This window comes from Entomohabitans teleogrylli, from assembly GCF_001484765.1.
GTDB classification, from domain to species: Bacteria; Pseudomonadota; Gammaproteobacteria; order Enterobacterales; family Enterobacteriaceae; genus Entomohabitans; species Entomohabitans teleogrylli.
This window is the reverse complement of record NZ_LLXO01000015.1, coordinates 57,672-115,342: the sequence shown is the minus strand read 5'-3', so window position 1 is coordinate 115,342 and position 57,671 is coordinate 57,672. Positions and strand designations below refer to the sequence as shown.

Here is a 57,671-nt window from a genome sequence, read left to right as displayed (position 1 = left end):
AAATGCCAGCTTTTCGGCATCTGCGGTTTGAGGTAGCGAATCGCTACCAGCGCATTAAGCACCAGTTCGGCCTGCTGCTCCCGGCTCAGGCGCAGCGCCCGACATTTCTCTTCAAAAGAGAAATAGAGCGCCGCATCATCAACACAAAACCCTGTATTTTCAAAGGCATCTGGAGTCAGCATCTTACGCGGGAAACGCGAACGAAACAGCATGCCATTGGCTAAATCGAGCATCATACGGTCATGCTCTTCATCAAAATACCAACGCCAGTTATCGTCTGGTTTTATACGCATAATTTCAGACCTCATCGCTCAATCAACCAGGAATAACATCCCTGAAACTTCATTTTTTATCGCATCCCTTCCTGGTTCAGGTTACAGGTGTGCTGTCTGGATTCATTTGCCCCGGGGATTTAGTTACCACCTTAGTCCCCGGCGATTATCTCACTGACGCTTTATTGATCTTCTCAATTATTCAGTTGCTGACCAGGAAAAAGCTTAATATGAGAATTAGCAGCTGTGATGAAATATAAAGCAACCGGGGCGAAAAATAAAGCCCCGGTGAACAAGAAAGCGACAATGGTCAAATATGGCTGATGATTTCTTTAATTAATGGCGGGCCTTTAAAAATAAATCCCGAATAGATTTGTACTAATGTCGCGCCAGCGGCTATCTTCTCTCTGGCGGCGATCACCGAATCAATGCCTCCAACGCCGATGATGGGCAGTCGGCCATTTAATTCCGCTGACAGTCGGCGAATAATTTCAGTACTTTTCAATTGCACCGGACGGCCGCTTAATCCACCCATTTCATCGCAGTATTTCATGCCCTGCACCAGACTACGGTCGAGTGTCGTATTGGTGGCAATAACCCCATCGATATTATGGCGAACCAGACTGTCAGCAACCTGGATCAATTCTTCCAAAGAAAGATCCGGCGCGATCTTTACAGCGATCGGAACATATTTATGATGGATCTTTTCCAGCACTTGCTGCTTATTTTTAATCGCCGATAAAAGATCGTCCAGCGCTTCACCGTACTGTAGGCTGCGTAATCCCGGCGTATTTGGTGAGGAGATATTGATCGCAATATATCCTGCATAGGGGTAGATCTTATCCATACAGATCAAATAATCGTCTTTGCCCTGCTCGACCGGCGTGTCTTTATTCTTACCAATATTGATCCCCAGCACGCCATCAAAATGGGATTTTTTAACATTCTCAACCAGATGATCGACCCCGAGATTATTAAATCCCATCCGGTTAATCAGCCCTTCAGCCTCAACAAGACGAAACAGGCGCGGTTTATCATTGCCTGGCTGCGGACGCGGCGTAACAGTGCCTATCTCGATAGCGCCAAACCCCATCGCACCCAGCGCATCAATGCACTCGCCGTTTTTATCAAGACCAGCGGCCAGGCCCAGCGGGTTTTTAAAAGTCAGCCCCATACAGCTGACCGGCTTTGCCGGCACGTTCTGGCGTACCAGCCATTCCAGCGGCGTACCGGTAATGCGGCGTAGTTGTTGAAAAGTTAATTCATGAGCGCGCTCGGGATCGAGCTGGAAAAGGGCTTTACGAACGAAGGGATAGTACATGAACTCTCCTGGATTCCCGGTGTGCAAACCGGGGCGGTATTATTATTCATCTTCCCGCTAAAGGGAATTGACCTGTAACAAAAAATCACCACGCCAGGCAAACGTTTACCTTCCCGACGTCGTCTTTATGCAGTTATCAGCAATTGAAACCCAAAAATTTTATTTAATGGAATAAGCCGGGTCTGTCACCATGCGATTGTTACCAGAATTAACATCTATCCAACAATTCGTGATTAAGGAGCCGTCATGCGCGTCATTACTCTGGCGGGAAGTCCCCGTTTCCCCTCCCGCTCCAGCTCACTGCTGGAGTATGCCCGCGAAAAACTCCACGCGCTGGATGTCGAGGTTTGCCACTGGCACCTGCAGAATTTCGCGCCGGAAGACCTGCTGTACGCCCGCTTTGACAGCCCGGCGCTACTGACGCTGCTTGAACAACTGGAAGAGGCTGACGGCGTGATCATTGCCACGCCGGTTTATAAAGCGGCCTATTCAGGCGCGCTGAAAACACTGCTTGACCTGCTCCCGGAACGGGCGCTGGAGAAAAAAGTGGTTCTGCCCGTCGCCACCGGCGGCAGTGTGGCACACATGCTGGCGGTGGATTATGCCCTTAAGCCCGTACTCAGCGCCCTGAAAGCCCAGGAAGTGCTGCACGGCGTCTTCGCCGACGACTCACAGATCCGCGACTATCAGCATAAGGCTATCCTGGCCCCTGAGCTGCAGCAGCGCCTCGACAGCGCGCTGGAAACGTTCTGGCAGGCCCTGCAGCGTCGGGAAAAAACGCCGTTGCCGTCGTTGAATACCCGTATCGCAGCGGCGGCCTCTTTTTAAAGGCCGTGGAGCCGTTTTACGGTATGCATTATTTAAGGAGCATTTGATGTCGAAACCCGTCTCTTCCGCCCTGATACGCCTGGCGCCATGGCTGTTGCCGGTGACACTGGTCGCCGTCTGGCAACTGGCCTCCTCAACAGGCTGGCTTTCCACCCGGGTGCTGCCCTCTCCGGAAGGCGTGGTGCTGGCGTTCTGGCGTTTGTCCGCCAGCGGCGAGCTGTGGCATCATCTGGCGATCAGCACCTGGCGCGCTTTAATCGGTTTCGCCATCGGCGGCAGTATTGGCCTGATCCTCGGTTTGATCAGCGGCCTGTCGCGCTGGGGGGAACGGCTGCTGGATACCTCAGTCCAGATGCTGCGCAATATCCCACATCTGGCGCTGATCCCACTGGTGATCCTGTGGTTCGGCATCGATGAAACCGCCAAAATTTTCCTCGTGGCCCTGGGTACCCTGTTCCCCATCTACATCAATACCTGGCACGGCATTCGCAATATCGACAGCGGTCTGCTGGAAATGGCCAGAAGTTATGGCCTGTCAGGTTTCAGTCTGTTCAGTCAGGTGATCCTTCCCGGCGCACTGCCTTCGATTATGGTCGGCGTACGCTTTGCGCTCGGGCTAATGTGGCTGACCCTGATTGTCGCGGAAACCATCTCCGCCAATGCCGGTATCGGCTACCTGGCGATGAACGCCCGGGAATTTCTTCAGACCGACGTGGTGGTGGTCGCCATCATTCTCTATGCCCTGCTCGGCAAGCTGGCGGATACCAGCGCCCAGCTTCTGGAGCGCGCCTGGCTGCGCTGGCACCCGGCATATCAGTTACAGGAGGCAGCATGACAAATACTTCGCGCCTGACCCCGGGTATTCCGCTGGCGGTCAATACGCTGACCAAACGTTACGGTGACAAAACCATTCTTCGCGACGTCGACTTGCGCATTCCCGCCGGGCAATTCGTCGCCGTAGTCGGACGCAGCGGCGGCGGGAAAAGTACTCTGCTGCGCCTGTTTGCCGGGCTGGAATCCCCTACCAGCGGCGAACTGCTGGCCGGTAACTCGCCGCTGAAGTCGACACAGCAGGATACCCGATTGATGTTCCAGGATGCGCGCCTGCTACCGTGGAAAAAAGTGATTGATAACGTTGGTCTGGGGCTCAAAGGCGACTGGCGCCCCGCTGCGCTGGATGCGCTGGCGGCAGTCGGTCTACGGGACCGCGCCAGCGAGTGGCCCGCCGCCCTGTCCGGCGGCCAGAAACAGCGCGTGGCGCTGGCCCGGGCATTGATCCATCGCCCGGGACTACTGCTGCTCGACGAACCGCTGGGGGCGCTGGATGCCTTAACCCGTCTGGAAATGCAGGCGCTGATCGAATCTCTGTGGCAGGAACACGGATTTACAGTGCTGCTGGTCACGCATGATGTCAGTGAAGCCGTCGCGATGGCTGACCGGGTACTGCTGATTGAAGAGGGCAATATCGGGCTGGATTTAACCGTCGATTTACCACGCCCGCGACGCCGCGGCTCAGCGCGCCTGGCGGAACTGGAAGCGCGAGTGCTGGAGCGGGTAATGCGCCCGGACAGCGTACCATCAGCAACCCAGCCGATTCGCAAAACCGGCTGATTGTCTCATGATGGCGGGCCGGCGCTTTCTCCATTAAGGAGGGGGAAATCAACGTGCTGATTTCCCCCTCAGTTTATCGCTCTGCGCGCGATCAGCCTTTACAACACACAAGCAGTACCTGGTTATGCCAGCGCTTTACTGATTTTCTCGTAAAGATCGCCGGACAGATTTTCCAGCCCTTTCAAATGTTCCAGCGCCGCCCGCATCATCACCTGGCGTTTCTCATCGTAACGCTTCATGCGAATCAACGGCTCGATCAGGCGCGAGGCCACCTGTGGATTGCGGGTGTTTAGCTCGGTCAACATATCGACCAGGAACTGATAACCGCTACCGTCCTGAGCGTGGAACGCCGCCGGGTTTCCGCTGACAAACGCGCCAATCAGCGAACGAATACGGTTCGGATTGCCCATGCTGAACGATCGGTGATTCAGCAACTCGCGCACCCGGGACAATACTCCCTGTTCCGGACTGGTCGCCTGCAGAATGAACCACTTATCCATCACCAGGCCGTCCTGATGCCACTGCTTGTCATATTCCGCCATCAGCGCATCGCGGCACGGCAGTTGGGCGCCAACCGCCGCTGACAACGCGGCCAGCGCGTCGGTCATATTATCGGCCTGACGATACTGGGCGCTGACCAGCTTATCCGCCAGTTCAGCGTCGCCGAAAGCCAGATAATGAAGGCAAACATTACGCAGCGCGCGTTTACCAATATCCTCGTGATCGATACGGTAACTGTCCAGCTTGTTGGCGTGATACACCGCCAGGCATTCATCCGCCAGTTCAGTGGCAAGCGTATGGGTTAGCGCCTGCTGGACCGCAGCAATAGCCAGCGGATCGATAAGCGGGAATAATTCGGCCATCTCATTCTGTGAAGGCAGCGTCAGGATCTCCGCCGCCAGCGCCGGATCGATATGTTCATCAAGCAAAATCGCCCGGAACGCATCGGCCACGTGTAAAGGCAGCGACAGCGGCTGCTTCTGCTGGTGGCGCGCCACATTCAGCTTAATATAGGTCGCCAGCAGGCTCTGCGCGGCATCCCAGCGCGAAAAGTCATTACGCGCATGACGCATCAGAAAGGTCAGTTGCTGATCGTTCCATTTATATTCCAGCTTCACCGGCGCGGAAAATTCGCGCAGCAGCGACGGTACCGGCTGGAAGTAGACATTATCGAAAACAAACGTCTGTTGCGCCTGAGTGACATTCAACACGTGATGAACCGGATGACCGCCCTTCTGCAGCGGGATCACTTTCCCCTCGCTGTCATAAAGTTCGATATCGAAAGGAATATGCAACGGTTGCTTTTCCGGCTGATCGTCGGTGGGGGGCGTTTTCTGGCTGATGGTCAACGTGTACTGTTCGGTCTGCGGATTATAGTCGTCGTGCACCGTCACGACCGGCGTACCGGACTGGCTGTACCAGAGGCGGAAATGGGAAAGATCGACATTCGAAGCATCTTCCATCGCCTGCACAAAGTCGTCGCAGGTGGCGGCGCTACCGTCATGGCGCTCGAAATAGAGCTGCATCCCTTTCTGGAAATTTTCTTCTCCCAACAAGGTATGCAACATACGAATCACTTCCGCCCCTTTCTCATAAACGGTCAGGGTATAGAAGTTATTCATTTCGATGACCATATCCGGGCGGATCGGGTGCGCCATCGGACTGGCGTCTTCGGCAAATTGCATACCGCGCATGGTGCGAACGTTGGCAATCCGGTTTACCGCCCGGGAGCCCAGATCGGAACTGAACTCCTGATCGCGGAATACTGTTAGCCCCTCTTTGAGGCTTAACTGGAACCAGTCGCGACAGGTGACCCGGTTGCCGGTCCAGTTGTGGAAATATTCGTGGCCGATCACCCGTTCAATATTCAGATAGTCTTTGTCGGTGGCGGTCTGCGCCCTGGCCAGCACATATTTGGAGTTAAAGACATTCAGCCCTTTATTCTCCATCGCCCCCATATTGAAGAAGTCGACCGCCACGATCATATAAATGTCCAGATCGTACTCAAGGCCAAAGCGCGTTTCATCCCACTTCATTGAGTTTTTCAGCGACGTCATCGCCCAGTCGGCGCGATCGAGATTGCCGCGATCGACATACAGCTCCAGCGCCACGTCGCGCCCGGAGCGGGTGGTAAAGGTATCGCGCAATACGTCGAAATCCCCGGCCACCAGAGCAAACAGGTAACACGGTTTCGGGAACGGATCCTGCCACTGTACCCAGTGGCGGCCATCTTCCAGGCTGCCCTGAGCCACCCGGTTGCCGTTAGACAGCAGAAACGGATACCTGGCCTTATCAGCAATAATACGCGTACTAAAGCGCGCCAGCACGTCCGGGCGGTCCAGGTACCAGGTGATATGGCGGAATCCCTCTGCTTCACACTGGGTACACAACGCTTCGCCGGATTGATACAGCCCCTCAAGGGCGGTATTGGCCGCCGGGCTGATTTCATTCACCACGGTCAGCGTAAAGCGCTCGGGCACCTGGCTTAACACCAGCGCCCCCTCTTCCAGACGGTAGTGAGGCCACGGCGCATCGTTAACGGCAACCGAAACCAGCGTCAGTCCTTCGCCATCAAGGCGCAGTTGCGCATCGGCAGCGCCCTGGCGCTGTACCTGGCTTATCGCAGTAACGGTGGTTTTTTGCGCATCGAGCTCGAAGCTCAAGTCAATATCACCGATGGTATAATCCGGCGCACGATAGTCGTGGCGGTATTTGGCCTGAGGGTGTTGTGTCATAAAAAACCTTATGCATCGTCCTGAGTTAACATTTCCCAGTCTATTCCTGTTACGGTATTGTTGCCACGCCCAAATAACGCTCTTTTCCTTCAATCAGCACAGAGTTTACGCAATGCCGGCCCTGGCGGCACGATTTGCCCTCGACCTGGACTTTGGCTTATGTTGTGATCTTGCTTCAATAAACCGATAATCAGGGTATACTCCTGCGTCTTTACCTGACCTCAGCCATTGATGGAAACGCTCCTGTGAGAGGATGCTGAAACGCGCCATGACACGACACGCTTCCCCGATATTACGTTCATTGCTGGATACCGACGCCTATAAGCTTCATATGCAGCAGGCCGTGTTCCACCACTACTACGATGTCAACGTCGCGGCTGAATTTCGCTGCCGGGGCGATGACCTGCTCGGTCTTTATGCTGACGTCATCCGTGAACAGGTAGATGCCATGCAGCATCTGGCGCTCAGCGAAGAAGAATTCCGCTGGCTCTCCGGCCTGCCTTTCTTTAAGGGCGACTACCTGAACTGGTTCAAAAACTTCCGCTATGATCCGACCCAGGTCACCATCCGCAACGTGCAGGGGAAACTTGAAATCCGCCTGTCCGGCCCGTGGCGTGAAGTGATCATGTGGGAAGTTCCTCTGCTGGCGGTGATCAGCGAAGTGGTTCACCACTACCGCAGCCCGGAGGCCAGTGTCGACATGGCGCTGACCCACCTCGAAGATAAGCTCACGGAGTTTGGTCATCTGACTCAGGATTTAACCCTGTCTCAGTTCCGGCTGATGGACTTCGGCACCCGGCGCCGTTTCTCCCGGGAGGTTCAGCAAGCCATTGTTGAACGTCTGAAGCAGGAGCCGTGGTTTATTGGCACCAGTAATTACGATCTGGCGCGACGCCTGACGCTGACGCCCATGGGAACTCAGGCCCACGAATGGTTCCAGGCCCACCAGCAGATCAGCCCGGTACTGGCCAACAGTCAGCGCGCCGCCCTGCAGGCCTGGCTGGACGAATATCCGGATCAATTAGGCATCGCTCTGACCGACTGTATAACTATGGACGCCTTCCTGCGCGATTTCGGTCCCGGGTTCGCCACCCGCTACCAGGGGCTGCGCCATGACTCCGGCGACCCGGTACAGTGGGGAGAGAAAGCCATCGCCCACTATGAAAAGCTGGGCATCGATCCGCTAAGTAAAACGCTGATTTTTTCCGATAACCTCGATCTGACCAAAGCGGTCGAGTTGTATCGCCACTTTGCCAGACGGATTAATCTCGGTTTTGGTATCGGCACCCGCCTGACTTGTGATATTCCCGGCGTAAAACCGTTGAATATCGTGATTAAGCTGGTGGAGTGCAACGGTAAACCGGTGGCGAAGCTCTCCGACAGTCCGGGAAAAACTATCTGCCAGGATAAAGCCTTTGTGCGGGCGCTGCGTAAGGCGTTCGACCTGCCGCTGGTAAAAAAAGCCAGCTAACGTGCCGGGAACCCATTGAGGTTCCCGCTCTTTTCTGTATTCTTTCGCTTCGCGCGTGAATTCTGCTTGTCTGCCGGCGTGCGCCAGGTAACATAGATATCCCCACGTAGGTGGGCATGGAATTTATTGTCATTGACTATTAAGAGAGAAAATTATGAGCGTTGTGCCTGTAGCAGACGTACTCCAGGGCCGCGCCGCCGTTGACAGCGAAGTCACCGTGCGCGGATGGGTACGTACCCGTAGAGATTCAAAAGCTGGCTTTTCCTTCCTGGCCGTCTATGACGGTTCCTGCTTTGATCCGGTACAGGCCGTCGTTAATAATTCTCTGCCTAATTACGATCAGGAAATCCTGCGTCTCACCACCGGCTGTTCCGTGATCGTTACCGGGAAAGTGGTGGCTTCCCAGGGCCAGGGCCAGTCGTATGAAATTCAGGCCACCCAGGTGGAAGTGACCGGCTGGGTGGAAGACCCGGAAACCTATCCGATGGCCGCCAAGCGCCACAGCATTGAGTACCTGCGCGAAGTAGCCCACCTGCGCCCGCGTACCAACCTGATCGGCGCGGTAGCCCGCGTGCGTCATACCCTGGCCCAGGCGCTGCATCGCTTTTTTGATGAGCAGGGCTTCTTCTGGGTATCCACGCCGCTGATCACCGCCTCCGATACCGAAGGGGCTGGCGAAATGTTCCGGGTTTCAACGCTTGATCTGGAAAACCTGCCGCGCGATGACCAGGGAAAAGTAGATTTCGACAAAGACTTCTTCGGCAAAGAGGCGTTTCTGACGGTTTCCGGGCAGTTGAACGGTGAAACCTATGCCTGCGCACTGTCCAAAATCTACACTTTCGGCCCAACATTTCGCGCTGAAAACTCCAACACCAGCCGCCATCTGGCAGAGTTCTGGATGCTGGAGCCGGAAGTTGCGTTCGCCGATCTTAACGATGTCGCCGGGCTGGCGGAAGCCATGCTCAAGTATGTCTTTAAGGCAGTACTGGAAGAGCGTGCCGACGATATGAAATTCTTCGCCGAACGGGTGGATAAAGATGCCGTAACCCGCCTGGAACGTTTTGTTACCGCTGATTTCGCCCAGGTGGACTACACCGATGCGGTAGCCATTCTTGAGAAGTGCGGTCAGACTTTCGAAAACCCGGTTTACTGGGGCGTCGACCTGGCCTCTGAGCATGAGCGCTATCTGGCGGAGCAGCATTTTAAAGCGCCAGTGGTGGTGAAAAACTACCCGAAAGACATCAAAGCCTTCTATATGCGCCTTAATGACGATGGCAAAACCGTGGCGGCGATGGACGTGCTGGCGCCGGGCATCGGTGAGATCATCGGCGGTTCCCAGCGTGAAGAGCGCCTGACCGTGCTGGATGCGCGTATGGAAGAGATGGGCCTCAACAAAGAGGATTACTGGTGGTATCGCGACCTGCGCCGCTACGGCACTGTGCCGCACGCCGGTTTCGGCCTCGGCTTTGAGCGCCTGATCGCCTATGTCACCGGGGTACAAAACGTGCGTGACGTCATTCCCTTCCCGCGCTCTCCGCGTAACGCGAACTTCTGATAGCGATTTCAGGGCCGGAAATACCGGCCCTTTATTTTCAGTACTCCCGTCCCTTATTTCACCCGCCGTTATTTTAAATTTTCTTATAATCGAAAAACCCGGTCATTTCTGCGGCCATTTTTTCACCATCATTCGGGATAAATGACCATTTTCAGGCGCGTTACACAGCACGATAGCCACCACCAGACATAAAACCAGGTAAAAATGCTAACTTATCGTGATACCTGCTATTTTTGTGGCAAACGGTTGGCAATTGATAAATCTACCGTTAACCTGAGTAACGAATTTCCTTCGATATCACAATGGAACCTCGTTATGTTTGAAAACATTACCGCTGCCCCCGCCGATCCAATCCTTGGCCTTGCCGAGCTGTTTCGCAACGACGAACGCCCCACCAAAATTAACCTCGGCATTGGAGTTTACAAGGATGAGACGGGTAAAACGCCGGTTCTGACCAGCGTAAAAAAAGCCGAACAATATTTGCTGGAAAATGAAACCACCAAAAACTATTTAGGTATCGATGGTATTCCGGAATTTGGCCGCTGTACCCAGGAATTGCTGTTTGGTAAAGGCAGCGCCATTATCGACGCTAAACGCGGTAAAACCGCGCAAACCCCGGGTGGCACTGGCGCTCTGCGCGTCGCCGCCGACTTCCTGGCCAAAAATACCAGCGCCAGGCGCGTCTGGGTCAGCAACCCGAGCTGGCCGAACCATAAGAGCGTATTTAACTCTGCCGGTCTGGAAGTATGCGACTATGACTACTACGACGCCGAAAACCACTCGCTGGATTTTGACGGGCTGCTGGCCAGCCTGCAGCAGGCTCAGGCTGGCGATGTAGTACTGTTTCACGGCTGCTGCCACAACCCGACCGGTATTGATCCCACGCTGGAACAATGGCAGCAACTGGCGGCGATGTCGGTTGAGAAAGGCTGGCTGCCGCTGTTCGACTTCGCCTACCAGGGCTTCGCCCGCGGTCTGGAAGAAGATGCTGAAGGCCTGCGCGCGTTCGCTGCAGTGCATAAAGAGCTGATTGTCGCCAGTTCTTTCTCGAAAAACTTCGGTCTGTACAACGAACGCGTCGGCGCCTGTACTCTGGTTGCCGCGGATGCGGAAACCGCCGATCGCGCTTTCAGCCAGATGAAAGCCGTGATTCGCGCCAACTACTCCAACCCGCCGGCCCACGGCGCGTCGGTGGTAGCGACCATCCTGAGCAACGATGCGCTGCGCGCTATCTGGGAGCAGGAGCTGACCGATATGCGTCAGCGTATTCAGCGTATGCGCCTGCTGTTCGTCAACACGCTGCAGGAAAAAGGCGCCAGCCGCGATTTCAGCTTCATCACCCGCCAGAACGGCATGTTCTCTTTCAGTGGGCTGAATAAAGATCAGGTACTACGCCTGCGCGAAGAGTTCGCTATCTACGCGGTGGCTTCTGGTCGCATTAACGTCGCCGGCATGACGCCAGACAATATGGCGCCGCTGTGCGAGGCGATTGTCGCCGTTCTGTAAACGACCTCGTTCAGAGACAATAAAGGCCGCATTCGCGGCCTTTATTACTGCTGACAAAGCAGGAAAAAACGTGGTTTTTCGTGCTTTGTGGTCATCGGCCGAAAATCAATAAATTGATTTTCCTTGTTTGTTATCAGGTGATATCGACAAGTTCGGCAATGAAATCAGGTTAGCCATCAATCTAAAAGGCCGCATTCGCGGCCTTTATTATTCTGGACTGACAGTCGGTTACCAGACCGGCATTTCATCCTGCAGAAACGGGTTATGCAGTCGCTCATCGCCCAGCGTTGACAGCGGACCGTGTCCGGGGATAAAGGTAACATCATCCCCCAGCGGCAGCAGTTTGCGCTTAATCGCATCGATCAACTGACTATGATCGCCACGCGGGAAATCGCTACGCCCCACCCCGCCTTTAAAAATCACGTCACCGGAAATCAGCAGCCGGGATTTTTCATCCCAAAAGACCACGTGGCCAGGCGTGTGCCCCGGGCAATGTAGCACCTGTAAAGCGACATTCCCTACCGCCACACTATCGCCCTCGTTAAGCCAGCGATCGGGGGTTAACGGCGGGCAATTCTCCAGACCGAACATTTGACTCTGGGCCGGCAACCCCTGCAGCCAAAACTCATCTTCCTGCTGCGGGCCAACAATCGGCACGCCATAATGAGCGGCCAGCTCTGCCGCCGCGCCGACGTGATCAAGGTGACCATGAGTCAGCAGGATCTGCTCAATATCCACGCCACAGCCGACCACCTGCTGGCGAATTTTCGCCGCATCGCCGCCGGGATCCACCAGCGCCGCCTGCTTCGTCTCTTCACACCAGATCAGCGTGCAGTTCTGGGCGAACGCCGTCACCGGAATAATATGGTAATTCATACTGCCCCATTACCGGCGTATCGCCGGGATTCGTTACTTACCAGTGCCTTACCGGACCGGTATCAATATGCACAAAGTTACTACGCGGGTAGTATCCTACACCACCGGCGCGCATAGATAACGCCGCTTTGCGAATATTGCTTAACGAAACCCCTTCAATATGGAAATCCATCGCCTGGCCGCGGGTGTGATAGCTCTTTTTCGCTACCCCACGGCGGTGGGCACGCATTTCATTGTTGGTATCCAGCGAACGGTAGCCGGAAATCAGCTGTACCGGGCGGGTTGTGCCTACCAGCCCCTGCAGGCGGTAGAGTTGGTCAAACAGACGGGGATCGATATCTCTGGTTTTGTTCGCGCGATAATCACGGAAAAAATGGTTAAGTCTGGCTAACTCATCCTGAATATAGCCTCTACCGTCGAAAAACTCCGCTTTAATGGACTCCCCGGTATTCAGATTATTCAGCTTCAGAATACGCGGCCGCGGCGTGGAGAGGGTGGCAAACGCTTGCGTTGGTAACAGAGCCGCGCCTAAGGCCACTCCCCCCAACGCCAGCAATTTGCGGCGATTAGCGTCAAATTTATCCATGATATAAGGTCTACAGGTAAATGATGAATGTCAAAATGTACTTCTGGCGCACCTTTGGAACCTTAACCGCCAAAAAACCATCAGTCAAGGCCGCAAAAATCCCATAGAGCCGGGCTGCATCGCTGTTTCAGCCCGGCTTCATTCATTTACTACGACAGTTAATATCCTGGAATTACTGCATTTAGCGGATTAATTGTTCCGCTTTCGACAGTATTTGTGCGTTGGATCGCGCAGTGAGATCGTAATTGTAAATATCTGTACGGAATTGTGTGCGTCCATCAGTGCCGACAAACGCCGTCAGATAATAAAGGTTCACCGGAATCCGATTGCGTATATTCACATAGCGGGTATTACCTTCCTTCAGAGCCCCGGAAATACGCGAATCGCTCCATCCGGCGTCCTGCAATAACATCCCCGCCAGTTCAGACGCTTTGTTCACCCGCACGCAGCCGGAGCTGAGCGCTCTCGCTTCGCGCCTGAACAAGCCATGGTTTGGCGTATCGTGCAGATAGATAGCATCAGAGCTCGGCATATTGAACTTATAGCGCCCCAGCGAGTTACTCGAGCCCGGTTTCTGCTGGAAGCGGAACGGCATATTCGACGGAGTGATCGTTGCCCAGTCGACCATCCACGGGTTGACTACCTCGGCGTTATTGCTCCAGCCGCTCATGACAGTGTAACCGTGTCGCTCCAGGTAACCAGGATCGTTCCAGACCTTCGGCAAAATATCTTTTTTGGCCAGACTGGGCGGGACGTTCCACGGCGGGTTGACCACCACGTTATTCAGCGCGCTACTCATCATCGGGGTCTTTCTGTCCGGCCTGCCGACAATCACCCGGGAGGCAAGCACTTCGCTGCCGTTGAGGTAGTACACCAGCGAATAGTCAGGGATATTGACCATAATACCGGTGTCCAGTTTTTCCGGCAGCAGGCGCAGACGCTGAATATTAAGCGCCACCAACCCGGCTCGCTGCTGGGGAGAAATATTCAGCCATTCGCGGGTCGCTTTACCAATCGCCCCGTCAGGATCCAGTCCCTGCCATTTCTGGAAGCGTTTTACCGCCTCCACCAGCTCAGCGTTGTAAACCGCCGGCGCGGATTTACGCGGCGCCGGCGCTTCCTGGGCGGACGTACTAATCACCGCGTCAGGGACCGGTTGCTCTTCCAGCATCCCTGAACGCTGCAGAATATCGCGCAGCGCCGGCACATCCGCGCTCACCTGACCGGGTCGCAGCGTAGTGGTGCCCGCCATTTGCGGCCACGGGCGGTTATCGGCGATCAGGTGCAGTAACGTGCTATGCATTTGCTCATACTGCGGGTGTTGCGGCGCCAGAGATGCGATATAGCTCACCAGTTCGCCCTTATCCAGCGCCAGTTGCCATTGGTTAATGACCGACAGCGGCGCCAGTTGCATCTTGTAAGGTTTGCTACTGTAGAGCCAACGATTACCTTTCGTGGGAATGCCGCTGAGATAATCCAGGTAACCCATCATGGCATCAGACAGCACCACATCGCGCGCCATGCCGCTGACGGCAGGATCAGTCAATAATTGCACCCAGACGCTGAACTGCGGCTGGAAACCGGCGATCGCCACCTCGGCGAGCTGCTGCTGAAAGGCTTTAACCGCATCGCGATTTTCCCACATCGGCTTCATCTCTCTGGCGCTATAAATCGCCGCCAGCGCGTTCAGGTAGACCGGCGTGTAGCTGGAAGGAAGCAGGGCCTGTAGCTCGCTGCGGCCCTGAGCGGCAGACATGCCGCCTTCACCGGGCTGGAGCGTGCCCATCAGCGCGGCAGTAGCCGGAGACTGGCTGACCGGTTCCGCGAGTTCCCCTGGCGGGTTAACGGCCGCCGCCGAACTATCGGCAGGGATCACTTCAGGCTCATCGGCCTGTACAGACAACAGTGGAGCGGTGTACAGCGCCACACAACAGACCAGCGCTGATAATCGATAACGATTGTGTTTCAAAAGCAACATCCTTTGCCCCCTGTTTATGCACCATCAAAATAGAACTTAAGGCTTCTTTATTAGTATATAAATAGTGAAAATCACTTGCCGCGCTAAATCAGAATAAATTTGTCAGATCAATCGTTGCAATCTGTGAACCGGCAATACAACTGTTTCGCCATCTATTTGATAAAAAACCCGATACAACCTAGCATCGGGTTTTTAGCCTGCTTGACAATTATCTCATTGTTCAGCAAACAAGCAAAGCCTACGACGCGCTCGCGTCCGGCTGGGCGTCCGGCAGCGGCGGCGTCGCAAAACCGCGCAACCCTACCACATGGACGTGTTCGTGATTCTGGAACACTTTACGCACCAGTTTATAGGTCGTGCCTTTTTCCGGGCTGATGTTTTCCGGCGCCGCAATGATCAACTGCATTTCCAGACGTTCGCACAGCTCAAACAGCGTATTAATCGAGCGGGCGTCAAGGCGCGCCGCTTCATCAAGGAACAGCAACCGGCACGGGGAAATATCTTTACCGCGCAGGCGCCGCGACTCCTCTTCCCAGCTCTGAACCACCATAACCAGAATCGACATCCCGGTTCCAATCGCTTCCCCGGTGGACAGCGCGCCGCTCTCTGCCCGCAGCCAGCCGTCAGAGCCGCGGTTTACCTCAACTTCCATCTCCAGATAGTTGCGATAATCCAGTAACTCCTCGCCGATGGTTTGCGGCGTGCGCTGGCCCATATCGATCTGCGGATTAAGTCGCTGATACAACTTCGCCAGCGCTTCAGAGAAGGTCAGACGGTTACTGTTGAACAGATCCTGGTGCTGCTCATGCTCTTCAGAAAGGACATTCAGCAACGTGGCGTGGCTTTCACGCACGTTGACGTTAAGCCGCACGCTGTTGACCTGACCAAAAGAGACACTCTGCAGCCCCTGGTTGAGCATCCGGATACGATTCTGTTCACGCTGAATCGTCTTGCGAATAATGTTCGCCACACTGCGTGAGCTGATCGCCAGCTTCTGCTCGCGGGCGGTGAGCTCCTCTGTAAGGCGGCTCAGCTCGATCTCCATCTGCTCAATGGCTTCAACCGGATCATCGGTGCGAATGATATCCTGGCGGATACGCTCGCGCAGATGCTGATAAACCGCGACAAAGAACTGGATTTTGCGTTCCGGACGCTTCGGATCTTCCGACATACGCAGTACGTCGCGCAGATGTTCGTTGTCCGCCACTGCCAGACGCAGCGCACCGAGCGCCTTATCCGACATTGAGCGCAGATCGTCGCCGGAAAGATAGGCCAGTTCGCGGCGGTGCAGACGCCGTTCCACGCCATTATCTTTCACCATGCGCATGACCGCGCACCACCCCGCCTTGGCGGTGACCACCTGCTCGCGCATCTCGTGATAATCCCTTTCGAGACGACGCAGCTTGCGGGTCAGGTTATCCATTTCCGCTTCACAGAAGGTAATCTGTTTCTCCAGTTGGTTACGGCGCGAACGGTTATTGCTTAATTGAGTATGCAGTTCGTCGCGGCGCGCCCGGGCGCGTTCTTCCGCCCCGGCGTCGGCGCGTACGCCAATATCTTTCAACTCTTTATGCAGATCGCCCAACAGTTCGTTTTTAGTATCAAACGAACTCTTCAGCGAAGCCAGCAACTGGTGATACTGGCTGAGCTGCGCCGCATGACCGCGCAGCGCTTCACGGGCGCGAGTCCGCTCCGTTTCCGCCTGCTCGAGACGCTGACGCAATTTTTCGTTCAGATCGCTGTTACCACTGAGCATTTCCGCCGAATCGGTGTAGCTAAAATGGGCACGACGCTGGATAACTTCACTGAGGGCAAAGGCTTTCTGGCGCGCTTCGCGCTGGATCTGCTGAGCATACTGATAGTCGGCTTTCAACTGGTCGAACTGTTCAGGATCGCTGCGCAGTACCCCGGCGATCGGTTCCAGTTTCGCCAGTAGATTACCGTGTTGCTGAATAAACCGCGCCGCCTCCTGGGCTTCGTCGAGCTGCTCGCGAATTTCATCGCAGCGATCGGCCAGCGCATCGTCCAGTAACAGATTAACCCGCGGCATCAGGCGGTTAAGTAGCCCGACGCCCTCTTTCGCCTGCTCGAACTGCGCTCTCTGCTGCTGATTGTCATTTTCATGGTTACTGACGGTACGCTCAATCTCATTGCGGCGCGCATTCAACTGGCGAATTTCCGCCTCCGGATCGTCCTCAAATGCCACCGCCAGATGCTGGCCAATAAAGCGGCTGAACGCCTGGTGCAAACGCTGGGTTTTCTGAACATCAAACGACAACGTGGCATAGCGCTCCGCCAGATCCTCACGCTCGGCATGCAGGCTCTCAACGCGGCTTTCGCGGGCGGCGCGGCCAAACAGCGGCAGTTCAGGGAAACGCGAATAGCGCCACTGGCGATCGGCGATTTTGACCACCACCGACTTTTCCAGCTCTTCGACGCTGAACACGCTGTCGTCGAAGGACTGCGGATCCCCCTCGATTAAATAGAGATCTTCCGGACAATCCACCAGCCCTTCCAGTTGTTCGCGCACCAGCGATAAATCCGGTACCACAATGGCATGTCGCGATGGACCATACAGCGCCGAGAAGTATGGCGCATCTTCGAGGCTGACATCATCATAGATTTCCGACAGCAGTACGCCGCCAAACCGTTCCGCCAGCGCCGTCAGGCGCGCATCTTCCGCGCCGCCAGGCTGGCTGAGACGCTCAATTTCTTCGTCCACCGCCTGCTTGCGGGCGCCGACTTCATCACGCTCAACGGTGGCTTCGCGCTCGCGCTCAAGCAGTTGCTGGAGATATTCGGTCACCTGCTGGCTGGATTCAAACTGCTGGCCGCTCTGCTCACACAATTGGCTCAGGCTACTTTGCGCCGCCAGCCAGACGGGAGCGCGCAGGGTCAACGTCCTGATGCGCTGTTGCAATTGTTCCAGCTCCTGGCGCAACGCCATGCGCTGCTCGCTGGCCTGCGATACGCCGTCCGACAGAGCGGCGATGCGCGCTTCCAGCTCCTGCTGGATCGCCTCAAGATCTTCCGGGGAGACCTGCTTACCATAACGCTTGCAGAACTCCGCCAGCAGACGCTCCGCTTCCTGCTGCTCGCGCAGCCGCTGTTCCAGCTCAGACAGGCGCATTCTCAGCGCCGGCACCTGCTCCGCCTGATGGCGCTGCTCCGACCCTTCACGCAGCAAATCGCGGGCGACATCCCATGCTTCGCTACGGGCAAGCGGGCCATTAATCGCCGCCACCAGTTGCCAGGCCTGCTCAAACTGATCGTGCGCCGCCTGGGACATGCTCATCTTCTGCTCAAGATCCAGCAGCTTACCGGTGGTTTCCTGCTCCTTCGCCTGGAAGGTCTCCAGCCACTCATCGGCGCTTTCCGGGTTAAGATCCGGCAGATGACATAGCTCACGAGCCCGCTCCAGCGCCTGAATCGCCTGCTGGTACTGAATCGCCCGGGTTTGCTGGACGTCCAGCGCCTGCTGGTAGTCCGCCAGTTGGCTTTTCAGCTCGTCCACTTCCAGCTCTGCGGCTTCAGCGCGGGCTTCGTTCTCTTCCTGCTGTTCGACGGCTTCCGCCACCACTTCATTTTGTTCTTCAAGGCGCAACTGCAGCTCTTCGAGATCGGCCTCATAGCGCTCGATCTTTTCCTGCTGACGCAGCGCGGTTTGCACCAGGTTCAGATGATCCTGGGCCGCCTGATAATCGGTCTCCAGATCCCCTTCGGCGCCGGCATGCTCCGATAGCTCGCGCGCCATATCCACATGTTTGTACTGCTCCGCGGCCAGTTGGCTGCGGCTGGCGAACAGGTCGCGGCGAAACTCAAGGGCCTGGTCGAGGTGGATGCGCCGCTCGTTGGCGTGGCGCATATAATCCGCCGCCACATAGTTAGTGGCCTCTGAGATCAGGTGCTTAAACAGATCGCGATCTGACTGGGTGACGCGGATAGCCTCCAGCGTCATACGGTTTTCGCGCAGCGCGGCTTCCATATCCTGGAACGCCTTACGCACGCCGCTGTTTTCCGGCAACAGATAGTCACGCAGAGAGCGGGTAATCGCACTGGAGATACCGCCATACAGCGATGCTTCAATCAGGCGATAGTATTTACTGCGATCGGCGGCGGAACGCAGACGGCGCGCCACAATCCCCAGATCGAACATCAGCGAGTGGTAATCGGTGATAGAGTTAAACTGCTTAAACTGTACCCCTTCCATCGCTTCGGTTTTGTCCTTCAGCTCCTGCAGGGTCAGCACCCGAGCCTGGCGTTCGGAAATCGTTTCCGTCAGCAGTTGCGTCGGCTGTACCGCCACCGGCAGCCCCTGAATCGCAAAAGGTTTAATGTCCACTTTGCGATCGCGCCCGGCGACCTGCTGCAAACGCACCCCGGCCAGCACCCGCTGGTGACGTGAGTTAATCACATCAAGCACCGCGTAACATACCCCGGCTTTCAGCTTACCGTGCAACCCCTTATCCCGGGAGCCGCTGGTGGCGCCCGCTTCAGTGGTATTACGAAAATGCAGCAACGTCAGATCGGGGATCAGCGCCGTGACAAACGCCGCCATGGTGGTGGATTTACCGGCGCCGTTACCGCCGGACAGCGTGGTGACCAGTTCATCCAGGTCGAAAGTGCGCGCGAAGAAACCGTTCCAGTTAATCAGCGTCAGTGAGCGAAATTTACCGCGTTCAATCATTCCTCTTCATCCCCCGCCTTATCCTGGAGCCGATCGTCGTTCTCATCGTTAAGCTGCAGATGGTTTTCAATCGGCATCGCTTCTCCGTCGCGGATCATGCGCAACTGCGCTTCGCGCGGATCGTCACCGCTGCGCACATCGGCGCCGAAACGAAATACCGATTCTGTAATGCGAAATTTGCTGCTGTCGTGCCCCATAAACCACACCATCCCCAGACGGCGCAGACGGTTCAGCGACGCGCGCACCTTTTCCTGCAGCTTCTGGCGGTCGAGATCGGAACCCGCTGAACGGTTATTCACCAGTTTCAGTAGTTTGCTTTCATCCGCCAGCGTCAACAGCTCATCATAGAGTTCCTGTTGAGTAAAAATACCTTCGTTAGCCAGCCGTTCCGGGCTGAGATAGAGATAACAGAGGATTTTACCGACCATCATATCCAGTTCGGATAGCACCGAGCGGGGAATCAGCGTAGTGGAACGGGGACGCAAATAGAAAAAGCCCTCCGGCGCCCGCACCAGTTCCACGTTATAGCGGGCATAAAATGCTTCCAGATCGTCCTGGAAATCCATCAAAAAGGCGTGATTATCCAGCTCATCAAGGCCAATATGCCGGCCAGCCCTGAGCTGGCTGTCGAGCGCAGGAAATAACGGGTTCGCCAACGCTTGCGCCAGTTTAACTGGCATCAGTTGTTCAATATTTGTTGATGACATGTGCCTGTACCCTGGCTCCGTAATCATTAATAGACCGCCACGGCGCTGGCAGCCCGGTAAAATCAGCTTCCGCGACGCCCAGACTCACCGCCTGGTCCACGACAATACGCGCCAGATCGAAATGGCGCGCCCGGGGATATTGCGCAAGATATTCACGCATCACGACGCCAAGATCCAGCGGCAGTTGCCTTTCTTTATAAACCTGCAACGCCGCTTCAATCATCGACGCCAGTTGTTCGCGAATTTCATTAAACTCTTCAAACTCCAGATCGGCGGGCAGTTCGCCCATGACCTCTTCGTCGCGCAGCGTCATCTCTTCATCACGCATGTCAAGCAGCCGATCGGCACTGGCGTAGGTCAGCGCCCAGGGCGCGTCAAAATAGCTCTGCACCGACTGACGCAGGCGCTGAGCGAAGACGCGATTCTTATCCATATCGATAGCGGTACGAATGAATTTATGAACGTGGCGGTCATAGCCGATCCACAGATCAATCGCCTGCTGGCCCCAACTGACGATCCTGTCCAGCTTACTTTGCAGATCGAACACCAGCCGGTCGATAAAATGCAGTTCGTCGTTGCCCATGGTCGCGTCCTGAACGCGTAACAGATGCGCCTGAAGCTTGTCGCCGGCCGCCTCAAGAGTATCCTGCAGTTCGCGCAGAGTGCCGGAGGTTTCGGAAAGCAACAGCTCACAACTGGAGATAGCCGCCCGCCAGTCTTTATTGAGCAACCCGGCGATATCTTCTTTCACTACCTGCTGCTGCTCATCCATCACCCGCTGGGTCAGGTCAATACTGTCAAAGATTTCCGCCACCGAGTATTTCAGCGGCGCGAAGACGTTGCGGTGCCAGTGGAACTCATCGCCGCCTTCATCCGCGGCGTCTGCCGCCCGCTTCAGTTCCCCGGCGACAATCGACAGTTGCATTGAAAGGCGCAGCGTGGAGAATTCGCGCTGGCGGATATAATAATCAGTAATGCCAATCCCCAGCGGAGTAAGGCGGTAGATAGCGTTGCCATCCGCCAGTTCGCTGGTAAAGCGGTTGAGCAAACGCTGGCGCACCATATCATTGATTGCATTGTTAGCACGCACCGCCAGGGTTTCGCTGGTTTGCTCAAAAGCCCCGCTGACGTGGCGAAACGCGTCGATCAGCTCACCTTCACTCATTTCGCCATCCAGACGCTCGCCGTTAAGGGTCGCGACAGCCAGCAAAAATGCCAGCCGGTTCGTTGGCAGTGAAATCGAAAAATCATTTTTCCTGGCCCAGGCAACCAGTTCAGGCACCGTCTGGGAAAAATCACTCATAGTTTATCCTTGGTTCTCCGGCTTAATCGCTGTGACGTGGATATAACGACCCAGACTTACCCAGGGCTCCTGCCGGCAGAAGCGCGTTTCCAGTTCCAGTAAATCGTTAAAACAGTCCTGCTGCTGATGTTTCTCACGCAGATAATCGTGAAAGACCCGTACCCCGGTTTTACCGGTTATTCGCCAGCCCAGCTCTTCCAGCCACTGATACACCTGCTGCGGCGCGCGCGGATAATCTGGCGACAGCGTTCGCTTTTTATGTTTCGGCATGCCCCGCTTCACGTATCCGAAGTTGCCTGCCACCATGTTATGCATTAGCAGCCCATTGGCATTGTAGAACATCAGCGATAATGCGCCGCCCGGCGCCAGGCAATGCCACAGACTTTGTAGTACGGCGCGCGGATCCGCCACCCACTCCAGCACAGCATGAAACAATATCAGATTGGCCGGGCTTTCCAAATGCTGAGCGACATCCTGAGCGGCACAATGTACAAAATGCATGTTGTCGCTCACACCTTTCTGCTGCGCCGCCTGTTGCGCTCTGGTCAGCATTTCCGCCGACAGATCGCACAGCGTAACCCGATGGCCGCGCTGCGCCATCCGACAGGCGGTCTGCCCTTCGCCGCCGCCGGCATCCAGTACCCGCAGCGGGCCCGCAGGCAGAGCAGCCAACAGCGTATCCAGATCCTGCCAGAGGATCGCCTGACGCAGCTCGCCTTTGGTCGTGCCATAAATATTGCGCGAAAACTTCTCGGCTATATCGTCAAAATTGCGATCCTGCATCGCGAAAGCTCCGGGGCGTGAGGCACTGTTTCAGCAAAAGCGCTATTTTGTCACAGCCTGAGGGATATTGAACCCTTGTGGTGTAATATCAGGCTTTATTCCCTGCTGTATGGTTAAAAAAGGAACCAGTTTCGATGCTTTTCGCCCTTAAGAAGTATCTCGGCGCACTGATGTTACCTCTTCCTTTCCTGCTGCTGCTTATTGGAGCGGCAATTGCATTACTGTGGTTTACGCGCTGGCAAAAAACGGGCAAAGCGTTGCTCACCGGTGCCTGGCTGGCACTTTTACTGCTTAGCCTCCAGCCGGTAGCCGATCGGCTGCTCAGACCAATAGAAGATAGCTACCCCACCTGGCAGGGCGGTGAGAAAATTGACTATATCGTGGTGCTCGGCGGCGGCTATACCTGGAATCCCCACTGGGCGCCGAGTTCTAACCTGCTCAATAACAGCCTGCCCCGGGTAGCGGAAGGGATCCGCCTTTGGCACGCCAACCCTGGGGCAAAAATGATTTTTACCGGCGCCCGGGCGCGAACAAATCCGGTCAGCAGCGCGGAAGTCGCCGCCAGAGTGGCTGAAAGCCTGGGGGTACCACGTGCGGATATTATTGCCCTCGACACGCCGAAAGACACCGAAGAAGAGGCGGCGGCCGTGGCGCAGACCATCGGCGATGCCCCTTTCCTGCTGGTGACTTCAGCGTCTCACCTGCCACGGGCGATGATTTTCTTTCAGCATCAGGGACTGAGGCCGATAGCGGCGCCGGCTAACCAACTGGCGATTGACTCGCCGCTCAATCCCTGGGAGCGGATAACGCCTTCACCGCTGTGGCTGATGCACAGCGAGCGGGTGGGTTATGAAACCCTTGGGCGGATCTGGCAGCGCCTGAAAGGTGTATCAGGCGATCCAGGGGAGTAATCCTTCGGTGGCGGCATCCAGCGCGCGGCGGTTAAAGCGACCGCTTTCCACCAGTCGCGCCACTTCATCCCACATCACATACAGCCAGCGCCGCCAGAGAAATGATTCCGATACCGGCGCACGCTGCTGATAACACCAGAACAGGCTTTCCGCCTGCCCCTGCTCCCAAAGACGAAACAATTCATATTCGCGGGGCGCCCACAGCACCATGCCGGGATTCACTATCGCCAGCAATTGATCGGTGCGCGGATCTTTCAGCATACTGCGCAGGGTAAAATTACCGTGCACCAGGACGCAGTTGTCATTAAAGTCGTCAAACAGTTGCGGCAGGCATTCCCGGGTACGGAATAGCATGCGCTTGTCCTTCATCGTCAGGCCGGTATTTTTGAACTGGTTGAGCGTACTCCACAACACTTCAACCCGCTGGCGATACCAGGCGGGCCAGCGATTTTCCTGGGTACTGTCTACCGTCCCCACACAATGACCGCTGTCTACCCGATGCCAGGAAAGTAATCCCTCGACGATTTGCTCTCGTAACTGTTCCCAGCGTTCCGGAGTACGGGTTGGCGCCTCAACCGATACGCCGCGCAGCCGCTCCATCAACAGCACATCCGGACCGCTCGACTCTTCGTGCGTGACCACGCCATAAATCACCGGTAGCCTGATCGTACTGGAGCGGGCCAGCATCGACATTTTCCATGCCAGTTGCGCGGCAATGCCGCGAGTGGCAAAGCTTTTCGCCAGTAGAGGCATCGGGTTTCCCTGGCTGTCATACAGTGCCCATAGCGTGGAATCCGGTTTTTCGCTGATACATTCCAGACGACTCAGTCTCTCCCCCAGCAAATGACTCAACTCCGCACGCAGTTGCTCCATATTTTTTGTCCCCAGCTCAACACCGATCTTTTTATAATGAGCGCCTGCCGGGCGGATGTCATCGCATCAGATCAATATCACGATGGATATCCGTAAAATCACCGGAAGCCAGCACGCTTTCAGAAATGGCTGGGGCCTATATAACGCTCAATGCTGACGCTCAAAAGCGCCAGGCAAACCAGCAAAAGGTTGTTTTCTGACTGTGAAATTCGCCAGCGAAAATCACCGGAATTAGCCGGTTATATTGCCGATGGCCGGGAAGGAAGCGGCCGGAGTGAAGTTTGTTATCCGTTTCAGGCCGCCTTCGGCGGCCTCAGTTTCATGGCGCCCGCCAGAGCGCTTAACGCATTGCCTTGCGAACCCGCTGGAGGTCTTCCGGCGTATCCACACCGACGCCGGGCACTTGTAGCGCAACATCAACATGAATTTTTTCGCCGTACCACAGCACGCGCAACTGCTCCAGCATTTCGATTTGCTCCAGTTGGCTCGGCGCCCAGTTAATATAGCGACGGATAAAACCGGCCCGATAGCCGTAAATCCCGATATGCCGCAGCAGCGTATCGCCAACGACATCGCGGGATTGCGCGTAGCGATCACGATCCCAGGGAATGGTTGCACGCGAAAAATAGAGCGCAAAACCCTGCCGATCGCGCACCACTTTCACCGCATTCGGGTTAAACGCCTCTTCAGCAGTGTCGATCGGTACCGCCAGGGTCGCCATACCGGCATCCACCCGGGCGAGGTTTTCCGCCACCTGGCGAATAATGGCGGGGGGAATCATCGGTTCATCGCCCTGCACATTAACGATCAGCGTATCATCGGCAAAAGCGCATTTATCCACCACTTCCGCCAGACGTTCGGTACCGGACTGGTGATCGGGCCGGGTAACACACACCTCGCCGCCCGCCGCTTCTACGGCTTTCGCCACTTCAGCATGGTCAGTCGCTACGATCACCCGCCCGGCGCCCGACTCTCTGGCGCGTTCCAGCACGTGGACAATCATCGGCTTACCGTTGATATCCTTCAGCGGTTTTCCTGGCAGCCGGGTTGAGGCGTAGCGCGCCGGAATTATTACCACAAAGCTCATGGTCTGGTCTCTTCTGCGGTGAGCGCGCGCGCTTCATTTTCCAGTAGTACGGGTATCCCGTCGCGCAGAGGAAAAGCCAGCGCATCCACTTTGCAGATAAGCTCCTGTTTTTCCTGATTAAAATACAACTTACCGTTACACACCGGGCAAGCCACAATCTCAAGTAAACGATGATCCATAGATCCTCCTGACAACATCCGAAAACGGCTCCAGAATAGCACATGCCCTGGCGGTTACCGCGCGATTTCCCAACCTTCGCCCCACAGCGCGGCCAGACTCTGAGGCAAACGCCCGCAGCGGATGACCGTCGCCCCCTGCCAGCGCCCGAAATCCCCGATAGCGCCCATCAGCGCATCGGCAAGACGCGGCGTCGATCGCTGGTTTTCTTCCAGCCATACACTGATGACTTCCAGCTCGCCGGTTTTACGGTGCATTTTAGCGTCCATACGCCCTGCCAGCTCACCGCGATGCAGCAGCGGTAATACAAAGTAACCGTACTGGCGCTTTGGCGCCGGGGTATAGCATTCCAGCCGATAGCTAAAATTAAACAGTTGCTCCGCACGCCGCCGATCCCAGACCACGGGATCGAACGGCGACAATACACAGGTGCGGGTCGCATTCAGCTTATCGGACAGCGCCGCTTCAAGCTGGGGCAACAGGCTGTGATGCAGCCACATTTCCCCGAGATGCTGTACCTCAACCGGTATGACAATCCCCTCTTCCTGCCAGCGCGGTAGCCGGGATTTGATATCGACATGGCGTAACCGATAATAGTCGGCCAGCCACCCCGGGCGAAAGATGCCAAGGCTGGCGGCGCTGTTACGCAACATGCGCTCCCGGGCCTGTTCATCGCTCAGCAAGTGCAGTTCGTCATCCCATTCGGGCATTACCCGCTCTGTTAAATCATAGATACGCTGAAAATTGCGCCGTTCCGCCACCATTACTTTGCCAGCGGTAAACAGCCCCTCAAGATACTGTTTATGCGGCTTCCACTGCCACCAGCCGCTGGCGCCCTTTTCAGGATGCTCAAAGTCAGCAGACCTGACCGGGCCATTTTCCCGGATATGCAGCAATAGCTGGTCAATCTCGGCGGCGTGCTGCGCCATCCACTCAGCCCGATATTTCCAGCCCAGCGCCTCCGGATGCAGCATCTGGTTGCGCACCAGCGCATAATCCTGACGCGGCAGAAAACAGGCCTCATGGGCCCAGTATTCAAATAATTCCCCGGCGGCCAGCGCGTCATCCAGCCACTGCGGCGAATAATTTCCCAGCCGGCTAAATAGCACCAGATACGGACTGCGCGCCACAATATTAATGGTATCGATCTGCAACAGAGACATACGCGCCACCGCCGCCGGAATATCTTCCCGAAGGGCGGCGCGACGCGGCGGGCGTAACAGACCCTGGGCGGCAAGGTGGAGATTTCTGGCATGGCGGAGCGTCAGTTTAATGGCTGGCATGGCACTTCCCGTTGTTCAGGAACTCAGGCGCGCGCCGGATAAACGCTAGCGCACCAGAGCACGCAATTGCGACAGAAGTTCCTCCCCTTCGGGGGAGGAGAGATGGGCCTCTACCGGCAAATACCACCAGTTTTCATCAGCAAAGGCGCGGCATTTTACAGCGTCCTTCTCGGTCATTAACAGCGACTGGCCGGGAGCCAGCAGCGCTGTAAGTTCCGCTTTTTGCGGCGCATGATGATCGGCCAGGGCCACTGTCTTTTCCGGATGCAACCCGCAACTTTCCAGCGTAGCGAAAAAACGCGGCGGATGACCAATCCCGGCGATGGCCACCACGTGTTCCAGATCCGCCACCGGGCAGATAGCCGCGGTTTTCAAATTAACCGCCTGGCCCGGCGCCAGCCGCATAGCAATTTCCCCGGCGCGAGGGACGCCGCCGTTAACGATCACCGCATCCACTGATTTAAGTCGCCCGGCTCGTTCGCGCATTGGCCCTGCCGGCAACCACCATCCGTTGCCAAAACGGCGTTCGCCATCCACCACCACAATCTCTTTGTCACGAGCCAGCGCATAGTGCTGCAGCCCATCGTCGGTAATGATGATTTGGAGCGGCGAAGCCGCCAGTAAAGCCTGTACCGCTGCGCTGCGCTGCGGCGCTACCGCCACCGGCGCGCCGGTACGCTGAAAAATGAGTACGGGTTCATCGCCGGCCTGGGCGGTAGTGGTGCGGGTATCCAGCACCAGCGGATAGCTTGCGACTTTCCCACCGTAGCCGCGGGAAACCACACCGACCTGGATACCAGCCCGCTGTAACTGCTCCACCAGCCAGATAACCACCGGCGTTTTTCCGTTACCGCCGGCAGTCAGATTGCCAACCACCACCACGGGGACCGGCGCCCGCCAGCTGTTACGCAGCCCCAGACGATAGCTGAGGCGAATCAGTGCCGTGACCAGACCATACAGCCAGGACAACGGCAGCAGCAGTAGCCACAGCGGCGATTGACCGGACCAGATACGCTCGATCATTCGCCAAACTGCATTTTATGTAACTGCGCATACACACCGCCCTGCGCCAGCAATTGCGCATGCGAACCCCGTTCGACAATACGCCCGTCTTCTACTACCACAATCTCATCGGCCTGTTCAATAGTCGACAGACGGTGCGCAATGACCAGCGAAGTACGGTTTTTTTGCAGTTCGTCCAGTGCGGACTGAATCGCGCGTTCCGATTCGGTATCCAGCGCCGACGTGGCCTCATCGAGAATCAGGATCGGGCTGTCGCGCAGCAGCGCGCGGGCAATTGCGATGCGCTGCCGCTGGCCGCCGGAAAGCAACACGCCGTTCTCGCCAATCACAGTATCAAGGCCGTGGTCCATTTTATTGATAAAGTCCATGGCGTAGGCCATGCGGGCGGCCTGTTCAATCTCCTCGCGGCTGTACTGCTCAGTGCGCGCATAGGCAATATTATTAGCGATGGTGTCATTGAACAGATGGACATTCTGGGAAACCAGCGCCACCTGATTACGCAACGATGCCAGGGTGTATTCACGCAGATCGTGGCCATCCATCACGATTTCACCGCTGTCGATGTCATAGAAGCGGGTGATCAGGCTGGCGAGGGTCGATTTTCCCGATCCCGAGCGCCCCACCAGGGCAACTGTTTTACCGGCCGGAATCGTCAGATTAATGTTACGCAGCGCGGGCGTGTCTCTGCCCGGATAGGTGAAAGTGACGTTGCGGAATTCGATATCGCCATTCGAACGTTCGATCACCCGGGTTCCGGCATCTTTTTCCTGTTCGGAATCCAGAATACTGAACAGCGTCTGACAAGCGGCCATCCCACGCTGGAACTGAGCATTGACGTTAGTCAGCGATTTCAACGGACGCATCAGGGCTATCATTGCGGAGAACACCACGGTAATCGTCCCGGCGGTCAGGGTTTCCATCACGCTGGGAAAACTGGCGGCATACAGAACAAACGCCAGCGCCAGAGAGGCAATCAACTGAATGATGGGATCGGAGATTGACGACGCCGAGACCATCTTCATCCCCTGACGGCGCATCTGATTACTGACTTTGGCGAAACGCTCTGCCTCAACCGACTGGCCGCCGAAAATCAGTACCTCTTTGTGACCTTTAAGCATCTGCTCTGCGCTGGTCGTCACCTGCCCCATGGTGTTCTGCATACTCTTACTGATATTGCGAAAACGCTTTGACACGATGCGAATCGCAAAAGAGACCACTGGCGCCAGAACAATCAGGATCAGCGAAAGCTGCCAGCTGTAATAAAACATCATGATGAACAGGCCGATGATCGATGCCCCTTCACGCACCACCGTAATCAGGGCGCTGGAGGAGGAAGAGGCTACCTGCTCAGAGTCATAGGTGATGCGGGAAAGCAAAGTTCCGGTTGACTGTTTGTCAAAGAAAGCAACCGGCATCCCCATCATATGGTTGAATAAGTTGCGACGTATGGTCATCACCACTTTCCCGGAAACCCAGGAGATGCAGTAACTCGAAATGTAACTGGTTACCCCACGCAAGATCATCAGAGCAATGACCACCAGCGGCATCCATAGCAGCACTGAGCGATCTGTCTTACCGAAACCATCATCCAGTAATGGTTTAAGTAGCGATAGCATATAAGTATCGCTGGCCGCGTTGAGGACTAACGCTACCCCAGCCACAATCAGACCTGTTTTGAAAGGGGCTATCACCGGCCAGAGGCGGCGGAAGGTCTGCCACGTGGAGAGATCTTTGTCGTTATGCATTCAAAAAACCAGCACTTGTTGAAATAGCCGCATATTCTACCCTTTATCATCAGGCTCGCCAAACCGCTGATGATACCAGCGCGGTGAAATATGCTCACGTAATCCCTTTATTTGCCAATCACCTGATGAAAAATTCACCGTTAGTTGCCCGGAGTTAGCGGTATCGTACCAGTGATATCCCTGCTGCCGATAACGCCGGACCACCGGGCGAGAAGGTAACCGCCAGGCATTATAGCGGGATACTGATGCCAGCGCCGTTTTCCCCCGCACCGCACTCAGCAGAGCGGAACTGGAAGAGGTGCGGCTACCGTGATGAGGCACCTGCAACACATCGGCGTTTAGCGCCTGCGTGGCGTTACGCAGCAATGCCAGCTCTCCCGCGGATTCAATATCACCGGTTAGCAGCATACTGAACCGGCCATCGCTTACTTTCACAACACAGGAACGATTATTCTCAAGGCCAGTATAGTTGTCTGGCGGCCAGTGGACGGTAAACTGCAGCCCCTGCCAGCGCCAGCGCTGCCCGGCGCTACAGGGCAACCACCCGGGCGAGGCAACGCTACTGCGCACCTGGAGGTGTGGCCATGCCTGCAATAGGCTTTTCATCCCACCGCTATGGTCCAGATGATTATGGCTCAAAATAATGCCCTGCGGTTCCAGGTGATGCCAGCGCAGCCAGGGGATGATCGTTTGTTTCGCGCTGTCCCCGCCCGGCCAGGCATGGCCGGTATCATAGAGCAACGCCTTGCCGGCACGCTCAATAACCACCGCCAGTCCCTGGCCGATATCCAGCATATGGACAGACCACTCGCCCTGCGACTTACGCGGCCAGAACGGCAATGCCAGTAACACCGTAGCGACAGGAATAATGAAGTGACTGCATAACCAGTGCCGACAGCGCCACCAGACAACCATCAGCCAGGGTAAATATCCCAACCACTGTAACCGGCTATCACCCTCACGCCACCCTTCAGGTAATGCGGCAAGCACCCTGAAAACCAGTTCCAGCGAGCGATCCGCCAGATACCAGAGGCCAAATTCCGCCAGACGCCACCCGGTCAGTTCGACCATAATGCCTGCCAGTATCAGCGGCACCGTAATAAAAGAAATGACCGGAACGGCAATTAAGTTAGCAGGCAGCGATGTCAGACTGGCACCGTGAAATAACAATATCTGAAGCGGCAACAGGAGAAATCCAATACCAAACTGCAGATGAACTAAGGCAAGCGGTAACCGCCACAGCGTGCGGGTGGAATATCCAGGCAGCCATTGAAACCAGAATATCAGAGTGGCGACGGCAAATGCCGACAGCCAGAAACTTTCCGACAAAATAGTTAAAGGATCTATAAAAAGAATTACGGCAATACAAACCATCCATATTTGCCAGCTATGCCAGTTTTTACCAGTAAGGCGCAGAGCCAGTGTAATAGTAATGGAGATAAATGTCCTTACCGCTGGCGGACTTGCCCCCGAGATAACAGTATAGGCTGCGGTAAACAGCACTCCACAGTAGACAGGCAGACGATAGTTAATATACTTTTCCGGCAACCCAAACTGCAGCGCTCGCGCCAGTAACCACCCCAAAGTGCCGGACATACCAATATGCAATCCGGAGATGGCCATTAAATGAGCAATTCCGGTATCGCGCATCAGCAGGCTAATAGCCGGATCTATAGAGCCGCGCTCGCCAAACCCGAGCGCCAGCAAAATATCCCGCCAGGGTAACTCAGCGATTCTTGAACTCAAACAGGATGTAGTATTGCCATACATTTTATTTTATATTTCCCCGAAGGAATTAGTGAAATACGTTATAAACCAGAAAGAAATAAATAGATAAAACTTAACACTCCAGGATTTTTATATTAATTAGAAATTAATCACCTGGAAAACCCCTCATAATATCACTCACCATGTCAACACATCTATTTCACCATTTACAATACTGGTAATATGTCTGATTCAGGTCTGGCCTGAAAAGCTTCTTTAATTTAACGGGGAAATAATAAAATGAAAGTATTAGATATAAATGATATGAACAGTATATCTGGTGGTTTTAATCTTATCGGCGCCGCTACCGGGTTCTCCAGTTTTGTTTTCAATTCAGGCGCTGGTTTCGCTTCTTTTGTCGCCACCGCCGGCGCAGCCTTTGCAGGCTTCGTGGCTAATGGCGCCCTGGGCTTTGGCAAATTTGTCACTGGACAGGTGAATTGGGAAACATTTGTCACGGAAAGTGCTACTAACTGGAATGGCTTTGTACAAACGGCTGGCAATAGCTGGTCGGGTTTCGTCAGCAATGCCGGTAAGGACTGGAAAGGCTTTATCCAGGCCGCCCACGCATAAGAGTCGTGAGCCGTCAGGGCAGAGGCGTGCCTCTGCCCACTCTCTGAAAGCTGAGGCTGAATTTCTTTTTTCACTACCGGGCAGATATATCTGGCACGCCATCCACACTCCCCATGAATTAATCGGGCATTCGCTATGCGGCCCTGCAGCACAATCCCCTGCGCCAGCATATAGCGCTGGCGATCAAAACCCCCATCATTCAACTGCCCGTGCACCGGCCTCAGGGTTAGAGCCAGTTGCCATCTCTGCCCGATACAGACTGGCAAAGGAAAAGCGCTTCCAATCAGTTCCACGGCAATGGCGGGAAAAACCCAGCGCCCATGTCGACGGATAATATGGATTCGGTGCCGGGTATCGCCGTCGGTTTGCATAATAAGCGCCTCAACGGACTCCTTCTTGCTGAGGTGTTGTACAGGCCAGACAACCTGATGCGCTGACAAAGCGCCCCAGCAAAATGCCAGTACGGTGATGCCAGCATAGCGACATTTCCGGTCAGGAATCGCCAGCAGCAACAGCGCGCCAGCGACGCACCACGGCATAAGACGTGGCGCAGGCAACACCGGCAGCCACAGTAATGGCGTCATGCCTAAGATCAGGCATCCGCTGACACGCACGATATTCATGACATTATCTCCCGATTGCCGGGAGTATGCCGCGATTACACCGATAAAGACAGGGTCAAAAAGTCGACGTTGCGAGAGGGCCCGAAAGGTATTTTCATGAATTACACCAGGCTATTATTTATTCCCGACATAGCCCGGAAAACCGCGCCAGAGCACAAAAAAAAACGGCATCCTTTACGAATGCCGTTTTTTCTAAATACTCAGACTTAGCTATAAATATTGGCGCGGTCACGTAACTCTTTACCTGGTTTAAAGTGCGGAACGTATTTACCTTCCAGATCCACTTTATCGCCGGTTTTCGGGTTACGCCCGGTGCGAGGCGCGCGATAGTGTAAGGAGAAACTGCCAAAACCCCGGATTTCAATACGCTCGCCTTTGGCAAGTGTAGAGGCCATATGTTCCAGCATCTCTTTAACCGCATCTTCCACCGCCTTCGCAGGGATATGAGATTGCTGAGTGGCAAGTCTTTCTATTAGCTCTGACTTGGTCATAACTCCTCCGGTTTCCTTTCAGGAAAATTTGTCTTACAGCTATCATCGACAAGGGCAGCCTCAGCCGCCCTTTGTGCTTGATTACAGGACGAAACCTGTAATCTGTCAAGTTGTTCCTCATCATTGCGACCAGAACTGTGTAGCCTGTCCTGAACACCCCGGTCGCTGACTGATATCAGCGACCGGGATTTAGCAGGCATGCCGCACTGGTACAGCGCGAATGGCTCAGAATACTTGCTATTACTCGCCTTTAGCTGCTTTGAACGCTTCAGCCATTGCGTTAGAGAAGTTACCGTCTTCCTGCTTGTTGTTAACAGAAGCGATGGCATCTTTCTCGTCAGCTTCGTCTTTAGCACGAACAGACAGGCTGATTGCACGGTTCTTACGATCTACACCGGTGAATTTAGCTTCAACATCGTCGCCTACGCTCAGAACCAGAGTCGCATCTTCAACGCGGTCACGGGATGCTTCAGAAGCACGCAGGTAACCTTCAACGCCGTCGGCCAGTTCTACAGTCGCGCCTTTCGCGTCAACAGCAGTCACTTTACCGTTTACGATTGCGCCTTTCTTGTTCAGTGCAACCCAGTTGTTGAACGGATCTTCCGCCAGTTGCTTAACGCCCAGGGAGATACGCTCACGCTCTGCGTCAACCTGCAGTACAACGGCAGCGATTTCGTCGCCTTTCTTGTACTCGCGAACGGCTTCTTCGCCAGCCACGTTCCAGGAGATGTCAGACAGGTGAACCAGACCGTCGATCCCACCGTCCAGGCCGATGAAGATACCGAAGTCAGTGATAGACTTAATCTTACCTTCAACGCGATCGCCCTTGTTGTGGGTTTCAGCGAACTGCTGCCACGGGTTAGCTTTGCACTGCTTCAGGCCCAGAGAGATACGGCGACGTTCTTCGTCGATATCCAGAACCATAACTTCCACTACGTCGCCAACGTTAACCACTTTGGACGGATGGATGTTTTTGTTGGTCCAGTCCATTTCGGAAACGTGTACCAGACCTTCAACGCCTTCTTCGATTTCAACGAAGCAGCCGTAGTCAGTCAGGTTGGTCACGCGGCCAGTCAGTTTAGTACCTTCCGGATAACGTTTAGCGATAGCTACCCACGGATCTTCGCCCAGCTGTTTCAGGCCCAGGGAGACACGGGTACGCTCGCGGTCGAACTTCAGCACTTTAACAGTGATTTCGTCGCCCACGTTGACGATTTCGCTCGGATGCTTAACGCGTTTCCAGGCCATATCAGTGATGTGCAGCAGGCCGTCAACGCCGCCCAGATCAACGAATGCACCGTAGTCAGTGAGGTTCTTAACGATACCTTTAACTTCCATGCCTTCCTGCAGGTTTTCCAGCAGTTGATCGCGCTCTGCGCTGTTTTCGGACTCGATAACCGCACGACGAGAAACAACAACGTTGTTGCGCTTCTGGTCCAGCTTGATGACTTTGAATTCAAGCTCTTTACCTTCCAGGTGCAGCGTGTCGCGCACCGGACGAACGTCTACCAGGGAACCCGGCAGGAACGCGCGAATACCGTTCAGCTCAACAGTGAAGCCGCCCTTAACTTTGCCGTTGATAACACCGGTAACAGTTTCAGCATCTTCGTAAGCTTTTTCCAACGTGATCCAGGCTTCGTGACGCTTAGCTTTTTCACGGGACAGCAGGGTTTCGCCGAAGCCGTCTTCTACTGCATCCAGAGCGACATCAACTTCGTCACCAACCTGAATTTCCAGCTCGCCCTGGGCGTTTTTGAACTGCTCTGCCGGAATGGCGGACTCAGATTTCAGACCAGCGTCAACCAGTACGATATCTTTGTCGATAGCAACAACAACGCCACGAACGATGGAACCCGGGCGGGTTTCGATTTCTTTTAAGGATTCTTCAAATAGTTGAGCAAAAGATTCAGTCATGTTTAATCTTCAGAAGGTTAAATTAACGTCCACCTGGCTTCATGCCGGATGGGGTTGTTTCACATACCCGCCGCCAATCCCTTGCAGCGGGGTACTACAAATTCGGTGGCTATTATTATGCGCCAGCCAATTTATGGCGCGCATATTGTAGCGCTTTTTCAATCACCTGCTCGATAGACAGGTCGGTGGAATCCAGCACTAATGCATCACTTGCCGGCACCAGCGGCGCCACGGCGCGATTACGATCGCGATCGTCGCGTTCTTTTATCTCGGCCAAAAGGCGCTCAAAGTTAACACTAAAGCCCTTTTCCTGCAACTCTAGCATGCGCCGGCGTGCACGTTCCCCGGCAGAGGCATCAAGAAAAATTTTCACCGGCGCGTCGGGAAAGACAACCGTTCCCATATCCCGACCATCGGCAATAAGCCCGGGTGCCTCGCGAAATGCGCGCTGGCGGCGCAGCAGCGCCTCACGAACCCGGGGAAACGCGGCAACCTGTGAAGCCGCATTCGCCACTTCCTGGGTGCGAATCTCATTACTGACATCCTCACCTTCCAGAATCACCTCCAGATTTCCACTACGGGTGATAAAGCGCACATCAAGATGGGCCGCCAGCGGCGCCAGCGCATCTTCCGACTGCAAATCAACCTGATGATGCAGCGCGGCCAGCGCGAGAACGCGATAAATTGCGCCGGAGTCCAGCAGGTGCCACTGCAGCGCTTCAGCCATCGCCTTACACAAAGTGCCTTTACCTGCGCCGCCAGGCCCATCGATGGTTATTACCGGAGCGGATGCCGTCATTTGCTTCTCCTTCATTAATGATAATGGCTGGCCATAACGTGAACGTCGTGCATTATACGCAGCATCACGCCAGACTGTTACCATTGCCGGGAAATATCCGAAGATTCGTTATTGAGTGTAGAAGATTTGCGCAAACGCCTGAGGCGCGGAAACAGGCGGCGCCGCACCTGACGATGCGGCGGCGCTATCAGGCCGGGGTACTGATGCGGGCCAGTTGCTCAAAATAGTCAGGGAAGGTCTTGGCGGTACACTTAGGATCGAGAATCGTTACCGGGGTATCCGACAGCGCTACCAACGAAAAACACATCGCCATACGGTGATCGTTATAGGTGCCAATCTGTGCATAATTCAGTTTTTGCGGCGGCGTAATGGTGATGAAATCTTCACCTTCAATAACCTGCGCCCCTACTTTACGCAGTTCAGTCGCCATGGCGGACAGACGATCGGTCTCCTTAACGCGCCAGTTGTAGATGTTACGCAGCGTCGTGGTCCCTTCGGCAAACAGTGCGGTGGTGGCAATCGTCATCGCCGCATCCGGGATATGGTTCATATCCATATCAATGCCCTTCAGTTCGCCGCGAGTGCAGGCGATGAAGTCGTCGCCCCAGGTAATAACGGCGCCCATTTTTTCCAGCGCGCTGGCAAAATGGATATCGCCCTGGACGCTGTTGCGTCCCACCCCGGTCACTTTTACAGTACCGCCTTTAATCGCCGCAGCGGCCAGGAAATACGAGGCGGATGAAGCATCTCCCTCGACCAGGTAATGCCCGGGGGCGCGATACTGCTGACCGCCACGGACGACAAAACGCTGGTAGTGTTGATTTTCCACGTCAATACCAAATGTTTTCATCAGGTGCAGCGTAATATCAATATAAGGCTTTGATACCAGCTCGCCTTTAATCGTAATCGTGGTGTCCTGCCCGGCCAGCGGCGCCGTCATCAACAGCGCAGTCAAAAACTGGCTCGATACACTACCGTCCACCTCGACTTCACCGCCGTTAAACCCGCCGTGAATATGTAACGGCGGATAATTTTGCTGCTCAAGATAGTCAATTAGCGCGCCGCCCTGGCGCAGCGCATCGACCAGATGCCCAATAGGGCGCTCTTTCATGCGCGGTTCGCCGGTCAGCACAATATCGTTATTCCCCAGACACAGCGCCGCCGCCAGCGGGCGCATCGCCGTTCCGGCGTTACCAAGAAACAGTTCCAGCGCGCCGCCAGCCTGCAGCGGCCCACCGACGCCGATCACTTCACAGCAGGTGCGATCGTCAGACAGGGTATAATGTACGCCCAGTAACTTAAGCGCATTGAGCATGTGACGGACATCGTCGCTGTCCAGCAAATTGGTCAGCGTTGTGGTGCCCTGCGCCAGCGCGGCCAGCAACAGCGCACGGTTAGACACGCTTTTTGAACCGGGAAGGTTAACGGTACCGTTAACCTGTGCAATAGGTTGTAGTGTCAGGGATTCCTGCATAGGGGAAAAATACTCGCAACAAAACAGAATAAAAACCCCGCGGCGCGGCGCCACGGGGAAGTCCATCGTCAGGGATTACCCGTGGCGACGCTCAAAATCGACCATAAAGTCGGTTAACGCTTTAACGCCTTCCACCGGCATTGCGTTGTAGATAGAAGCACGCATACCGCCCACTACCCGATGGCCTTTCAGCGCATGCAGACCGGCGGCCAGCGACTCTTCGAGGAACACTTTATCCAGCGCGCTGTCCGCCAACTGGAACGGGATATTCATGCGTGAGCGATTCGCCGTCGCGACATCGTTACGGTAGAAGTCGCTGTTATCAATCACGCTGTACAGCAGTTCAGCTTTCTGTTGATTGATTTTATCCATCACCGCCACGCCGCCCTGCTCTTTCAGCCACTTAAAGACCAGACCCGACAGATACCAGGCAAAGGTCGGCGGCGTATTGAACATGGAGTCATTAGCGTCCAGCACGCTGTAGTCAAGAATCGACGGGCACGCCTCGCTGGCTTTGCCGAGCAGATCGTCACGAACGATCACCAGCGTCAGACCGGCAGGCCCGATATTTTTCTGGGCGCCGGCATAAATCACGCCAAACCGGCTAACGTCGATTGGGCGCGACAGGATTGTGGAGGAAAAGTCAGCGGTAACAATGGCGTCGCCGAAATCCGGGGTCTCATCAATAGCGATACCGTCGATGGTTTCATTCGGGCAATAGTGCAAATAGGCGGCGTTATCCGACAATTGCCATTCGCGCATTGGTTTCAGCGCGCGTTTGCCATCAATGGTAATTTTCGCATCAATGACATTCGGCGTCAGGTATTTTCTGGCTTCTTTGACAGCGCTGGCGGCCCAGTAACCGCCGTCCACATAGTCAGCGACTGTCTTGTCGCCTTTGAGGTTCAGAGGTAACGCGGCAAACTGCGCTCGCCCACCGCCGTGGCAGAATAAAACTTTGTAATTCTGCGGAATATTCAGCAGATCGCGAAAATCTTTTTCCGCCTCTTCCGCAACCTGAATAAACTCTTTGCCTCGGTGACTGATTTCCATCACCGAAGTGCCTAAGCCATGCCAGTCGCACAGCTCTTCCTGAGCCTGGCGGAGTACATCAGCCGGCAGCATTGCCGGGCCGGAGCTAAAATTGTAGACCTGAGTCATTTCCCCTCACCACACATCAACCAATAAGTTTTTCCTGTGGCTATCGGTTTTATCATTCACTCGCGGAGGCTGCAACGGCTAATCCTGACCAGAGGCAGATTGTGCGCCAAATCACACCACAGATTATCATGGATATCGCCGCCCGAACCGACAAATAGCCTGTCAGGTAATTCGCTTTGCCTCACTGGCCAGCGCCCATTGCGGATTTGCGCAGCGCGGACACAAGCGACGCTCCCCGACATGCAGATGCAGCACTTTACTGCAGCGTATGCAGGCGTACAGACCATCGCGCGCCGCCACCTGAACGCGCCGATTCTCAAATTCCGGCAGAATCAGCAGCCCGGGCTTAACCTGCTCATCCGGGTAAAAATAGATACTGATCTGACCGTTGGTTTCCAGAATCGCCAGCCGGACCTGACCCAGTTGCTCCACCCCGTTGAGCCGCAGTTCCATATAAAACTCGAATTCCGTCATATTTTCCGCGCCGAGCTTCTCCCAGGCCAGTTCCCCGTCCCTGACCACAATGATCGGTTTCCCTTCGAGTAAATCTTCCAGCTTTTCGCTGTGCGCCATCAGCCACATCACACCACGATACAACAGCGCCAGAGTAATAAAGACCACCAGCACAGGCAGCATTGGGACATCATCGTAGAAGGCCACATCTCCGGCGGCAGACCCCAGAGTAAGAATCACCAGCACTTCAAACAGCGACATCTGGCGAACACCGCGGCGGCCGGCAATCTTCAGAAACAGAAAAACCAGCACAAAGGTATACAGGCTGCGTAACGCCACTTCCCAGAGAAAATCCACCGGAACTTTGTCCAGCGCCATACGCTGCCAGTCAAACGCTTTCATTTTATGCCTTCCAGGTAATTCATTTTTTCTAAGCATAGAATCAGAAAGCCTTTTTCGCCGTAGCCCAAAAAAGCCGCGCTGCGCTGACGACCCGCGGAGAGTTTCATCACACAGCGAGTCACCATTTTATGCGCTAAAAAACCCCCGACTGACGGGATTCAACCAGTCAGCAATAACCCCGTTTAATCCTTACTGTTATTGCGGTCTGCGCCGCGATCCTGGCACTGGAATGAGTCATAGCCTGCCCGCATAAAAAACCGTATCATTGCGCGCTTTACGTACGCCAAAAGTGAACCTCATGACGCAAACATTTATTCCCGGCAAAGATGCCGCACTGGAAGATTCCATCGCTCGCTTCCAGCAAAAATTACAAAAGCTGGGTTTTCAGATTGAAGAAGCCTCCTGGCTGAACCCGGTTCCACATGTCTGGTCAGTCCATATTCATGATAAAGAGTGCGCGCTGTGCTTTACCAACGGCAAAGGCGCCACCCGCAAAGCGGCGCTGGCCTCAGCGCTGGGTGAGTATTTTGAGCGCCTCTCCACCAACTACTTCTTCGCGGATTTCTGGCTCGGCGACACCATTGCCAATGGCCCCTTTGTCCACTATCCCAATGAGAAATGGTTCCCCATTCCCGAAGACGACCAACTCCCGGAGGGGATACTGGACGTCGGTCTGCGCGCCTTTTACGATCCTGAGGGCGAACTTACCGCCAGCCAATTGGTCGATCTGCAGTCTGGCAATGACGATCGCGGGATCTGCGCTTTGCCATTTACCCGTCAGTCAGATCAGCACACCGTCTATATTCCGATGAATATCATCGGTAACCTGTACGTTTCTAACGGCATGTCTGCGGGCAACACCGCCAGCGAAGCGCGGGTTCAGGCGCTGTCAGAAGTGTTCGAACGCCATATCAAAAACCGCATCATCGCCGCCGAATGCATCAGTCTGCCGGAAATTCCCGACAGTGTGCTGGCCCGTTACCCTGGCGTGGTGGAAGCTATTGCTAAACTGGAACAAGAAGGTTTCCCGATTTTCGCCTATGATGCCTCGCTGGGCGGTCACTACCCGGTTATCTGCGTCGTGCTGTTCAACCCGGCTAACGGCACCTGTTTCGCCTCCTTCGGCGCCCATCCGGATTTTGGCGTTGCGCTGGAGCGTACCGTCACCGAATTGCTGCAAGGGCGTAGCCTGAAAGATCTGGACGTCTTCACACCGCCGACTTTTGATGATGAAGAAGTCGCCGAACATGCCAACCTGGAAACTCACTTTATTGATTCCAGCGGCCTGATCTCCTGGGATCTGTTTAAGCACGACGCCGACTATCCTTTTGTAGACTGGAGCTTCTCCGGCACCACACAACAGGAATTTACCACCCTGATGGATATCTTCCGCGCCGAAGGCCAGGAAGTTTATATCGCTGACTATGAACATCTTGATGTTTACGCCTGCCGTATTCTGGTACCAGGTATGTCCGACATCTACCCGGCGGAAGATCTATGGCTGGCGAATAACAATATGGGCAGCCATTTGCGCAGCACCCTGCTTCAGTTGCCGGCAAGCCGTTGGGAAAAAGAGCAGTATCTGGCGCTGATCGCCCAACTTGATGAAGAAGGCCATGACGATTTCACTCGCGTCCGGGAACTGCTTGGTCTGGCGACCGGTAAAGATAACGGCTGGTACACGCTGCGCATCGGTGAACTAAAAGCGATGCTGGCGCTGGCCGGCGGAGACCTGGAACAGGCGCTGATCTGGACAGAATGGACCATGGAGTTCAACAGTTCAGTCTTTACGTCCGAGCGCGAAAATTATTACCGCTGCCTGCAGACGCTCCTGTTATTGACTCAGGAAGAAGATCGCGATCCCAGCCAATATCTGCGCGCGTTTAACCGCATGTACGGCGCACAGACTGTTGCCGACGCTCAGGCAGCCCTGAGCGGCGAAACGCCGTTTTACGGCCTGCAGGCGCCGGGTGACGATTTGAGCGCTTTCCCGGCCCATCAATCCTTACTGGCCGCTTACCAGAAGTTGCAGCAAGCTAAAGCGCGCTGGCAGGAAGAAAATCGCTAAGATCGCATTAATACCCCAGGCGAATACCAGCGGTATCGGCTATATTACGGAGCAATTTCATTGCTCCGTAATTTTATTACAGATGCAATTTTTTAAATGTAAATATCAGGTTAACCATGGGTGAATAATTATATCTACCCGGCAATTAATTGTTACCTGAATTCAGCATTATTCGTTATTTATTAACTATTCATAAGGGAGACCCAACGCACAAATTCAACACATATAATAATTTTTAAAATTTATTTTTATCAAAAAAATCAAAAAGTTAATCTGAAAACAGCCAAAAACACCACTGTTTTCAGGCCCATTAGCCAGGCGGGATATGATCTACATCAAATTATCCTCTATAATGCTTTGTTAGTATCTCGTCGCCGAATTAGCAAAGAGAGAGTTAGTGTGAAAGCTGACAACCCTTTTGATCTGTTACTTCCAGCAGCCATGGCCAAAGTGGCCGAAGAAGCTGGCGTTTATAAAGCAACGAAACATCCGTTGACGACGTTTTATTTGGCGATTACCGCCGGCGTTTTTATCTCAATTGCCTTCGTCTTCTATATTACCGCCACCACGGGTACCGCCGGTATGCCGTACGGCATCGCTAAATTAATTGGCGGCGCCTGCTTCTCGTTAGGGCTGATTCTTTGCGTTGTCTGCGGCGCCGACCTGTTCACCTCCACCGTACTGATTGTGGTGGCGAAAGCCAGCGGTCGTATTAGCTGGGGGCAACTGGGCCGCAACTGGCTTAACGTTTATGTCGGCAACCTGATTGGCGCACTCCTTTTTGTTCTGCTAATGTGGCTTTCTGGTGAGTATATGACCGCCAATGGCGGCTGGGGACTGAATGTTCTACAAACCGCAGACCACAAATTGCACCATACTTTTATTGAAGCCGTCGCCCTGGGGATTCTGGCCAACCTGATGGTCTGCCTGGCGGTATGGATGAGCTATTCTGGCCGTAGCCTGATGGACAAGTCGTTCATCATGATTCTTCCGGTCGCGATGTTTGTTGCCAGCGGCTTCGAACATAGCATCGCAAACATGTTTATGATCCCGATGGGGATTGTCATTCGTCATTTTGCAAGTCCGGAGTTCTGGGCCGCAACAGGCGCCACTCCGGAAAGTTTTTCTCACCTGACTGTTATGAACTTCATCACCGACAATCTGATTCCGGTCACGATCGGCAATATTATCGGCGGTGGTTTACTGGTTGGGTTGACATACTGGGTCATTTACCTGCGTGGCGATAACCATCACTGATGGTTTTCTCAGGCAGTAAATAAAAAATCCACTTAAGAAGGTAGGTGTTACATGTCCGAGCTTAATGAAAAATTAGCCACAGCCTGGGAAGGATTTGCCAAAGGTGACTGGCAGAATGAAGTCAATGTCCGTGACTTCATCCAGAAAAACTACACTCCGTATGAGGGTGACGAGTCCTTCCTGGCAGGTGCGACCGATGCAACTACCAAACTGTGGGACTCCGTAATGGAAGGCGTCAAACTGGAAAACCGCACTCACGCGCCGGTTGATTTTGACACTGACCTTGCGTCCACCATCACCTCCCACGACGCAGGCTATATCGAGAAATCTCTCGAAAAAATCGTTGGTCTGCAGACTGACGCGCCGCTGAAGCGCGCCATCATCCCGTTCGGCGGGATCAAAATGGTTGAAGGTTCCTGTAAAGCGTATAACCGCGAACTGGATCCGATGCTGAAGAAAATCTTCACCGAATACCGTAAAACCCATAACCAGGGTGTATTCGATGTTTACACCAAAGACATTCTGAACTGCCGTAAATCCGGTGTTCTGACCGGTCTGCCGGATGCCTATGGCCGCGGTCGTATCATCGGTGACTACCGTCGCGTTGCACTGTACGGTATCGACTTCCTGATGAAAGACAAATACGCCCAGTTCGTTTCCCTGCAGTCTGACCTGGAAAACGGCGTAAACCTGGAAGCGACTATCCGCCTGCGTGAAGAGATTGCTGAACAGCACCGCGCGCTGGGTCAGATCAAAGAGATGGCGGCTAAATATGGCTGCGACATCTCTGGTCCGGCGACTAACGCTCAGGAAGCTATCCAGTGGACTTACTTCGGCTACCTGGCTGCCGTTAAGTCTCAGAACGGTGCGGCAATGTCCTTCGGTCGTGTATCCACCTTCCTGGATGCCTATATCGAACGCGATCTGAAAGCGGGCAAAATCACCGAACAAGACGCGCAGGAAATGATTGACCACCTGGTCATGAAACTGCGTATGGTTCGCTTCCTGCGTACCCCGGAATACGATGAACTGTTCTCCGGCGACCCGATTTGGGCAACCGAATCTATCGGCGGTATGGGCGTTGACGGCCGTACTCTGGTAACCAAAAACAGCTTCCGCTTCCTGAACACCCTGTACACCATGGGGCCGTCTCCGGAGCCGAACATCACTGTTCTGTGGTCTGAAAAACTGCCGCTGAACTTCAAGAAATTCGCCGCTAAAGTGTCCATTGATACCTCTTCTCTGCAGTATGAGAACGATGACCTGATGCGTCCGGACTTCAACAACGACGACTATGCTATCGCCTGCTGCGTAAGCCCGATGGTTGTTGGTAAACAAATGCAGTTCTTCGGCGCGCGCGCAAACCTGGCGAAAACCATGCTGTACGCCATCAACGGCGGCGTTGATGAAAAACTGAAAATGCAGGTTGGTCCTAAGTCTGAACCGATCAAAGGCGATGTCCTGCACTTCGACGAAGTGATGGATCGCATGGATCACTTCATGGACTGGCTGGCTAAACAGTACGTCACTGCACTGAACATCATCCACTACATGCATGACAAATACAGCTACGAAGCCTCTCTGATGGCGCTGCATGACCGTGATGTTATCCGCACCATGGCATGTGGTATCGCGGGTCTGTCGGTTGCTGCGGACTCCCTGTCAGCCATCAAATATGCGAAAGTTAAACCGATTCGTGACGAAGACGATCTGGCTATCGACTTCGAAATCGAAGGCGAATACCCGCAGTTTGGTAACAACGATGCACGCGTGGATGACCTGGCGGTTGACCTGGTAGAACGTTTCATGAAGAAAATCCAGAAACTGACTACTTACCGCAACGCTATTCCGACCCAGTCTGTTCTGACCATCACCTCTAACGTGGTATATGGTAAGAAAACCGGTAACACCCCGGATGGTCGTCGTGCTGGCGCGCCGTTCGGACCGGGCGCTAACCCGATGCACGGTCGTGACCAGAAAGGCGCTGTAGCTTCTCTGACCTCCGTTGCTAAACTGCCGTTCGCCTACGCGAAAGATGGTATCTCTTACACCTTCTCTATCGTTCCGAACGCACTGGGTAAAGACGACGAAGTTCGTAAGACCAACCTGGCGGGCCTGATGGATGGTTACTTCCACCACGAAGCGTCCATTGAAGGTGGTCAGCACCTCAACGTCAACGTGATGAACCGCGAAATGCTGCTCGACGCGATGGAACATCCGGAAAAATACCCGCAGTTGACCATTCGTGTATCTGGCTACGCGGTGCGTTTCAACTCGCTGACCAAAGAACAGCAGCAGGACGTTATTACCCGTACTTTCACTCAGACCATGTAATTGGATTTGACTGAAATCACGCGGTAAAAGGCGTACAATAAAGGCTCCACGTAAGTGGGGCCTTTTTAACAATTATCACGCCGCTCAAACAGGCGTTATTGTTGCCCCGAAGGAACCTGAGCACGCAGTCGGTGAGGATTTCGGGCGCTGCCCGGGACCAAAATGACAAATAAAATAGCCTGTTTCGTCAGCTATCTATACTCAATGGATGACTGCCAAAACAGACTCGACACAGCCACCTGAGCTGTGCGCCAATACAGGCCCCGGATGGGCCGCATCTGGAGAAAACACCGCAATGTCAGTTACTGGTCGCATTCACTCCTTTGAATCCTGTGGCACCGTCGATGGCCCGGGCATCCGTTTTATCACCTTCTTCCAGGGCTGTCTGATGCGCTGCCTTTACTGCCATAACCGCGATACCTGGGACACCCACGGCGGCAAGGAAATCACGGTAGAAGAATTGATGAAAGACGTGGTGACCTATCGTCATTTTATGAATGCGTCAGGCGGCGGCGTAACGGCGTCCGGCGGCGAAGCCATTCTTCAGGCTGAATTTGTTCGCGACTGGTTCCGGGCCTGTAAGAAAGAGGGTATCCACACCTGCCTGGACACCAACGGTTTCGTACGTCGTTACGATCCGGTTATCGATGAACTGCTGGAGGTGACCGATCTGGTGATGCTGGATCTCAAGCAGATTAACGACGAGATCCACCAGAATCTGGTGGGCGTCTCCAACCACCGTACGCTGGAATTCGCAAAATATATCTCGGCAAAAGGGATTAAAACCTGGATTCGCTACGTTGTTGTACCCGGCTGGTCCGACGATGACGATTCCGCCCACCGTCTTGGGGAATTCACCCGCGATATGGGCAACGTAGAGAAAATCGAACTGCTGCCCTACCACGAACTCGGCAAACATAAGTGGGTGGCGATGGGCGAAGAGTACAAGCTGGACGGCGTAAAACCCCCGAAGAAAGAGACCATGGAGCGCGTGAAAGGCATTCTTGAGCAGTATGGTCACAACGTAATGTATTGAGTTAAATTGCCATAAAGCGGCTGCCACAGGGGTAGCCGTTTTATTATCTGGCGCCATAATAGACAGGGAAGGACGCGATGCGATTATTTATTTCAGGGATACTCCTGCTGGCGGCTCAATGGGCAAACGCCAGTTGTAATATCAATGCGATCGTTCAGCACGTCTGGCCTGACGCCAGCCTAACGGCGGAAGGCGCTATCACCACTGATGGACTGGTGATTAAGACCAACGGCGCCTCGCCGCAAAGCGCGATTTGCCGCGTCTGGCCCGCCAATCCGCAGCTGACGCTGGCCGCGGTTCCGCTGATGTCGCAACAGCAGAGCGATTACGACCATACCGGCTCTCTGCAATTGCTGGTGCTGGATTCCACCACCCTGGAAGTTAAGCAGCGGTTACATCTGGCAAATCGCATGGACGATGACGCGGTTCGTATCAGCAGCATTGCGTTCGACACCGCACGCTGGAAAGTCGCGCCGAATCAAACGGCATTTGGTCTGCGTATCGGCCGTACCGGCAGTTCGCGCGTCAATCCTTTCTCTGAGAATGTCCTGTCATTGTATGTTATTGAGAATCATCAGTTGCGCACCATTCTTGAGGAAGTCCTGGTGGCGGAAAGCAGCGGCGAGTGGGACGGAGTATGCGCTGGCGAGTTTACTGACACGGAACGCTCCCTGGCGATGGATAGCGCCTCGCACCACGGATACGCGGCAATTCGGGTCAATGAAAGAAGCGTGTCATCGACCGCCTGGATTGATGCCAGCGGCGAGTGCGTCACGAAGGATCAGCCTGGTAAAGCGACATGGCTACTGCGCTACGACGGTAAGCAGTACCGTATTCCTGAAAAGCTGCAACCGCTCCTGTAGCCTTTTTATGACATAAAATATTGCGACAGCTTATTCGCCACGCTCTCTATTGAGAAAATGCTCTTCTGATGCGCGGAGCGGCATTTCGCATAGCGCTCATCCTGCTCTTCCAGCGCACTCAGTAAGCGATCGGCCACCATCATCGCGCCAGCTATCTCAGCAAAACCAAATTCGGCCTCCCCCTTCAGCGCCACGGCAGCCTGCAAATTCCAGTCAGAAAGACGGCTGAGCGGCGCAAATGTGCCACGCGTCAGCGACAGGATCCGGGCTCCGTGCTGTTTCGCCAGCGCCAGCACCTGCATCATATCCGCAGACACCTGCTCAGTATGGACCACAATGATCCCCTGGCTACAGGGTTCCGCCATCATTGATGACGTGGCGAGATAAAAACGATCGACAAAGCTCGCGGTTTTGCCCATCTTTATCAGATTCATTTGCAGAAACAACGCCACCGGAACCGCCGTTCCCACCGCATAAATCGCCACGCTATCCACCTGATTTAACCACGCGGCGGCCGTCTGAAGCTCCTGAGCATTAATAATCGAATGGCTGTCGCGAATGCTCGCCATAACGGCGGCCATTTGTTCATCTTCCTGCTCTTCCGGCCGGGCAGCCCCCTGCTCAAGAGCCAGCGCGGTTCTGAAATCCGAAAACCCTTTAAAACCAAACGCCCGGCAAAAACGGGTAATACTCCCCTCGCTGGTTTCAATCGAACCCGCCAGCTCGCTAATGGTATGTCGCATCACAAAATCAGGATTCTCTGTGACAAAACGGCCTACCTTCTCAAGGATCGGACTGAGCCCGGAAGCTTCATTTCTTATATTTATCAATAAATTAGTATTTATCTGGCTCATTTTTCGCCTTTTTGCTCAAAATGCAAACACAATCACATCTTTTCTCGCACGCCGGGATAATAATTTTTTTTATTAAAAATACACTAAAAATAATTATTTTCAAAGCACAGGAGAAAGCAAATGAAAGGGCTTATCGTCTGTCGTACCGGCATGGGCAGTTCCTTAATGCTGAAGATTAAAGCGCAGAAAGTCATTGATAAACACGGCTGGGATATTGAACTTGAGCATGACGTCCTCTCCGGTCTCAATACCTGGCGCGATATCGATTTTGTCTTAACCATGCGCGACCTCACCGACGAAATAGAAGCGGCGGGCTTCCGGGCCATCGGCATCACCGATCTCATGAACAGCGAAGAGATGGAAACAGCGCTCTCTGGCGTCGTCCACGGCCACTAACCGTTCACGGAGGAAATATGGAACTCCTCAGGTTTATTGTATTTGACATTCTGGGTGTGACTCCACTGTTAGTCGGATTTATTGCCCTGCTGGGATTGCTTATTCAGCGTAAACCGATAGAAAAAGTGCTTTCCGGGACCTTTAAAACCATCGTCGGGTTTCTGGTTTTTGCCGGCGGCGCGGGTCTGGCGGTCTCTTCACTGGGCAACTTCCAGACCCTGTTCAGCGACGGATTCGGCCTGAAAGGGGTGATGCCGCTGGCAGAAGCGCTGACCGGACTGGCGCAGACCAAATTCGCAATGAGTGTTTCCCTGGTCATGGTAATTGGTTTTGGCTGGAATTTGCTGTTTGCCCGAATCACGCCGTTTAAATATATTTTTCTCACCGGGCAGCATAACCTTTACCTCTCTGCCCTGCTTACCGTCACCCTGAAAGCTCTCGGTTACAGCGATGCCGTTACTATTGCTGTCGGTTCCGTGCTGCTGGGGCTGGCAGCCTGCATTTACCCGGCTATCGCCCAGCCGTGGATGCGTAAAATTACCGGTAACGATGAGATAGCCATGGGTCACTATGTCACTCTGGCTTATGCCGCATCCGGCTGGATTGGTTCAAAGGTCGGCGACCCGCGACAGTCAACGGAAAAGTTGAACCTCCCCGGCTGGCTGGGCATCTTTAAAGACTACATTGTGTCGGTGTCGATCTCCGTCAGCATCTTCTATTACATTGCCGCCCTTGCTGCCGGTAAAGCTGCGGTCAGCGCCGCTGCTGGCGGCATGCACTGGCTGGTCTACCCGTTGTATCAGTCGCTGATGTTTACCGCCTCTCTGTACATCATCATTACCGGCGTTCGCCTGCTGCTGTCGGAAATTGTGCCGGCGTTCCTCGGGATTTCTGAAAAATTTATACCTAACGCCAGACCCGCACTCGACTGTCCGGTGGTCTTTCCCTACGCGCCTACCGCGACAGTGCTGGGATTCATCTCATCGTTTATTGGTGGGCTACTCGTCATGGGGATCCTGGCGCTGATCGGCCAGACGGTCATTATCCCGGTGGCGATCCCTTACTTCTTCATTGGCGCTACCGCCGCAGTGTTTGGCAATGCTTCCGGCGGCTGGAAAGGCGCTATCGTCGGCAGCTTTATTACCGGGATCCTGATTGGAATCGGCCCTGCGCTGATCTACCCGATTATGGAATCGGTGGGACTGTCCGGCACCAGCTTCCCGGAAACTGACTTTGTGGTGTTGGGTCTGCTGGTTTACTACATCGGCAAGATGTTGCCATAACCTGAGGAGGGGCTATGAATATTGAGGAACTACGCGCTCATGCGCGCCAGGCCCGGCGCGACATCGTTACCATGATCTATGAATCAGGCATCGGGCACCCCGGCGGAGCACTGTCAATTATCGATATCCTTACCTGGATTTATGACATGGAAGTCGATCTGCACGCCACGCGCCGGGCGCGGGTAGTGATGAGTAAAGGTCACGCCGTCGCCGCCCAATATGCCCTGCTGTACCAAAAAGGCATTATTGCGCGCGAGGAGTTTCATACTTTCCGCCAGATAGATTCCCGGCTACAGGGGCATCCGAGCGTCAAATCGCTACCACAGGTGGATGCGACCACCGGCCTGCTCGGCCAGGGACTGTCGGTTGCTGCCGGGATGGCGGCGGCGAAAAAGCGCCGCCAGGAACCTCACCGGGTATTCGCGATTATCGGCGATGGCGAAATGCACGAGGGACAAATCTGGGAAACCCTGCAACAGGCGGCGCACATGAAGCTGGACAATCTGGTCGCCATTATTGATTACAACGGTTTTTCATCACATGACCCGGTGAATGCGGTTATCAATCTGGAACCACTGGCCGATAAGCTGCGCTGCTTTGGCTGGCAGGTACTGGAGTTGCCCAACGGTAACGATATGCGCCAGGTCGCCGATACCCTTGCCCTCTCCCGCCATCTGACGGGAAAGCCATTGGCGATTGTTGCTCATACCACTAAAGGGTGCGGTGTTAGCTACATGGAAAATAACGGCGACTGGCATTCAAAAACCCCGACGCAACAGCAATATCAGCAGGCAATGGAGGAACTACAGTGATGAAAGCCCCCCGCGACGAAATCGGTAATGCGCTGCTGGCGCTCAAGGAAAAGGGTTATCCGCTGGTGGTGATCGACAGCGATTTAGCCAGTTCCACCCGTACCGATCAATTCCAGGCCGTCTGGCCGGATGACTTTTTCGAAATGGGTATCGCTGAAGGTTCCGCGATGAGCTTCGCCACCGGCCAGGCGCTGGAAGGCGCCATCCCTTTTTATGTTAATTTTGCAATGTTTGTTACCGGCACGGCATGGACTCAGCTACGCCAGGCCTGCTATGCACGGGCGAATATCAAACTGGTGGGCAGCCATCCCGGGATGGACGACGGACCGGACGGCGCATCGCATCATGCTCTGGAGGATCTGGCGCTGACCCGGGCGTTGCCCGGTATCACGATTCTGACCCCCGCCGATGCCCAGGAAGTTTATGACGCCTTTGAACAGGCTGTGAAAATACCGGGGCCGGTGTATATCCGCGTCGCCAGAGAACCCATGCCGGTACGGGATAAAAGCCGGGTACCGCGAGTCAGCGACATCGCAGCTATCGAAGACAGCGGTAATGACTTCGCCATTCTGTTTGAAGGGACGGTACTGGAACAGGCCACCGCAGGCTATCAGGCGCTGCTTGATAGCGGAAAAAAGGGCAAGCTCATTCACGTGGCTACCCTGAAACCGTTTAACCACACAGCATTTCTGGCGCTGACCGCCGATTGCCCACTCGTCGCCACAATTGAAAATCACACCATCAACGGTGGGTTGGGCGGCCAGGTTGCGGAAACCCTGGCGGAATCCGGCCAGCCGAAGCGACTTATCCGCCTCGGCACCCGCGATACATTTAGCGAATCCGGCAATAGCCGGGCGCTGAAACAAAAATACGGCATCAGCGGCGAAGCGCTGTGCAGTGCGATTCAGCGCTATCTGTAGCAAGGAGTAAGGCCATGGAAAGCACGCTGTTCAGCGCCGTACAGTATGCGCAAAGCTGTGAAGACTGGCTGCAGGCGGTAAGCCTCGCCTGCCAGCCACTTGAGCGCCAGGGCATTATCAGTACCGGCTACAGCGCGGCCATCATTCGCGCTACACAGCTGATCGGCCCCTGGTATCTGCTCAGCCCAGGCTTTGCGCTGCCGCATGCCCGTCCGCAGGAGGGCGTATTCAGTACCACCAGCCACCTGTCGCTGTTACGTCTGGAGGAGGCGGTGTTTTTTCCATCCGAACAACCGGTTGGACTGATCATCGTTCTGGCCGCCGCCAGCAGCCGGCAGCATCTGGAGAAAATTGAACAACTGGTGAACTGGCTGGATCAGGAAAACCGACTGGCGCGAATACTGTCGACCACCAGCGAAAGCGCACTGCGTCAGGCACTCTGTTGTTGAATACCACCCGCGCTCATGGCGCGGGTGCTTTTCAGATATGAGCCACCGGGGTGGGATGCTGGCCGGCATTACGCAGCAACATCAGCAGATAAACCAATGACACGCTGGCGATAGCAATAAACAGCGAACTATCTGAATAACGCTGCATCAGCATTGCCGTCAGGGATGGCCCCAGCAGACTACCAATGGTGTAGCTGAGCAACAGCGCCTGATTCATCGCCACCAGTTGGTGATGTTCCACTTTTTCGCAGGCCCAGGCCATCGCCACCGGATAAAGCGTAAACCCCGATGCCCCGAGGATAAACAGCGCTGGCACCATCGCCGCCTGGCTCAGCATGGCCAGACAGCCGATAATAACGATAAACACCTGTACCCGCAGAACCAGCAGCCGCCCGAAACGATCGGCCAGCCGCCCTACCGGCCACTGCCCGACAATACCGGCGCTGACCAGCACCGCCATCCAGAAACCGATGCTGGCATCGCTGATGCCCTGATGATTAAGGTATAGCGGCATCAGACCGTAGAGCGAGCCGAGTACAATTCCGGAAATCACGCAGCCATTGACGCCCAGCCGCGCCTGACGCAGTCTGAGCATTGACCAGATATGGGCCGTTTCCTGCTGCTCGCCGCGGTTATTGACGATACGGGTAAACAGCAGCGGCAGTACACCGGCCAGCACCAGCCCGCACACCCACGGCAGCACATGCAGCAGCTCGGTGGAGACTTTGCTGATCAAGAGCTGACCGACCACCGTACCCAGGTAGTAGACCATCATATACGCCGCCAGCAGTCGCCCGCGATTGCGCGAAGTACCGCTACGCATCAACGCGCTTTCCACGACGACCCAAATCATCGCGCAGCCAATACCGGCGATAAAACGCCAGGCCATCCAGCTCCAGAAACCCACCATAATCCCCAGCCCAACACAACCGGCGGCAAAAATCAGTGAAGCAATGTAATAGCTACGATTAAATCCCAGACGCTGAATCAGCCAGCCAGCGAGTACAGTACCGAGTAAATTACCGGTGAAATAGGAAGATCCCACCAGACCGACCTGCCAGGTAGGAAGTGACTCATGAGCCAGCCACAGCGGAACTAACGTGTTTAATACCGCAATCGCCAGCGTCAATAAAAGCAGGCCACAGAGCAATAACAGCACTGGCCGGGTGTATGTGGACATGGATTTACAACCGTGAGGAGCGTCGTGATTTGTGCGCATCATGCCACTGCCATAAACATTGTCAATCCACCCCACCGCGCTACCGGCGCGATTTGTCGCACGACGATTTAAAATATTTATCCAGCCATACTTAACGGCATCCGAATCCACGATTATTTATTTCTATTTCAGTTAATTAATTTAACCTGCGGCTTTATTCATCTAAGAAAAATTTTATGGAAAGAAACGCCGTAGTGTACGTGTTGTTTATGTTCCTGTCGCAATTCGCCAGGCTTATCTACACTCAATAGCGCAAACGCTTCGCCTGCTAACAGGCGCCCTTCTTTCCCTAATCCGGAGATAACAATGACAACACCCTATGTACGACTGGATAAAAATGACGCTGCGGTACTACTGGTTGACCACCAGGCTGGTTTGCTCTCACTGGTCAGAGATATCGATCCGGATAAATTTAAAAATAACGTACTGGCGCTGGGGGACCTGGCAAAGTATTTCAAGTTACCGACCATTCTCACCACCAGCTTTGAAACCGGCCCTAACGGTCCGCTGGTTCCGGAACTTAAAGCGTTATTTCCGGATGCGCCCTATATCGCCCGACCAGGCAACATTAACGCCTGGGATAACGAAGACTTTGTGAAAGCGGTCAAAGCCACCGGTAAGAAGCAGTTGATTATCGCCGGTGTGGTAACCGAGGTGTGCGTCGCGTTTCCCGCACTCTCCGCGATTGAGGAGGGATTTGAGGTGTTTGTGGTAACCGATGCCTCCGGTACCTTTAATGAAATCACCCGCCATTCATCGTGGGACAGAATGTCGCGGGCCGGCGCTCAGTTAATGACCTGGTTTGGCGTCGCCTGCGAGCTGCATCGCGACTGGCGCAATGATGTGGAAGGACTGGCGACGCTGTTCTCAAACCATATTCCGGACTACCGCAACCTGATGACCAGCTATGACAAGCTGTCTGCAAAATAACCGTATTAAAAAAGCGCCCGCAGGCGCTTTTTATATACCGATACAACTTAGCCGATGTACTGTAGCCCTTTCATATACGGACGCAGTACTTCAGGCACTTCAATACGCCCGTCTGCCTGCTGGTAGTTTTCCATTACCGCCACCAGGGTACGGCCAACCGCCAGACCCGAGCCGTTCAGGGTATGTACCAGACGCGGCTTTTTCTCGGTTTTGCTACGGCAGCGCGCCTGCATACGACGCGCCTGGAAATCCCAGACGTTCGAGCAGGAAGAGATTTCACGATAGGTATTCTGAGCCGGGACCCATACTTCCAGATCGTAAGTTTTGCAGGCGCCAAAACCCATGTCGCCAGTGCATAGCAGCACTTTACGGTACGGCAATCCAAGCAGTTGTAGCACTTTCTCCGCGTGGCCGGTCATCTCTTCCAGCGCCGCCATTGAATCTTCCGGACGGACAATCTGCACCATTTCCACTTTATCAAACTGGTGCATACGGATCAGACCGCGAGTATCGCGACCATAAGAACCGGCCTCAGAGCGGAAGCAGGGAGTATGAGCGGTCATCTTAATCGGTAGCGCTTCTTCTTCGACGATCTCATCGCGCACCAGATTAGTCAGCGGCACTTCCGCCGTCGGGATCAGCGCATAATTACTGCTGTCCGCCTCTTCTTCCAGCGGTTTGGTATGGAACAGATCTTCGGCAAATTTCGGTAACTGGCCGGTGCCATACAGCGTGGCGTGGTTTACCAGATAAGGCACATAGTTTTCGCTATAGCCGTGCTGTTCAGTGTGCAAATCCAGCATAAACTGGGCCAGCGCGCGGTGCATATGGGCGATCTGCCCTTTCATCACCACAAACCGCGAGCCGGTCAGCTTCACCGCAGCGGCAAAATCCAGCCCGCCGATCATTTCGCCCAGCGTCACGTGATCGCGGACGTCAAAATCAAATACCCGCGGCGTGCCCCAACGGCTGACTTCCACGTTATCGTGCTCGTCTTTGCCCACCGGAACACTGTCATCAGGGATATTGGGGATCGCCAGCGCGATGTCGCGGATTTCCGCCAGCAGCGCGTCCAGTTCACTCTTCGCCGCTTCCAGCTCTTCACCCATCTTGTTCACTTCCAGGCGAAGTGGCTCGATGTCTTCCCCGCGCGCTTTCGCCTGGCCAATAGATTTCGATCGGGAGTTACGCTCCGCCTGCAGATTTTCCGTTTTAACCTGCAGAACTTTACGACGCTCTTCAAGAGCGCGCAGTTTATCTACATCCAGTTTATAGCCCCGGCGTGCCAGTTTTTCAGCGACTGCGTCTGGCTCGGTACGCAGCAGATTGGGATCGAGCATGCTTATCCTGTGCTTATCGAGTGAAAAAGGAAAAGCGGCCACAGCCTGCGACCGCCTGTAATCAGTGCTAACCTTACCGCAACGCCTGCATTAGCGGTAGCGTTTTGTATGGCTATTTTGATCCTGTTCAGCGAGCCAGGACAGCTTTTCGCCAATCTTCCCCTCAAGACCTCTGCTGGTGGGCTGATAGTAGTGAGTTCCTGCCATTTCCGGCGGAAAATAGACCTCTCCGGCCGCATAGGCATTGGGTTCGTCATGGGCGTAACGATATTCTTCGCCATAGCCCATCTCTTTCATCAGGCGGGTAGGCGCATTGCGTAAATGGACCGGCACATCGTAATCGGGCTTATCGCGCGCGTCTGCCAGCGCCGCTTTGAAAGCGGTATACACGGCATTGCTTTTCGGCGCGCAGGCCAGGTAAACAATCGCCTGGGCGATCGCGCGTTCCCCTTCAGCCGGGCCCACGCGGGTAAAACAGTCCCAGGCGGAAATCGCTACCTGCATCGCCCGCGGATCGGCATTACCGACATCTTCAGACGCGATCGCCAGACAGCGGCGCGCCACATACAGCGGATCGCCGCCGGCGCTGATAATTCGCGCGTACCAGTACAGCGCGGCATCCGGGGCCGAGCCGCGCACCGATTTATGCAACGCAGAAATCAAATCGTAAAAGCGATCCCCTTTGTTATCGAAACGGGCGCTACGCTCACCGGCTATCTCGGTCAACAGTTCGCTTTTCAATACCCGCTTACCGGCGTCATCCGTTTGCGCCATATCAGCCATCATTTCCAGCGTATTCAGGGCGCGACGGGCATCGCCGTTCACCAGTTCGGCAATCGCCCGGCGCGTCTCATCCGGCAACACGATATCCTGGCCGCCATAGCCGCGCGTTTTATCGTCCATGGCCTGATCCAGTACCCGCTCGATATCGTCAGTAGTCAGGGATTTCAGCAGATAGACCCGCGCCCGGGAAAGCAGCGCCGAATTAAGTTCAAACGAGGGGTTCTCGGTCGTGGCGCCGATAAAGGTGATAGTGCCGTCTTCAATATGGGGCAGGAAGGCATCCTGCTGGCTTTTGTTAAAGCGATGCACTTCATCGACAAACAGGATTGTGCGCCGCCCGGCATTGCGATTCTGGCGCGCTCTTTCGATGGCCTCGCGGATCTCTTTCACCCCGGAGGTCACCGCCGAAATTCGCTCAACGTCGGCGCTGGCATAGCGGGCGATCACTTCAGCAAGCGTGGTCTTGCCTGTACCCGGCGGCCCCCAAAGGATCATCGAATGCAAATGGCCCGCCTCAATGGCGCGCGGCAACGGTTTACCCGGCGCCAGCAGGTGCTGCTGACCAATGTACTGCGCTAAATTTTCTGGCCGCATACGCGCGGCCAGAGGTTGAAAAGTATTGTCGGAAAAATCGAGCGACATATTGCTCACGTCGGCTTTTACCCTCGCTGATCGTCTACCGTCACACCCTGAGGCGGCGTGAATTTGAATTTATTCATATCCACTGAACCATTTTGTTGGGATTTCAGCGTATAGCTACTGCGCTGGTCGTCCTGCTCAATGGCGCTGAACTGGTGGATCGTGCCATCTTTACCCACATTAATCGTGAACTGCTTGAGATTGCCGCTGGCATTTTTTGGCGTAAGTACGAAATCGTCGCCGGTCTGCTTAATGTTGTACTGCTGCCAGTCGCTGCTCTGGTTACGGGCAATCAGCATAAATGGCGTATTGCCGGTGGCATCCTTCAGCCAGCTGGCGCTGGCCTGCTCGACAAACGGGTTATAGAACCACAGCGTTTCGCCATCGGAAATCAGTACGCTTTCATCCGGCTGAGTCATATGCCAGTTAAACAGATTGGGGCGCTTCACCCACAGATCGCCCTGGCCTTCCTGAATCGCTGTGCCGCTGCCGTCAGTCACTTTTTGAGTAAAACTGGCGTGGAAACTGCCTACCTTATCCAGACGGCCTTTCAGATCGCTGGCGGCGTCGGCCCACACTGAGGTTGCCGCAAAGGCAGAAAGCAAAGCGCAGGTGATGACGATTTTTTTCATTGTAATTCCTCAAATAACGACCGCCCCGACGGGGAGGATTTCTGTCCGTCACTCTAGCCCTGCCGGGCACGGTTCGACAGAAGAAAAGACTGATTTTTCGGTTATTTACCCTTCTTTGCAAAGGAGCCGCCGCAGCGGCTCCCGCCATTACTCAAAGGGCGGCGGCGCCAGCACTTCGCGGTTACCATTATGGCCCTGCGGGCTGACGATACCCTGCGCTTCCATCTGTTCAATGATCCGCGCCGCGCGGTTATAACCGATGCGGAACTGACGCTGTACGCCGGAAATCGAGGCTTTACGTTTTTCCACCACGAAGCTGACGGCCTGGTCGAACAGCGGATCCAGCTCTTCATCTCCGCCAAAGCCGCCGGCGCCCCCTTCACTTTCCATATCAGAAGTAATGCCGTCCACATATTGCGGACGACCGCGCGCCTTCCAGTCCTGTACCACGGCATGCACTTCCTGATCGCGCACAAAGGCGCCGTGCACACGCACCGGCATGCTGGAGTTCGGGCCCGCGTAGAGCATATCGCCCATTCCCAGCAGCGATTCCGCGCCGCCCTGATCGAGGATAGTGCGTGAGTCAATTTTGCTGGAAACAGTAAACGCGATGCGCGTCGGGATATTGGCTTTGATCAGCCCCGTGATCACATCCACCGAAGGACGCTGGGTCGCCAGCACCAGGTGGATACCCGCCGCACGCGCCTTCTGGGCCAGACGCGCGATCAGCTCTTCCACTTTTTTACCGACCGTCATCATCAGATCGGCAAATTCGTCCACCATCACCACAATGTACGGCAGTTTTTCCAGCATCGGATGGCTGGCATCCATGCTGTCGCCCGGCTTCCAGTAAGGATCCGGGATCGGACGCCCCATACGCT

48 protein-coding genes and 1 pseudogene (2 of these 49 cut by a window edge) are annotated in these 57,671 nt (G+C 54.8%); 19 read left to right on the top strand and 30 right to left on the bottom strand.

Annotated elements, in window-relative coordinates; translation table 11 throughout:
- Both AQ981_RS17985 and pyrD read right to left on the bottom strand, forming a co-directional pair.
- On the bottom strand, positions 1-293 hold the 5' portion of the coding sequence (locus tag AQ981_RS17985; RefSeq protein ID WP_058913179.1) for a cell division protein ZapC. Its footprint begins 247 nt before the window's first position; 293 of the gene's 540 nt are visible here — the first part of the coding sequence; the start codon lies at positions 291-293; its stop codon lies beyond the left edge, outside the window.
- Between the two features lie 289 nt (positions 294-582).
- Positions 583-1,593 (bottom strand): quinone-dependent dihydroorotate dehydrogenase, encoded by a 1,011-nt coding sequence (pyrD, locus tag AQ981_RS17980; RefSeq protein WP_058913124.1) that lies wholly within the window; start codon positions 1,591-1,593, stop codon positions 583-585.
- 246 nt (positions 1,594-1,839) lie between these two features.
- On the opposite strand from pyrD, the gene ssuE reads away from it, so the two are divergent.
- The 3 genes from ssuE to ssuB are packed head-to-tail and all read left to right on the top strand — an operon-like array spanning position 1,840 to position 4,032.
- Positions 1,840-2,421, top strand: coding sequence for an NADPH-dependent FMN reductase (gene ssuE / locus AQ981_RS17975; protein ID WP_058913123.1), 582 nt, complete (start codon positions 1,840-1,842; stop codon positions 2,419-2,421).
- 46 nt (positions 2,422-2,467) lie between these two features.
- Complete coding sequence (gene ssuC / locus AQ981_RS17970) at positions 2,468-3,256, top strand: aliphatic sulfonate ABC transporter permease SsuC (RefSeq protein WP_058913122.1); 789 nt, start codon at positions 2,468-2,470, stop codon at positions 3,254-3,256.
- Positions 3,253-4,032, top strand: coding sequence for an aliphatic sulfonates ABC transporter ATP-binding protein (gene ssuB / locus AQ981_RS17965; protein WP_058913121.1), 780 nt, complete (start codon positions 3,253-3,255; stop codon positions 4,030-4,032). The genes ssuC and ssuB overlap by 4 nt, the downstream gene beginning before the upstream one ends.
- Before the next feature lie 122 nt (positions 4,033-4,154).
- Here the strand turns inward: ssuB and pepN are convergent, their stop codons facing one another.
- Entirely contained in the window at positions 4,155-6,767 is a 2,613-nt protein-coding gene (gene pepN / locus AQ981_RS17960) for an aminopeptidase N (RefSeq protein WP_058913120.1), read from the bottom strand.
- A gap of 268 nt (positions 6,768-7,035) precedes the next feature.
- Here pepN and pncB point away from each other — a divergent pair, with 268 nt between their 5' ends.
- The 3 genes from pncB to AQ981_RS17945 all read left to right on the top strand — a co-directional run bounded on the left by pncB (position 7,036) and on the right by AQ981_RS17945 (position 11,299).
- Positions 7,036-8,238: a nicotinate phosphoribosyltransferase gene (gene pncB, locus AQ981_RS17955; RefSeq protein ID WP_058913178.1), complete on the top strand. Its 1,203-nt coding sequence runs from the start codon at positions 7,036-7,038 to the stop codon at positions 8,236-8,238.
- 154 nt (positions 8,239-8,392) lie between these two features.
- Positions 8,393-9,793: an asparagine--tRNA ligase gene (gene asnS / locus AQ981_RS17950; RefSeq protein ID WP_058913119.1), complete on the top strand. Its 1,401-nt coding sequence runs from the start codon at positions 8,393-8,395 to the stop codon at positions 9,791-9,793.
- A gap of 315 nt (positions 9,794-10,108) precedes the next feature.
- Entirely contained in the window at positions 10,109-11,299 is a 1,191-nt protein-coding gene (locus AQ981_RS17945; RefSeq protein ID WP_058913118.1) for an amino acid aminotransferase, read from the top strand.
- A 228-nt stretch (positions 11,300-11,527) separates the two neighbouring features.
- On the opposite strand, the gene AQ981_RS17940 is transcribed toward AQ981_RS17945, so the two are convergent.
- The 7 genes from AQ981_RS17940 to cmoM form a co-directional block, all read right to left on the bottom strand.
- Positions 11,528-12,175, bottom strand: a complete 648-nt coding sequence (locus AQ981_RS17940; RefSeq protein ID WP_058913117.1) for an MBL fold metallo-hydrolase — start codon at positions 12,173-12,175, stop codon at positions 11,528-11,530.
- A gap of 37 nt (positions 12,176-12,212) precedes the next feature.
- Positions 12,213-12,761: a peptidoglycan L,D-endopeptidase MepK gene (gene mepK / locus AQ981_RS17935; RefSeq protein ID WP_058913116.1), complete on the bottom strand. Its 549-nt coding sequence runs from the start codon at positions 12,759-12,761 to the stop codon at positions 12,213-12,215.
- A 181-nt stretch (positions 12,762-12,942) separates the two neighbouring features.
- A complete protein-coding gene (gene ldtD / locus AQ981_RS17930) occupies positions 12,943-14,739 on the bottom strand; it encodes a L,D-transpeptidase (protein ID WP_058913115.1) in 1,797 nt (598 codons plus the stop codon).
- A gap of 238 nt (positions 14,740-14,977) precedes the next feature.
- Positions 14,978-19,426 (bottom strand): chromosome partition protein MukB, encoded by a 4,449-nt coding sequence (gene mukB, locus AQ981_RS17925; protein WP_058913114.1) that lies wholly within the window; start codon positions 19,424-19,426, stop codon positions 14,978-14,980.
- The gene (gene mukE, locus AQ981_RS17920) at positions 19,423-20,133 is read right to left on the bottom strand and encodes a chromosome partition protein MukE (RefSeq protein WP_058913113.1); all 711 of its coding nucleotides are present in this window, start codon (positions 20,131-20,133) and stop codon (positions 19,423-19,425) included. Before mukE ends, mukB begins: the two co-directional genes overlap by 4 nt.
- Positions 20,114-21,436, bottom strand: coding sequence for a chromosome partition protein MukF (gene mukF / locus AQ981_RS17915; RefSeq protein ID WP_058913112.1), 1,323 nt, complete (start codon positions 21,434-21,436; stop codon positions 20,114-20,116). Before mukF ends, mukE begins: the two co-directional genes overlap by 20 nt.
- A gap of 3 nt (positions 21,437-21,439) precedes the next feature.
- Entirely contained in the window at positions 21,440-22,219 is a 780-nt protein-coding gene (gene cmoM, locus AQ981_RS17910; protein WP_058913111.1) for a tRNA uridine 5-oxyacetic acid(34) methyltransferase CmoM, read from the bottom strand.
- A gap of 134 nt (positions 22,220-22,353) precedes the next feature.
- Here cmoM and elyC point away from each other — a divergent pair, with 134 nt between their 5' ends.
- Positions 22,354-23,130 (top strand): envelope biogenesis factor ElyC, encoded by a 777-nt coding sequence (elyC, locus tag AQ981_RS17905; protein ID WP_058913110.1) that lies wholly within the window; start codon positions 22,354-22,356, stop codon positions 23,128-23,130.
- Here the strand turns inward: elyC and AQ981_RS17900 are convergent.
- The 7 genes from AQ981_RS17900 to AQ981_RS17870 all read right to left on the bottom strand — a co-directional run bounded on the left by AQ981_RS17900 (position 23,110) and on the right by AQ981_RS17870 (position 31,064).
- Positions 23,110-24,003, bottom strand: coding sequence for a YcbJ family phosphotransferase (locus AQ981_RS17900; protein WP_058913109.1), 894 nt, complete (start codon positions 24,001-24,003; stop codon positions 23,110-23,112). The two genes, elyC and AQ981_RS17900, sit on opposite strands and share 21 nt — an antisense overlap.
- Before the next feature lie 340 nt (positions 24,004-24,343).
- Entirely contained in the window at positions 24,344-25,090 is a 747-nt protein-coding gene (gene kdsB, locus AQ981_RS17895) for a 3-deoxy-manno-octulosonate cytidylyltransferase (RefSeq protein WP_058913108.1), read from the bottom strand.
- Positions 25,087-25,269 carry a protein YcaR gene (ycaR, locus tag AQ981_RS17890; protein WP_058913107.1) on the bottom strand — a complete coding sequence of 61 codons (183 nt, stop codon included), beginning with the start codon at positions 25,267-25,269 and terminating at the stop codon, positions 25,087-25,089. The genes kdsB and ycaR overlap by 4 nt, the downstream gene beginning before the upstream one ends.
- A gap of 54 nt (positions 25,270-25,323) precedes the next feature.
- Positions 25,324-26,550, bottom strand: coding sequence for a winged helix-turn-helix domain-containing protein (locus AQ981_RS17885; RefSeq protein WP_058913106.1), 1,227 nt, complete (start codon positions 26,548-26,550; stop codon positions 25,324-25,326).
- 45 nt (positions 26,551-26,595) lie between these two features.
- Positions 26,596-27,573, bottom strand: coding sequence for a tetraacyldisaccharide 4'-kinase (gene lpxK, locus AQ981_RS17880; RefSeq protein ID WP_058913105.1), 978 nt, complete (start codon positions 27,571-27,573; stop codon positions 26,596-26,598).
- Complete coding sequence (gene msbA / locus AQ981_RS17875) at positions 27,570-29,318, bottom strand: lipid A ABC transporter ATP-binding protein/permease MsbA (RefSeq protein WP_058913104.1); 1,749 nt, start codon at positions 29,316-29,318, stop codon at positions 27,570-27,572. The genes lpxK and msbA overlap by 4 nt, the downstream gene beginning before the upstream one ends.
- A 36-nt stretch (positions 29,319-29,354) precedes the next feature.
- Complete coding sequence (locus tag AQ981_RS17870) at positions 29,355-31,064, bottom strand: DNA internalization-related competence protein ComEC/Rec2 (protein WP_161969174.1); 1,710 nt, start codon at positions 31,062-31,064, stop codon at positions 29,355-29,357.
- A 261-nt stretch (positions 31,065-31,325) separates the two neighbouring features.
- On the opposite strand from AQ981_RS17870, the gene AQ981_RS28170 reads away from it, so the two are divergent.
- The gene (locus AQ981_RS28170) at positions 31,326-31,658 is read left to right on the top strand and encodes a hypothetical protein (protein ID WP_058913102.1); all 333 of its coding nucleotides are present in this window, start codon (positions 31,326-31,328) and stop codon (positions 31,656-31,658) included.
- Between the two features lie 134 nt (positions 31,659-31,792).
- Here the strand turns inward: AQ981_RS28170 and AQ981_RS28455 are convergent.
- The 7 genes and pseudogenes from AQ981_RS28455 to AQ981_RS17835 all read right to left on the bottom strand — a co-directional run.
- Positions 31,793-32,197: pseudogene (locus tag AQ981_RS28455) on the bottom strand (DUF4131 domain-containing protein); the annotation flags it as partial.
- 290 nt (positions 32,198-32,487) lie between these two features.
- Positions 32,488-32,772, bottom strand: coding sequence for an integration host factor subunit beta (gene ihfB, locus AQ981_RS17860; protein ID WP_058913101.1), 285 nt, complete (start codon positions 32,770-32,772; stop codon positions 32,488-32,490).
- 240 nt (positions 32,773-33,012) lie between these two features.
- A complete protein-coding gene (gene rpsA, locus AQ981_RS17855) occupies positions 33,013-34,686 on the bottom strand; it encodes a 30S ribosomal protein S1 (RefSeq protein WP_058913100.1) in 1,674 nt (557 codons plus the stop codon).
- Between the two features lie 115 nt (positions 34,687-34,801).
- Positions 34,802-35,485: a (d)CMP kinase gene (gene cmk, locus AQ981_RS17850; RefSeq protein WP_058913099.1), complete on the bottom strand. Its 684-nt coding sequence runs from the start codon at positions 35,483-35,485 to the stop codon at positions 34,802-34,804.
- 187 nt (positions 35,486-35,672) lie between these two features.
- A complete protein-coding gene (gene aroA, locus AQ981_RS17845) occupies positions 35,673-36,959 on the bottom strand; it encodes a 3-phosphoshikimate 1-carboxyvinyltransferase (RefSeq protein ID WP_058913177.1) in 1,287 nt (428 codons plus the stop codon).
- A gap of 75 nt (positions 36,960-37,034) precedes the next feature.
- Positions 37,035-38,120 carry a 3-phosphoserine/phosphohydroxythreonine transaminase gene (serC, locus tag AQ981_RS17840; protein WP_058913098.1) on the bottom strand — a complete coding sequence of 362 codons (1,086 nt, stop codon included), beginning with the start codon at positions 38,118-38,120 and terminating at the stop codon, positions 37,035-37,037.
- A 162-nt stretch (positions 38,121-38,282) separates the two neighbouring features.
- Positions 38,283-38,975: a DUF421 domain-containing protein gene (locus tag AQ981_RS17835; protein WP_058913097.1), complete on the bottom strand. Its 693-nt coding sequence runs from the start codon at positions 38,973-38,975 to the stop codon at positions 38,283-38,285.
- A 298-nt stretch (positions 38,976-39,273) separates the two neighbouring features.
- On the opposite strand from AQ981_RS17835, the gene ycaO reads away from it, so the two are divergent.
- The 5 genes from ycaO to AQ981_RS17810 all read left to right on the top strand — a co-directional run bounded on the left by ycaO (position 39,274) and on the right by AQ981_RS17810 (position 46,533).
- Positions 39,274-41,043, top strand: coding sequence for a 30S ribosomal protein S12 methylthiotransferase accessory factor YcaO (gene ycaO / locus AQ981_RS17830; protein ID WP_058913096.1), 1,770 nt, complete (start codon positions 39,274-39,276; stop codon positions 41,041-41,043).
- 399 nt (positions 41,044-41,442) lie between these two features.
- A complete protein-coding gene (gene focA / locus AQ981_RS17825) occupies positions 41,443-42,300 on the top strand; it encodes a formate transporter FocA (protein WP_058913095.1) in 858 nt (285 codons plus the stop codon).
- 51 nt (positions 42,301-42,351) lie between these two features.
- A complete protein-coding gene (gene pflB / locus AQ981_RS17820; RefSeq protein WP_058913094.1) occupies positions 42,352-44,634 on the top strand; it encodes a formate C-acetyltransferase in 2,283 nt (760 codons plus the stop codon).
- Between the two features lie 295 nt (positions 44,635-44,929).
- Positions 44,930-45,670, top strand: a complete 741-nt coding sequence (gene pflA, locus AQ981_RS17815; RefSeq protein ID WP_058913093.1) for a pyruvate formate lyase 1-activating protein — start codon at positions 44,930-44,932, stop codon at positions 45,668-45,670.
- 77 nt (positions 45,671-45,747) lie between these two features.
- Positions 45,748-46,533, top strand: coding sequence for a PA3715 family protein (locus tag AQ981_RS17810; protein WP_058913092.1), 786 nt, complete (start codon positions 45,748-45,750; stop codon positions 46,531-46,533).
- A gap of 5 nt (positions 46,534-46,538) precedes the next feature.
- On the opposite strand, the gene AQ981_RS17805 is transcribed toward AQ981_RS17810, so the two are convergent.
- Positions 46,539-47,387, bottom strand: a complete 849-nt coding sequence (locus AQ981_RS17805; RefSeq protein ID WP_058913091.1) for a MurR/RpiR family transcriptional regulator — start codon at positions 47,385-47,387, stop codon at positions 46,539-46,541.
- 120 nt (positions 47,388-47,507) lie between these two features.
- Here AQ981_RS17805 and AQ981_RS17800 point away from each other — a divergent pair, with 120 nt between their 5' ends.
- From AQ981_RS17800 to AQ981_RS17780, 5 genes are read left to right on the top strand one after another with little or no spacing between them, the layout of a single operon-like run.
- Positions 47,508-47,783: a PTS sugar transporter subunit IIB gene (locus AQ981_RS17800; RefSeq protein ID WP_058913090.1), complete on the top strand. Its 276-nt coding sequence runs from the start codon at positions 47,508-47,510 to the stop codon at positions 47,781-47,783.
- Between the two features lie 17 nt (positions 47,784-47,800).
- The gene (locus AQ981_RS17795; RefSeq protein ID WP_058913089.1) at positions 47,801-49,066 is read left to right on the top strand and encodes a PTS ascorbate transporter subunit IIC; all 1,266 of its coding nucleotides are present in this window, start codon (positions 47,801-47,803) and stop codon (positions 49,064-49,066) included.
- A 14-nt stretch (positions 49,067-49,080) separates the two neighbouring features.
- On the top strand, positions 49,081-49,878 hold the full coding sequence (locus tag AQ981_RS17790) for a transketolase (protein WP_058913088.1): 798 nt from the start codon (positions 49,081-49,083) through the stop codon (positions 49,876-49,878).
- Positions 49,878-50,798 (top strand): transketolase family protein, encoded by a 921-nt coding sequence (locus AQ981_RS17785; RefSeq protein WP_058913087.1) that lies wholly within the window; start codon positions 49,878-49,880, stop codon positions 50,796-50,798. The genes AQ981_RS17790 and AQ981_RS17785 overlap by 1 nt, the downstream gene beginning before the upstream one ends.
- Before the next feature lie 14 nt (positions 50,799-50,812).
- Positions 50,813-51,247 (top strand): PTS sugar transporter subunit IIA, encoded by a 435-nt coding sequence (locus AQ981_RS17780; RefSeq protein ID WP_058913086.1) that lies wholly within the window; start codon positions 50,813-50,815, stop codon positions 51,245-51,247.
- A gap of 31 nt (positions 51,248-51,278) precedes the next feature.
- Here the strand turns inward: AQ981_RS17780 and AQ981_RS17775 are convergent, their stop codons facing one another.
- Positions 51,279-52,427, bottom strand: a complete 1,149-nt coding sequence (locus tag AQ981_RS17775) for an MFS transporter (protein ID WP_058913085.1) — start codon at positions 52,425-52,427, stop codon at positions 51,279-51,281.
- A gap of 345 nt (positions 52,428-52,772) precedes the next feature.
- On the opposite strand from AQ981_RS17775, the gene ycaC reads away from it, so the two are divergent.
- Positions 52,773-53,396, top strand: coding sequence for an isochorismate family cysteine hydrolase YcaC (gene ycaC, locus AQ981_RS17770; RefSeq protein WP_058913084.1), 624 nt, complete (start codon positions 52,773-52,775; stop codon positions 53,394-53,396).
- 47 nt (positions 53,397-53,443) lie between these two features.
- Here the strand turns inward: ycaC and serS are convergent, their stop codons facing one another.
- The 4 genes from serS to ftsK all read right to left on the bottom strand — a co-directional run.
- Positions 53,444-54,736 carry a serine--tRNA ligase gene (serS, locus tag AQ981_RS17765; RefSeq protein WP_058913083.1) on the bottom strand — a complete coding sequence of 431 codons (1,293 nt, stop codon included), beginning with the start codon at positions 54,734-54,736 and terminating at the stop codon, positions 53,444-53,446.
- Between the two features lie 90 nt (positions 54,737-54,826).
- Positions 54,827-56,170, bottom strand: coding sequence for a replication-associated recombination protein A (locus AQ981_RS17760; protein ID WP_058913082.1), 1,344 nt, complete (start codon positions 56,168-56,170; stop codon positions 54,827-54,829).
- Between the two features lie 8 nt (positions 56,171-56,178).
- On the bottom strand, positions 56,179-56,790 hold the full coding sequence (gene lolA, locus AQ981_RS17755) for an outer membrane lipoprotein periplasmic chaperone LolA (RefSeq protein WP_058913081.1): 612 nt from the start codon (positions 56,788-56,790) through the stop codon (positions 56,179-56,181).
- 147 nt (positions 56,791-56,937) lie between these two features.
- Positions 56,938-57,671, bottom strand: the 3' portion of a protein-coding gene (gene ftsK / locus AQ981_RS17750) for a DNA translocase FtsK (protein WP_058913080.1). The gene runs 3,298 nt beyond the window's last position; the window shows 734 of its 4,032 coding nt (coding positions 3,299-4,032); its start codon lies beyond the right edge, outside the window — the gene reads right to left on this strand; it ends in the stop codon at positions 56,938-56,940.

What these genes read in the sequence shown, in the direction of transcription:
- pyrD (WP_058913124.1), bottom strand. Translation starts at nt 1,593, where the DNA reads ATGTACTATCCCTTCGTTCGTAAAGCCCTTTTCCAGCTCGATCCCGAG.
- ssuE (WP_058913123.1), top strand. Translation starts at nt 1,840, where the DNA reads ATGCGCGTCATTACTCTGGCGGGAAGTCCCCGTTTCCCCTCCCGCTCC.
- ssuC (WP_058913122.1), top strand. Translation starts at nt 2,468, where the DNA reads ATGTCGAAACCCGTCTCTTCCGCCCTGATACGCCTGGCGCCATGGCTG.
- ssuB (WP_058913121.1), top strand. Translation starts at nt 3,253, where the DNA reads ATGACAAATACTTCGCGCCTGACCCCGGGTATTCCGCTGGCGGTCAAT.
- pepN (WP_058913120.1), bottom strand. Translation starts at nt 6,767, where the DNA reads ATGACACAACACCCTCAGGCCAAATACCGCCACGACTATCGTGCGCCG.
- pncB (WP_058913178.1), top strand. Translation starts at nt 7,036, where the DNA reads ATGACACGACACGCTTCCCCGATATTACGTTCATTGCTGGATACCGAC.
- asnS (WP_058913119.1), top strand. Translation starts at nt 8,393, where the DNA reads ATGAGCGTTGTGCCTGTAGCAGACGTACTCCAGGGCCGCGCCGCCGTT.
- AQ981_RS17945 (WP_058913118.1), top strand. Translation starts at nt 10,109, where the DNA reads ATGTTTGAAAACATTACCGCTGCCCCCGCCGATCCAATCCTTGGCCTT.
- AQ981_RS17940 (WP_058913117.1), bottom strand. Translation starts at nt 12,175, where the DNA reads ATGAATTACCATATTATTCCGGTGACGGCGTTCGCCCAGAACTGCACG.
- mepK (WP_058913116.1), bottom strand. Translation starts at nt 12,761, where the DNA reads ATGGATAAATTTGACGCTAATCGCCGCAAATTGCTGGCGTTGGGGGGA.
- ldtD (WP_058913115.1), bottom strand. Translation starts at nt 14,739, where the DNA reads ATGTTGCTTTTGAAACACAATCGTTATCGATTATCAGCGCTGGTCTGT.
- mukB (WP_058913114.1), bottom strand. Translation starts at nt 19,426, where the DNA reads ATGATTGAACGCGGTAAATTTCGCTCACTGACGCTGATTAACTGGAAC.
- mukE (WP_058913113.1), bottom strand. Translation starts at nt 20,133, where the DNA reads ATGTCATCAACAAATATTGAACAACTGATGCCAGTTAAACTGGCGCAA.
- mukF (WP_058913112.1), bottom strand. Translation starts at nt 21,436, where the DNA reads ATGAGTGATTTTTCCCAGACGGTGCCTGAACTGGTTGCCTGGGCCAGG.
- cmoM (WP_058913111.1), bottom strand. Translation starts at nt 22,219, where the DNA reads ATGCAGGATCGCAATTTTGACGATATAGCCGAGAAGTTTTCGCGCAAT.
- elyC (WP_058913110.1), top strand. Translation starts at nt 22,354, where the DNA reads ATGCTTTTCGCCCTTAAGAAGTATCTCGGCGCACTGATGTTACCTCTT.
- AQ981_RS17900 (WP_058913109.1), bottom strand. Translation starts at nt 24,003, where the DNA reads ATGGAGCAACTGCGTGCGGAGTTGAGTCATTTGCTGGGGGAGAGACTG.
- kdsB (WP_058913108.1), bottom strand. Translation starts at nt 25,090, where the DNA reads ATGAGCTTTGTGGTAATAATTCCGGCGCGCTACGCCTCAACCCGGCTG.
- ycaR (WP_058913107.1), bottom strand. Translation starts at nt 25,269, where the DNA reads ATGGATCATCGTTTACTTGAGATTGTGGCTTGCCCGGTGTGTAACGGT.
- AQ981_RS17885 (WP_058913106.1), bottom strand. Translation starts at nt 26,550, where the DNA reads ATGCCAGCCATTAAACTGACGCTCCGCCATGCCAGAAATCTCCACCTT.
- lpxK (WP_058913105.1), bottom strand. Translation starts at nt 27,573, where the DNA reads ATGATCGAGCGTATCTGGTCCGGTCAATCGCCGCTGTGGCTACTGCTG.
- msbA (WP_058913104.1), bottom strand. Translation starts at nt 29,318, where the DNA reads ATGCATAACGACAAAGATCTCTCCACGTGGCAGACCTTCCGCCGCCTC.
- AQ981_RS28170 (WP_058913102.1), top strand. Translation starts at nt 31,326, where the DNA reads ATGAAAGTATTAGATATAAATGATATGAACAGTATATCTGGTGGTTTT.
- ihfB (WP_058913101.1), bottom strand. Translation starts at nt 32,772, where the DNA reads ATGACCAAGTCAGAGCTAATAGAAAGACTTGCCACTCAGCAATCTCAT.
- rpsA (WP_058913100.1), bottom strand. Translation starts at nt 34,686, where the DNA reads ATGACTGAATCTTTTGCTCAACTATTTGAAGAATCCTTAAAAGAAATC.
- cmk (WP_058913099.1), bottom strand. Translation starts at nt 35,485, where the DNA reads ATGACGGCATCCGCTCCGGTAATAACCATCGATGGGCCTGGCGGCGCA.
- aroA (WP_058913177.1), bottom strand. Translation starts at nt 36,959, where the DNA reads ATGCAGGAATCCCTGACACTACAACCTATTGCACAGGTTAACGGTACC.
- serC (WP_058913098.1), bottom strand. Translation starts at nt 38,120, where the DNA reads ATGACTCAGGTCTACAATTTTAGCTCCGGCCCGGCAATGCTGCCGGCT.
- AQ981_RS17835 (WP_058913097.1), bottom strand. Translation starts at nt 38,975, where the DNA reads ATGAAAGCGTTTGACTGGCAGCGTATGGCGCTGGACAAAGTTCCGGTG.
- ycaO (WP_058913096.1), top strand. Translation starts at nt 39,274, where the DNA reads ATGACGCAAACATTTATTCCCGGCAAAGATGCCGCACTGGAAGATTCC.
- pflB (WP_058913094.1), top strand. Translation starts at nt 42,352, where the DNA reads ATGTCCGAGCTTAATGAAAAATTAGCCACAGCCTGGGAAGGATTTGCC.
- pflA (WP_058913093.1), top strand. Translation starts at nt 44,930, where the DNA reads ATGTCAGTTACTGGTCGCATTCACTCCTTTGAATCCTGTGGCACCGTC.
- AQ981_RS17810 (WP_058913092.1), top strand. Translation starts at nt 45,748, where the DNA reads ATGCGATTATTTATTTCAGGGATACTCCTGCTGGCGGCTCAATGGGCA.
- AQ981_RS17805 (WP_058913091.1), bottom strand. Translation starts at nt 47,387, where the DNA reads ATGAGCCAGATAAATACTAATTTATTGATAAATATAAGAAATGAAGCT.
- AQ981_RS17800 (WP_058913090.1), top strand. Translation starts at nt 47,508, where the DNA reads ATGAAAGGGCTTATCGTCTGTCGTACCGGCATGGGCAGTTCCTTAATG.
- AQ981_RS17795 (WP_058913089.1), top strand. Translation starts at nt 47,801, where the DNA reads ATGGAACTCCTCAGGTTTATTGTATTTGACATTCTGGGTGTGACTCCA.
- AQ981_RS17790 (WP_058913088.1), top strand. Translation starts at nt 49,081, where the DNA reads ATGAATATTGAGGAACTACGCGCTCATGCGCGCCAGGCCCGGCGCGAC.
- AQ981_RS17785 (WP_058913087.1), top strand. Translation starts at nt 49,878, where the DNA reads ATGAAAGCCCCCCGCGACGAAATCGGTAATGCGCTGCTGGCGCTCAAG.
- AQ981_RS17780 (WP_058913086.1), top strand. Translation starts at nt 50,813, where the DNA reads ATGGAAAGCACGCTGTTCAGCGCCGTACAGTATGCGCAAAGCTGTGAA.
- AQ981_RS17775 (WP_058913085.1), bottom strand. Translation starts at nt 52,427, where the DNA reads ATGTCCACATACACCCGGCCAGTGCTGTTATTGCTCTGTGGCCTGCTT.
- ycaC (WP_058913084.1), top strand. Translation starts at nt 52,773, where the DNA reads ATGACAACACCCTATGTACGACTGGATAAAAATGACGCTGCGGTACTA.
- serS (WP_058913083.1), bottom strand. Translation starts at nt 54,736, where the DNA reads ATGCTCGATCCCAATCTGCTGCGTACCGAGCCAGACGCAGTCGCTGAA.
- lolA (WP_058913081.1), bottom strand. Translation starts at nt 56,790, where the DNA reads ATGAAAAAAATCGTCATCACCTGCGCTTTGCTTTCTGCCTTTGCGGCA.